General features: G+C 65.8%; 52 protein-coding genes and 1 riboswitch (1 of these 53 cut by a window edge). Of the genes, 26 read left to right on the forward strand and 26 right to left on the reverse strand.

Going from position 1 to position 56506, the window contains the following annotated elements; translation table 11 throughout:
- Window positions 1-134: 134 nt before the first annotated feature.
- The 5 genes from sucD to recA form a co-directional block, all read right to left on the reverse strand.
- Entirely contained in the window at window positions 135-1016 is an 882-nt protein-coding gene (gene sucD, locus AC3A6M_RS19810) for a succinate--CoA ligase subunit alpha (RefSeq protein ID WP_052234039.1), read from the reverse strand.
- A 17-nt stretch (window positions 1017-1033) separates the two neighbouring features.
- Window positions 1034-2203, reverse strand: a complete 1170-nt coding sequence (gene sucC / locus AC3A6M_RS19815) for an ADP-forming succinate--CoA ligase subunit beta (RefSeq protein ID WP_487854447.1) — start codon at window positions 2201-2203, stop codon at window positions 1034-1036.
- A gap of 69 nt (window positions 2204-2272) precedes the next feature.
- Window positions 2273-2842, reverse strand: coding sequence for a DUF2889 domain-containing protein (locus tag AC3A6M_RS19820; RefSeq protein WP_487854448.1), 570 nt, complete (start codon window positions 2840-2842; stop codon window positions 2273-2275).
- A 355-nt stretch (window positions 2843-3197) separates the two neighbouring features.
- On the reverse strand, window positions 3198-3653 hold the full coding sequence (recX, locus tag AC3A6M_RS19825) for a recombination regulator RecX (RefSeq protein ID WP_487854449.1): 456 nt from the start codon (window positions 3651-3653) through the stop codon (window positions 3198-3200).
- A gap of 15 nt (window positions 3654-3668) precedes the next feature.
- Window positions 3669-4751: a recombinase RecA gene (gene recA / locus AC3A6M_RS19830; RefSeq protein ID WP_487854450.1), complete on the reverse strand. Its 1083-nt coding sequence runs from the start codon at window positions 4749-4751 to the stop codon at window positions 3669-3671.
- A 191-nt stretch (window positions 4752-4942) separates the two neighbouring features.
- Between recA and AC3A6M_RS19835 the strand changes: the two genes are divergently transcribed.
- The 5 genes from AC3A6M_RS19835 (at window position 4943) to AC3A6M_RS19855 (ending at window position 11821) form a co-directional block, all read left to right on the forward strand.
- Entirely contained in the window at window positions 4943-5650 is a 708-nt protein-coding gene (locus tag AC3A6M_RS19835; protein WP_487854451.1) for a response regulator, read from the forward strand.
- A gap of 66 nt (window positions 5651-5716) precedes the next feature.
- Complete coding sequence (locus tag AC3A6M_RS19840; RefSeq protein WP_487854525.1) at window positions 5717-7249, forward strand: sensor histidine kinase; 1533 nt, start codon at window positions 5717-5719, stop codon at window positions 7247-7249.
- Complete coding sequence (locus AC3A6M_RS19845) at window positions 7239-7571, forward strand: DUF4212 domain-containing protein (RefSeq protein ID WP_487854452.1); 333 nt, start codon at window positions 7239-7241, stop codon at window positions 7569-7571. Before AC3A6M_RS19840 ends, AC3A6M_RS19845 begins: the two co-directional genes overlap by 11 nt.
- A gap of 2 nt (window positions 7572-7573) precedes the next feature.
- Window positions 7574-9664, forward strand: coding sequence for a sodium:solute symporter family protein (locus AC3A6M_RS19850; protein ID WP_487854453.1), 2091 nt, complete (start codon window positions 7574-7576; stop codon window positions 9662-9664).
- A gap of 129 nt (window positions 9665-9793) precedes the next feature.
- Window positions 9794-11821, forward strand: a complete 2028-nt coding sequence (locus tag AC3A6M_RS19855) for a S9 family peptidase (RefSeq protein ID WP_487854454.1) — start codon at window positions 9794-9796, stop codon at window positions 11819-11821.
- A gap of 122 nt (window positions 11822-11943) precedes the next feature.
- Here the strand turns inward: AC3A6M_RS19855 and purM are convergent, their stop codons facing one another.
- Complete coding sequence (gene purM / locus AC3A6M_RS19860) at window positions 11944-12987, reverse strand: phosphoribosylformylglycinamidine cyclo-ligase (protein WP_487854455.1); 1044 nt, start codon at window positions 12985-12987, stop codon at window positions 11944-11946.
- 184 nt (window positions 12988-13171) lie between these two features.
- Between purM and hda the strand changes: the two genes are divergently transcribed.
- From hda to folK, 4 genes are read left to right on the forward strand one after another with little or no spacing between them, the layout of a single operon-like run.
- A complete protein-coding gene (gene hda / locus AC3A6M_RS19865) occupies window positions 13172-13858 on the forward strand; it encodes a DnaA regulatory inactivator Hda (RefSeq protein WP_487854526.1) in 687 nt (228 codons plus the stop codon).
- Window positions 13855-14529 (forward strand): HAD family hydrolase, encoded by a 675-nt coding sequence (locus tag AC3A6M_RS19870; RefSeq protein WP_487854456.1) that lies wholly within the window; start codon window positions 13855-13857, stop codon window positions 14527-14529. Before hda ends, AC3A6M_RS19870 begins: the two co-directional genes overlap by 4 nt.
- Window positions 14522-15919, forward strand: coding sequence for a polynucleotide adenylyltransferase PcnB (pcnB, locus tag AC3A6M_RS19875; RefSeq protein WP_487854457.1), 1398 nt, complete (start codon window positions 14522-14524; stop codon window positions 15917-15919). The genes AC3A6M_RS19870 and pcnB overlap by 8 nt, the downstream gene beginning before the upstream one ends.
- Window positions 15916-16392 carry a 2-amino-4-hydroxy-6-hydroxymethyldihydropteridine diphosphokinase gene (gene folK / locus AC3A6M_RS19880; protein WP_487854458.1) on the forward strand — a complete coding sequence of 159 codons (477 nt, stop codon included), beginning with the start codon at window positions 15916-15918 and terminating at the stop codon, window positions 16390-16392. The genes pcnB and folK overlap by 4 nt, the downstream gene beginning before the upstream one ends.
- Window position 16393: 1 nt before the next feature.
- Here the strand turns inward: folK and AC3A6M_RS19885 are convergent, their stop codons facing one another.
- Window positions 16394-17632: an anion transporter gene (locus tag AC3A6M_RS19885; protein WP_487854459.1), complete on the reverse strand. Its 1239-nt coding sequence runs from the start codon at window positions 17630-17632 to the stop codon at window positions 16394-16396.
- Between the two features lie 158 nt (window positions 17633-17790).
- Here AC3A6M_RS19885 and panB point away from each other — a divergent pair, with 158 nt between their 5' ends.
- Together panB and thpR are read left to right on the forward strand one after the other, a co-directional pair.
- Window positions 17791-18684 carry a 3-methyl-2-oxobutanoate hydroxymethyltransferase gene (panB, locus tag AC3A6M_RS19890; RefSeq protein ID WP_487854460.1) on the forward strand — a complete coding sequence of 298 codons (894 nt, stop codon included), beginning with the start codon at window positions 17791-17793 and terminating at the stop codon, window positions 18682-18684.
- 18 nt (window positions 18685-18702) lie between these two features.
- The gene (thpR, locus tag AC3A6M_RS19895) at window positions 18703-19221 is read left to right on the forward strand and encodes an RNA 2',3'-cyclic phosphodiesterase (RefSeq protein ID WP_487854461.1); all 519 of its coding nucleotides are present in this window, start codon (window positions 18703-18705) and stop codon (window positions 19219-19221) included.
- Between the two features lie 33 nt (window positions 19222-19254).
- On the opposite strand, the gene AC3A6M_RS19900 is transcribed toward thpR, so the two are convergent.
- Complete coding sequence (locus AC3A6M_RS19900) at window positions 19255-20406, reverse strand: MFS transporter (protein ID WP_487854462.1); 1152 nt, start codon at window positions 20404-20406, stop codon at window positions 19255-19257.
- Window positions 20407-20447: 41 nt separating this feature from the next.
- Window positions 20448-21797: a glutamine synthetase family protein gene (locus AC3A6M_RS19905; RefSeq protein ID WP_487854463.1), complete on the reverse strand. Its 1350-nt coding sequence runs from the start codon at window positions 21795-21797 to the stop codon at window positions 20448-20450.
- A 198-nt stretch (window positions 21798-21995) separates the two neighbouring features.
- Between AC3A6M_RS19905 and AC3A6M_RS19910 the strand changes: the two genes are divergently transcribed.
- Window positions 21996-23021, forward strand: coding sequence for a sensor histidine kinase (locus AC3A6M_RS19910; protein ID WP_487854464.1), 1026 nt, complete (start codon window positions 21996-21998; stop codon window positions 23019-23021).
- Between the two features lie 10 nt (window positions 23022-23031).
- Entirely contained in the window at window positions 23032-23775 is a 744-nt protein-coding gene (locus AC3A6M_RS19915; RefSeq protein WP_487854465.1) for a LytR/AlgR family response regulator transcription factor, read from the forward strand.
- A 31-nt stretch (window positions 23776-23806) separates the two neighbouring features.
- On the opposite strand, the gene AC3A6M_RS19920 is transcribed toward AC3A6M_RS19915, so the two are convergent.
- Window positions 23807-25291 (reverse strand): aldehyde dehydrogenase, encoded by a 1485-nt coding sequence (locus AC3A6M_RS19920; RefSeq protein WP_487854466.1) that lies wholly within the window; start codon window positions 25289-25291, stop codon window positions 23807-23809.
- Window positions 25292-25426: 135 nt separating this feature from the next.
- Here AC3A6M_RS19920 and AC3A6M_RS19925 point away from each other — a divergent pair, with 135 nt between their 5' ends.
- Window positions 25427-26884 carry a high affinity choline transporter 1 gene (locus tag AC3A6M_RS19925; protein WP_487854467.1) on the forward strand — a complete coding sequence of 486 codons (1458 nt, stop codon included), beginning with the start codon at window positions 25427-25429 and terminating at the stop codon, window positions 26882-26884.
- A gap of 151 nt (window positions 26885-27035) precedes the next feature.
- Here the strand turns inward: AC3A6M_RS19925 and AC3A6M_RS19930 are convergent, their stop codons facing one another.
- The 3 genes from AC3A6M_RS19930 to AC3A6M_RS19940 form a co-directional block, all read right to left on the reverse strand.
- Window positions 27036-28496, reverse strand: coding sequence for an aspartate aminotransferase family protein (locus tag AC3A6M_RS19930; RefSeq protein WP_487854527.1), 1461 nt, complete (start codon window positions 28494-28496; stop codon window positions 27036-27038).
- Between the two features lie 32 nt (window positions 28497-28528).
- On the reverse strand, window positions 28529-29899 hold the full coding sequence (locus tag AC3A6M_RS19935; protein ID WP_487854468.1) for a glutamine synthetase family protein: 1371 nt from the start codon (window positions 29897-29899) through the stop codon (window positions 28529-28531).
- Between the two features lie 116 nt (window positions 29900-30015).
- Window positions 30016-30777, reverse strand: coding sequence for a gamma-glutamyl-gamma-aminobutyrate hydrolase family protein (locus AC3A6M_RS19940; RefSeq protein WP_487854469.1), 762 nt, complete (start codon window positions 30775-30777; stop codon window positions 30016-30018).
- 301 nt (window positions 30778-31078) lie between these two features.
- On the opposite strand from AC3A6M_RS19940, the gene AC3A6M_RS19945 reads away from it, so the two are divergent.
- The 3 genes from AC3A6M_RS19945 (at window position 31079) to AC3A6M_RS19955 (ending at window position 34730) form a co-directional block, all read left to right on the forward strand.
- On the forward strand, window positions 31079-32533 hold the full coding sequence (locus AC3A6M_RS19945; RefSeq protein WP_487854470.1) for an NAD-dependent succinate-semialdehyde dehydrogenase: 1455 nt from the start codon (window positions 31079-31081) through the stop codon (window positions 32531-32533).
- Between the two features lie 2 nt (window positions 32534-32535).
- Window positions 32536-32901 carry a DUF4844 domain-containing protein gene (locus tag AC3A6M_RS19950; protein ID WP_487854471.1) on the forward strand — a complete coding sequence of 122 codons (366 nt, stop codon included), beginning with the start codon at window positions 32536-32538 and terminating at the stop codon, window positions 32899-32901.
- A gap of 248 nt (window positions 32902-33149) precedes the next feature.
- Window positions 33150-34730, forward strand: a complete 1581-nt coding sequence (locus AC3A6M_RS19955; protein WP_487854472.1) for a methyl-accepting chemotaxis protein — start codon at window positions 33150-33152, stop codon at window positions 34728-34730.
- Here AC3A6M_RS19955 and AC3A6M_RS19960 read toward each other — a convergent pair.
- Complete coding sequence (locus tag AC3A6M_RS19960) at window positions 34700-35083, reverse strand: nucleotide pyrophosphohydrolase (RefSeq protein WP_487854473.1); 384 nt, start codon at window positions 35081-35083, stop codon at window positions 34700-34702. The two genes, AC3A6M_RS19955 and AC3A6M_RS19960, sit on opposite strands and share 31 nt — an antisense overlap.
- Window positions 35084-35184: 101 nt before the next feature.
- On the opposite strand from AC3A6M_RS19960, the gene gntR reads away from it, so the two are divergent.
- The 4 genes from gntR (at window position 35185) to AC3A6M_RS19980 (ending at window position 39372) form a co-directional block, all read left to right on the forward strand.
- The gene (gene gntR, locus AC3A6M_RS19965) at window positions 35185-36213 is read left to right on the forward strand and encodes an HTH-type transcriptional regulator GntR (RefSeq protein WP_487854474.1); all 1029 of its coding nucleotides are present in this window, start codon (window positions 35185-35187) and stop codon (window positions 36211-36213) included.
- 171 nt (window positions 36214-36384) lie between these two features.
- Complete coding sequence (locus AC3A6M_RS19970) at window positions 36385-36912, forward strand: gluconokinase (RefSeq protein ID WP_487854475.1); 528 nt, start codon at window positions 36385-36387, stop codon at window positions 36910-36912.
- A 28-nt stretch (window positions 36913-36940) separates the two neighbouring features.
- Window positions 36941-38269, forward strand: a complete 1329-nt coding sequence (locus tag AC3A6M_RS19975) for an MFS transporter (protein WP_487854476.1) — start codon at window positions 36941-36943, stop codon at window positions 38267-38269.
- 29 nt (window positions 38270-38298) lie between these two features.
- Complete coding sequence (locus AC3A6M_RS19980; RefSeq protein ID WP_487854477.1) at window positions 38299-39372, forward strand: porin; 1074 nt, start codon at window positions 38299-38301, stop codon at window positions 39370-39372.
- Between the two features lie 125 nt (window positions 39373-39497).
- On the opposite strand, the gene can is transcribed toward AC3A6M_RS19980, so the two are convergent.
- The 8 genes from can to AC3A6M_RS20020 form a co-directional block, all read right to left on the reverse strand.
- On the reverse strand, window positions 39498-40172 hold the full coding sequence (gene can / locus AC3A6M_RS19985; RefSeq protein WP_487854478.1) for a carbonate dehydratase: 675 nt from the start codon (window positions 40170-40172) through the stop codon (window positions 39498-39500).
- A 105-nt stretch (window positions 40173-40277) separates the two neighbouring features.
- Window positions 40278-41399: a molecular chaperone DnaJ gene (dnaJ, locus tag AC3A6M_RS19990; RefSeq protein ID WP_487854479.1), complete on the reverse strand. Its 1122-nt coding sequence runs from the start codon at window positions 41397-41399 to the stop codon at window positions 40278-40280.
- 134 nt (window positions 41400-41533) lie between these two features.
- Window positions 41534-43471, reverse strand: a complete 1938-nt coding sequence (gene dnaK / locus AC3A6M_RS19995) for a molecular chaperone DnaK (RefSeq protein WP_487854480.1) — start codon at window positions 43469-43471, stop codon at window positions 41534-41536.
- Between the two features lie 93 nt (window positions 43472-43564).
- Window positions 43565-44131, reverse strand: coding sequence for a nucleotide exchange factor GrpE (grpE, locus tag AC3A6M_RS20000; protein ID WP_487854481.1), 567 nt, complete (start codon window positions 44129-44131; stop codon window positions 43565-43567).
- A 349-nt stretch (window positions 44132-44480) separates the two neighbouring features.
- Entirely contained in the window at window positions 44481-45584 is a 1104-nt protein-coding gene (gene hemH, locus AC3A6M_RS20005) for a ferrochelatase (protein ID WP_487854482.1), read from the reverse strand.
- A gap of 81 nt (window positions 45585-45665) precedes the next feature.
- Complete coding sequence (gene recN, locus AC3A6M_RS20010) at window positions 45666-47330, reverse strand: DNA repair protein RecN (RefSeq protein WP_487854483.1); 1665 nt, start codon at window positions 47328-47330, stop codon at window positions 45666-45668.
- Between the two features lie 36 nt (window positions 47331-47366).
- Window positions 47367-48269 carry an NAD kinase gene (locus AC3A6M_RS20015; RefSeq protein WP_487854484.1) on the reverse strand — a complete coding sequence of 301 codons (903 nt, stop codon included), beginning with the start codon at window positions 48267-48269 and terminating at the stop codon, window positions 47367-47369.
- A 129-nt stretch (window positions 48270-48398) separates the two neighbouring features.
- Window positions 48399-49313 carry a DUF3667 domain-containing protein gene (locus AC3A6M_RS20020; RefSeq protein WP_487854485.1) on the reverse strand — a complete coding sequence of 305 codons (915 nt, stop codon included), beginning with the start codon at window positions 49311-49313 and terminating at the stop codon, window positions 48399-48401.
- A gap of 135 nt (window positions 49314-49448) precedes the next feature.
- Between AC3A6M_RS20020 and AC3A6M_RS20025 the strand changes: the two genes are divergently transcribed.
- The 5 genes from AC3A6M_RS20025 (at window position 49449) to ribB (ending at window position 53058) form a co-directional block, all read left to right on the forward strand.
- Entirely contained in the window at window positions 49449-49772 is a 324-nt protein-coding gene (locus AC3A6M_RS20025; RefSeq protein WP_487854486.1) for a hypothetical protein, read from the forward strand.
- On the forward strand, window positions 49769-51112 hold the full coding sequence (locus AC3A6M_RS20030) for a PQQ-dependent sugar dehydrogenase (protein ID WP_487854487.1): 1344 nt from the start codon (window positions 49769-49771) through the stop codon (window positions 51110-51112). Before AC3A6M_RS20025 ends, AC3A6M_RS20030 begins: the two co-directional genes overlap by 4 nt.
- Before the next feature lie 17 nt (window positions 51113-51129).
- Window positions 51130-51558, forward strand: coding sequence for an OsmC family protein (locus tag AC3A6M_RS20035; protein WP_487854488.1), 429 nt, complete (start codon window positions 51130-51132; stop codon window positions 51556-51558).
- Between the two features lie 103 nt (window positions 51559-51661).
- Window positions 51662-52075, forward strand: a complete 414-nt coding sequence (gloA, locus tag AC3A6M_RS20040; RefSeq protein WP_487854489.1) for a lactoylglutathione lyase — start codon at window positions 51662-51664, stop codon at window positions 52073-52075.
- Window positions 52076-52145: 70 nt separating this feature from the next.
- Window positions 52146-52285, forward strand: a riboswitch (FMN riboswitch).
- Between the two features lie 98 nt (window positions 52286-52383).
- Window positions 52384-53058, forward strand: a complete 675-nt coding sequence (gene ribB / locus AC3A6M_RS20045) for a 3,4-dihydroxy-2-butanone-4-phosphate synthase (RefSeq protein WP_487854490.1) — start codon at window positions 52384-52386, stop codon at window positions 53056-53058.
- Between the two features lie 21 nt (window positions 53059-53079).
- On the opposite strand, the gene AC3A6M_RS20050 is transcribed toward ribB, so the two are convergent.
- The 4 genes from AC3A6M_RS20050 to AC3A6M_RS20065 all read right to left on the reverse strand — a co-directional run.
- On the reverse strand, window positions 53080-54291 hold the full coding sequence (locus AC3A6M_RS20050; protein WP_487854491.1) for a hypothetical protein: 1212 nt from the start codon (window positions 54289-54291) through the stop codon (window positions 53080-53082).
- A 187-nt stretch (window positions 54292-54478) separates the two neighbouring features.
- Window positions 54479-55840, reverse strand: a complete 1362-nt coding sequence (locus AC3A6M_RS20055) for a TolC family outer membrane protein (RefSeq protein ID WP_487854492.1) — start codon at window positions 55838-55840, stop codon at window positions 54479-54481.
- A gap of 54 nt (window positions 55841-55894) precedes the next feature.
- Window positions 55895-56218: a rhodanese-like domain-containing protein gene (locus tag AC3A6M_RS20060; protein ID WP_487854493.1), complete on the reverse strand. Its 324-nt coding sequence runs from the start codon at window positions 56216-56218 to the stop codon at window positions 55895-55897.
- 20 nt (window positions 56219-56238) lie between these two features.
- On the reverse strand, window positions 56239-56506 hold the 3' portion of the coding sequence (locus tag AC3A6M_RS20065; protein ID WP_487854494.1) for a protein-L-isoaspartate O-methyltransferase family protein. The gene runs 386 nt beyond the window's last position; the window shows 268 of its 654 coding nt (coding positions 387-654); its start codon lies off the right edge, out of view; it ends in the stop codon at window positions 56239-56241.

Consider the following 56506-nt stretch of genomic DNA (forward strand, 5'->3'; position numbering starts at 1 on the left):
TGGCGTACGGTTTTCGAGACGCATCTTATTTCTTCCTCAAAATCAAGGATGCATTCCCCGGCAAAGCGCGATGAACCCAAAAAAACGGGGAGCCGAAGCTCCCCATCTTGATTACTGCTTGCCGAACCGGTGGATTACAGCATGGCCTTCAGCAGGCGTGCCATTTCCGACGGGTTCTTGGTGACCTTGATACCGCAGGCTTCCATGATTTCCAGCTTGGCTTGCGCGGTGTCGGCGCCGCCCGAGATCAGCGCGCCGGCGTGGCCCATGCGCTTGCCCGGAGGCGCGGTGACGCCAGCGATGAAGCCGACGACCGGCTTCTTCATGTTGTCCTTGATCCAGTAAGCAGCGTTCGCCTCGTCCGGGCCGCCGATCTCGCCGATCATGATGACTGCGTCGGTATCCGGATCGTCGTTGAACATCTTCATCACGTCGATGTGCTTCAGACCGTTGATCGGGTCGCCGCCGATGCCGACTGCCGACGACTGGCCCAGGCCCAGCGCGGTCAGCTGGCCGACTGCTTCATAGGTCAGGGTGCCCGAGCGCGACACGACGCCGATGCGGCCCTTCTTGTGGATGTGACCCGGCATGATGCCGATCTTGATCTCGTCCGGGGTGATCAGGCCCGGGCAGTTCGGGCCCAGCAGCAGGGTCTTCGAACCGGCCTTGGCCATGCGGTCCTTGACTTCCATCATGTCGCGGACCGGGATGCCTTCGGTGATGCAGATTGCCAGGTCCAGCTCGGCTTCGACGGCTTCCCAGATCGCGGCGGCGGCGCCTGCCGGCGGCACGTAGATCACGGAAACGTTGGCGCCGGTGTTCTGCTTGGCTTCCTTGACGCTGGCGAAGATGGGGATGCCCTCGAAGTCCTCACCGGCTTTCTTCGGGTTCACGCCTGCCACGAAGGCTTCACGGCCGTTCGCGTAGTCGCGGCACATGCGGGTGTGGAACTGGCCGGTCTTGCCGGTGATACCTTGGGTGATGACTTTGGTGTCTTTGTTAATCAGAATCGACATGTTATTTCCTTTGCGAATTAGGCTTGGCCAGCAGCAGCGGCAACCACCTGCTTCGCTGCGTCTTCCATGGTGTCGGCCGAGATGATCGGCAGGCCGGATTCGGCCAGCATCTTCTTGCCCAGGTCTTCGTTGGTGCCCTTCATGCGAACGACCAGCGGCACTTGCAGCGACACGGCCTTCGATGCGGTGATCACGCCTTCGGCGATCACGTCGCAGCGCATGATGCCGCCGAAGATGTTGACCAGGATGGCTTTCAGGCCCGGGTTCTTCAGCATGATCTTGAATGCTTCGGTGACTTTCTCAGCCGTCGCACCGCCGCCCACGTCCAGGAAGTTGGCCGGCTCGCCGCCGAACAGCTTGATGGTGTCCATGGTGGCCATGGCCAGGCCGGCGCCGTTCACCAGGCAGCCGATGTTGCCGTCCAGCGAGATGTAAGCCAGGTCGAATTTCGACGCTTCGACTTCGGCCGGATCTTCTTCGTCCAGGTCGCGGTAGGCGACGATTTCCGGATGACGGAACAGGGCGTTCGAGTCGAAGTTGAACTTGGCGTCCAGGGCGATGACCTTGCCCGAGCCGGTCAGGATCAGCGGGTTGATTTCGGCCAGCGAGGCGTCGGTTTCCCAGTAGGCTTTGTACAGGCCTTGCAGGTTGGCGCGGGCGTCGGCAACCGACGCTTCCGGCACGCCGATCTTGCGGGCGATGTCGTCAGCTTGTGCATCGGTCAGGCCGACCGACGGCTCGATCACGACGTTGTGGATCTTTTCCGGGTTGCTGTGGGCGACTTCTTCGATGTCCATGCCGCCTTCCGACGAGGCCATCAGCACGACTTTCTGGGTGACGCGGTCGGTGACCATCGACACGTACAGTTCTTTCTTGATGTCGGCGCCTTCTTCGATCAGCAGGCGGCGGACTTTCTGGCCTTCCGGGCCGGTCTGGTGGGTCACCAGCTGCATGCCCATGATCTGGTTCGCGTATTCGCGGACCTGGTCGATCGACTTGGCGACCTTGACGCCGCCGCCCTTGCCGCGGCCGCCAGCATGGATCTGCGCCTTGACTACCCAGACCGGGCCGCCCAGCTCTTCAGCTGCCTTGACGGCTTCGTCCACCGACATGCACGGAATGCCGCGCGGAACGGTCACTCCGAACTTTCGGAGGATCTCTTTGCCTTGATACTCATGGATTTTCATGCTGGCTTCCCTTCTTCTGTTACTGATTTAGAAATGCGGTTAAATAAATAGAGCTACAAGAATCGAATACTAACCCGTCACCACCTTCAAGGCCCAGCGCGGGTAGTACCTGGCGACGGCGGGACCGTCGGTGCGCAGCGCATGGCAGCGGTCGAGTTCATAAGGACGCTCGGCCACTAATGCGTTCGAATTAGCGGCCGCGCGGTTTTCCATGGCGTCGTCGGCAAAGGCCTGGATTGCCGCAGTGGGCAGGACCTGTGCCAGCTCGGTCAAATGGGTGCATCCGAGGACGCCGGACAGGCGGTCCTTCAGGTGCAGCCGGAAATGTTTCAGCAGCGACAAGCCGACCAATTTCTTGTAGGCGGGTGCGATGGTGTCGCAATAACCGGGATAGGGTACGGCATCGGACGAAGCTTCGGCGTCCGTGATGACCATGTCGCGGTCGATGGTCACGCGCAGCTTGAGGTCGTGCACAGGCAAGCCGCCCGGGCGATGGCCGGATGGCAGCTCGATATCGTGGGTCTTGATGTCGCGGATGCAGGCGTCGAGGTCCCACAGGCCATCGTCGCGCGCGAACGCTTCAACGGTAATGGCGCGCGTGTGCCGTAGCTTACGCGGAGCGGGGGAAGACAGGGGCATAAACACCAATGCCGGAATGCGGCGAAAAAAGTATGCAGCCGTTGTGCCTGATGCACGTTGCCGCAGCTTCTACGGCAACAACCGCTCTTGCGGCGCTGCTTAAACCATGAAAGTTTAGCACAGCGCGCCAGCAGATGCACCCGGCTGCCGATTCGGCAGGCAGTTTTACGAAGGAGATAAGGGATTTTGTTGCGAAGTTGATGACACGAAAGTGCAAGCGCACAGCGTCATTCCGTCGTTGAGGAGGTGTGCCCGGCAAGGCGGCACATCGGCGGATGGCGCTGTGCGCTTGCGCCTCGGCGTGGAAGCCCGGCGATGCAGCGGCGAAGCGGCCGGACCGGCGGCGGGTTCGCGACTATTCGTCGTCGTCCTCGTCCCGTCCCTGCAGCGCGCTGCGGATTGCGCCCTGCGAGAAACCGCGCGCCATCAGGAAGCGCATTTGTTTACTGCGTTCTTCGGCATCCTGCGGAACCCGGTCGAACTTGCGGCGCCAGACTTCCCTGGCGCGTGCGGTTTCGGTTTCCTTCAGGCCGGACTTGAGCTCGTCGAGCTCTTCGCCCTTCAGGCCATGCTGCTGGAGTTCGGCCAGCACCCGGCTGTTGCCATAGCGGCCGGCACGGCGGTGCACCAGCGATTCGGCGAACCGTTCCTGCGACAGCCAGTTGTTCTTTTCAAGGAAATCGAGGAGGGCTTCGACGTCGTCGCCCTCCTCGGCATAGCGAGCCAGCTTGCGCCCCAGCTCGATCCGGCTGTGCTCGCGCATCGAAAGGTATTTCAACGCGCGCGCTTTCAAGCTCAGGACTTGCCTCACCGGAGCGCCCGGGGATTACTCTTCGTCGCCAACTTCGGCAGCGGCAGGCGCCACGGCCTCACCGGCGGCGACCGGCCCCAGTTCGCGCACGCCCAGGGCGGCACGGACCTTGTTTTCGATCTCGCGGGCCAGGGCCGGGCGGTCTTTCAGGAATTGACGTGCATTGTCCTTGCCCTGACCGATGCGTTCGCCACCGTAGCTGTACCACGAACCCGACTTCTCGACGATCTTGTTGTCCACGCCCAGGTCGATGATCTCGCCTTCGCGGGAAGTGCCTTCGCCATACAGGATGTCGAAGTGGGCTTCCTTGAACGGAGGAGCGATCTTGTTCTTGACGACCTTGACCTTGGTTTCGTTACCGATCACCTCGTCACCGGACTTGATCGAACCGGTACGGCGGATGTCCAGGCGCACGGAGGCGTAGAACTTCAGCGCGTTACCGCCGGTCGTGGTTTCCGGGCTGCCGAACATGACGCCGATCTTCATACGGATCTGGTTAATGAAGATCACCAGGGTGTTCGTACGGTTGATCGAGCCGGTCAGCTTGCGCAGCGCCTGCGACATCAGACGGGCTTGCAGGCCCGGCAGGGAGTCGCCCATGTCGCCTTCGATCTCGGCGCGCGGGGTCAGTGCCGCCACCGAGTCGATGACCACCAGGTCGACGCTGCCCGAGCGCACCAGCGCGTCGGTGATTTCGAGCGCCTGCTCGCCGGTGTCCGGCTGCGAGATCAGCAGCTCGTCCAGCTTGATGCCCAGCTTCTGCGCATAGGTGACGTCCAGCGCGTGCTCGGCGTCGATGAAGGCGCAGGTGCCGCCCAGCTTCTGCATCTGGGCAATGGTTTGCAGGGTCAGCGTGGTCTTACCCGAGGATTCCGGGCCGTAGATCTCGACGATACGGCCGCGCGGCAGGCCACCGACGCCCAGCGCGATGTCCAGGCCCAGCGAGCCGGTGGACACGGTCTGCACTTCCTCGACCGGCGCATTGATGTCCATGCGCATGACCGAGCCCTTGCCGAACTGCTTTTCGATCTGCGCGAGGGCTGCTGCCAGGGCTTTGCCCTTCTCTGCTGCGTTTACTGCGGATTTTTTGTCGTCCATAACTTTCTTTCTGTCCTAGAGTGAACCAAGATAAGGGCCGCTCGCGCGTTTTCAATAGGGAGTACTGTATAAAATCCCAGTGGTTTTGGCAAGCGATATTTACCGCTGTTTGATCAAGTCGACATGTTGCGAAACATCACACACAATATGCGGGTAAGCTAGGGTCAAACGATAAACCAGAGGGGGCAGCCATGCGTATTCTACTAGCCGAGGATGATAGCGTACTCGCCGACGGCCTGACGCGTTCCTTGCGCCAGTCCGGTTATGCGATCGACTGCGTGAAGAACGGCCAGGATGCGGACACCGCGCTGTCGACCCAGGAGTTCGACCTGCTGATCCTCGACCTCGGCCTGCCGAAACTGTCCGGACTCGACGTGCTGCGCCGCCTGCGCGCGCGCGGCTCGCTGCTCCCCGTGCTGATCCTCACCGCCGCCGACTCGATCGAGCAGCGCGTCGGCGGCCTCGACGCCGGCGCCGACGACTACATGGCCAAGCCGTTCGCCCTGTCGGAACTCGAGGCGCGGGTGCGCGCCCTGACCCGGCGCGGCCAGGGCGGCGGCTCGACCGTGATCCGCCACGGCCCGCTGGCGTACGACCAGGTCGGGCGCAGCGCCTACATCGACGACCAGATGCTCGACCTGTCGGCGCGCGAACTGGGCCTGCTCGAGATCCTTCTGGCGCGCACCGGGCGCCTGGTCTCGAAGGAACAGCTGGTCGACCACCTGTGCGAATGGGGAGAGGAAGTGTCGAACAACGCCATCGAGGTCTACGTGCACCGCCTGCGCAAGAAGATCGAGACCGGCGGCATCCGCATCGCCACCGTGCGCGGCCTGGGCTACTGCCTGGAGCGCTACGCCGACAGCGCGCGCAAGGCCTCCGCCGCCGGCAGCGGCAAGTAAGCCGGGGGCAAGGCCGGCATGAAGTCCCTGAAGCGGCGCAGCGCCGGCGCCATCGAGGCGGAATCCATGTACGAGGCAGCGCCCGATCCCGCGCTGGAACCGGCGCCGGAGCCCCTGTATGTGCCGCCGCGGCCCGAGCCCGAGGAGAGCATCCAGCATTCGCTGTTCGGCGAGATCCTCGACTGGATGCTGGCCCCGCTTCTGCTGCTGTGGCCGATGAGCATCGCGATCACCTACCTGGTGGCGAAGTCGATCGCGAACCAGCCCTTCGACCATGCGCTGGAAGACAACGTCACCGTGCTGGCCCAGCAGGTCAAGGAAGTCGACGGCAAGGTGGTGGCGCGCCTGCCCGGCAGCGCGCGCGACATCCTGCGCGCCGACGACGTCGACAGCGTCTACTTCCAGATCACCGGGCCGCGCAACGAAGTCGTGGATGGCGACCGCGACCTGCCGCTGCCGCCGCCGGACGACGCCGAGCGCAGCGGCCGGGTGCACTTCCGCACCGAGAGCCTGCACGGCACCCCGGTGCGGATCGCCTATGCCTGGGTCAACCTGCAGCCACTGCTCGACCGCAGCGCGCGCGGCGGCGCCGAGCCGCGCCTGGCCCTGGTGCAGGTGGCGGAAACGCTGGAGAAGCGCGCCCAGCTCGCCAACGAGATCATCAAGGGCGTGATCCTGCCGCAGTTCATCATCCTGCCGGTGATCCTGGCCCTGGTCTGGTTCGCCCTGTCGCGCGGGCTGTCGCCGCTGGCCCAGCTGCAGGAGCGGATCCGCGCGCGTCCGCCGGACGACCTGTCGCCGATCGATTCGCGCCAGGTGCCGGAAGAGATCTCGCCGCTGGTCGGCTCGCTGAACGACATGCTGGCGCGCCTCGGCCACACGATCGACGCCCAGAAGCGCTTCATCGCCGACGCCGCGCACCAGATGAAAACCCCGCTGGCCGGCATGCGCATGCAGTCCGAACTGGCGCTGCGCCAGCTCGACCCGGACGAGATCCACCGCTCGCTGGAACAGCTGGCGAAGAGTTCGGAATCGGCGACGCGCCTGGTCAACCAGCTGCTGGCGCTGGCGCGCGCCGAGAACCAGCCGCACGCCGGCCTGGCGCTCGATCCGCTCGACCTGTCGCTGCTGGCGCGCGCCGTGGTGCAGGACTGGGTGCCGGCCTCGTTCACCCACGAGATCGACCTCGGCTACGAAGACCCGGACGGCGCGCTGGAGATCCTGGGGAACGGCATGATGCTGCGCGAGCTGCTGTCGAACCTGATCGACAACGCGCTGCGCTACACCCCGCCGGGCGGCAGCGTCACCGTGCGCGTGCGCAGCGATGCCGGCCTGGCCCTGCTCGAGGTCGAGGACACCGGCCCCGGCATCGCGCCGGGCGAGCGTCCGCGCGTGTTCGAGCGCTTCTACCGCATCCTCGGTTCCAGCGCCTCCGGCTCCGGCCTCGGGCTGGCGATCGTGCGCGAGATCGCGCGCCAGCACGGCGCCGAGATCGAGATCTTCAACAACCCGCGCAGCACCAACAAGAAATACCCGGGCAGCCTGTTCCGGCTGACCTTCCCGCCACCCTCCGCCCCGCCCGATCCCGATGCCGACTGACCACGCCGCCGTTCCCGTTCCACCACCACCGTCCGCCCCTGCCGCGCCATCGCGCGCGCGCATCGTCGCCGCGCGCGCCCTGCACTGGCGCCGCGCCCGCCGCCTGGTCCTGGTGCTGCTGGGGCTGTGGCTGGCGACCAGTTTCGGCACCGTGTTCTTCGCGCGCGACCTGGCCCACCTGTCGGTGTTCGGCTGGCCGCTGTCGTTCTACCTGGCGGCCCAGGGCGCCTCGCTGATCTTCCTGGCCATCCTCGGCGCCTACGCCTGGCGCATGCGGGTGCTCGACCGCGCGTACCAGCACATGCTGAAGGAAGGCGCCTGAGCATGGGAGGCAATACCGCGCCGGGCAAGGCGAAAACGCGCAGCTACTTCCGCCGCCTGGCGCGCTACTACCTGTGGTTCACGGGCTGCCTCGGCCTGTTCCTGGCGGCGCTCGGGATCCTCGAAAACGAAGGCATGCCGCGCCAGTGGATCGGCCACCTGTACATGTTCGCCACCATCTCGCTGTACGCCACCATCGGCGTGGTGGCGCGCACCTCGAACGTGTCCGAGTACTACGTGGCCGGGCGGCGCGTGCCGGCCCTGTTCAACGGCATGGCGACGGCGGCCGACTGGATCTCGGCGGCCAGCTTCATCAGCCTGGCCGGCACGCTCTACCTGCACGGCTTCGACGCCCTGGCCTACGTGATGGGCTGGACCGGCGGCTTCTGCCTGGTGGCGCTGCTGATCGCGCCCTACCTGCGCAGGTTCGCCCAGTACACGGTGCCCGACTTCCTCGACGCGCGCTACGGCGGCACCGGCGAAGGCCGCAGCGCCAGGCACGGCAACGTGGTGCGCGCGCTGGCGGTGAGCGCCACCATCGTGGTCTCGTTCACCTACGTGGTGGCGCAGATCTACGCGGTCGGCCTGATCGCCTCGCGCTTCACCGGCGTCGATTTCTCGGTCGGGATCTTCCTCGGCCTGGCCTCCATCCTGGTCTGCTCGTTCCTGGGCGGGATGCGCGCCATCACCTGGACCCAGGTGGCGCAGTACATCATCATCCTGGTCGCCTTCCTGATCCCGACCATGTGGCTGTCGATGAAATTCGCCGGCAACCCGGTGCCCCAGGTCGCGTACGGCTCGGTCCTGCCCAAGCTGGCCAAGCGCGAAGCCCAGCTCGCGCTCGATCCGCGCGAGCAGGAAGTGCGGGCGCGCTTCAAGGCCAGGGCCGACGAGTACACGACCCGCCTGGCCAGCCTGCCGCAGTCCTGGGAATCGGGCCGCATCGAGGCCCAGCGCAGGCTCGACACCGCGCGCGCCCGCAACGCTTCGCTCGGCGAGATCCGCAACGCCGAGCGCGAGCTGATCGCCTATCCGCGCACCGCCGACGAAGCCGCGCGCCTCTGGCTCGAACAGCGCGCCGCCAACCTGGAGCGCGCCCAGCCGCCCGAAGCGCATACCGAGCCCTTCCCCGGCAAGACCCGGGAGGAGTCGAACCAGCGCCGCAACAACTTCCTGGCGCTGGTGTTCTGCCTGATGTTCGGCACCGCCGCCCTGCCCCACATCCTGATGCGCGCCTACACCACGCCCTCGGTGGACGAGACCCGGGTGTCGGTGTTCTGGGCCCTGTTCTTCATCCTGCTGATCTACCTGACCATGCCGGCGCTGGCGGTGCTGGCCAAGTACGACATCTACACCGCCCTGGTCGGCACCGACTACGCTTCGCTGCCGACCTGGGTCTCGTACTGGGCCAACGTCGACAAGGCCAATCCCCTGATCAGCATCGCCGACATCAACGGCGACGGCGTCGTGCAGCTGGCCGAGATCGCGATCGACGGCGATGTGCTGACCCTGGCCACGCCGGAAATCGGCGGCCTGCCCTACGTGATCTCGGGCCTGGTCGCGGCCGGCGGCCTGGCGGCCGCGCTGTCGACCGCCGACGGCCTGCTGCTGGCGATCTCGAACGCGCTGTCGCACGACATCTACTTCAAGATGGTCGATCCGGGCGCCTCGACCCAGAAGCGGGTCACGATCTCCAAGCTGCTGCTGCTGGCGGTTGCCTTCATCGCCGCCTATGTCGCCTCGCAGAAGCCGGCCGACATCCTGTCGCTGGTCGGCGCCGCGTTCTCGCTGGCCGGATCGACCATGTTCCCGGCGCTGGCGGCGGGGGTGTTCTGGAAGCGCGCCAACCACCACGGCGCGATCGCCGGCATGGTGGCCGGCTTCCTGGTCTGCCTGTACTACATGCTGCACACGAACCCGATCCTCGGCGGCAGCCCCGGCGGCGCGTGGTTCCACATCGCGCCGATCTCGGCCGGCGTGTTCGGCGTGCCGGCCGGCCTGGCGGTGCTGGTCGTGGTCAGCCTGCTGACGCCGGCGCCGCCGCGCGAGAGCGCGGGCCTGGTCGATCACATCCGGACCCCGGAAGAGGCGTGAGCATGGCGGGACGGCAGATTGTGCCCTGGTGACAACACCATCTGCCGCAGCGTTTGATATCTCGCGAGCAATACTGTTATCTTTGCGCAACTGCGCATGTGTTCGCATGCGATTTTCATAAGGATCATCATGCCATCCCGTCGCGCCTTGTTGTCCGGTCTCGTCCTCACCACCCTGCTGGCCGGCGCCGGCCCTGCCGCCTTCGCCGCGCCGGCGCAAGCCCCGGCCGATGCCAGGCCGCCCATCGCCAGCTTCTTCGAACACTCCACCTTCGGCCGCGTCGCGCTCTCGCCGAGCGGCAAATACCTCGCCGTGCGTTCGAGCGCGGTCAAGCGCCACGACTTCCTGGTGGTCATCGAACTGGCAACCAGCAAGGCGACCGTGGTGGCCGCCTTCGACGACGCCGACATCGACGACTTCCAGTGGGTGAACGACGAGCGCCTGCTGTTCGACCTGTCCGACAAACAGACCGGCCAGGGCGACACGCGGTACGGCCCCGGCCTGTACGCCGTCAACCGCGACGGCGAACGCCTCGACCAGCTGGTCACCCGTTACGGGGTCCAGTCCTCGCGCGCGGAACTGATGGGCAAGATACAGCAGCAGCCGTGGAACACGTTCATGCTGCGCCAGCGCCCGCGCAACGACGACTTTACCTATGTGACCCAGCCGGTCTGGTCCGGCGAAGACCTGCGCTTCGTGAACCTGATCCGCCTGAACACACGCACCGGCGCGGCGCGCCAGGTGCCGCGCCCGGACGGTGCGGTCCGCCAGTGGTGGCTCGACCACAGCGGCGAACCGCGCCTGGCGGGCTCCAGCAAGGATGGCACCACGACCCTGTACTACCTCGACCCGGCCACGTCGGCCTGGCGCACCCTGACCAGCTTTGCGACCTATGGCGCGTCCGCGAACCCGATCAGCCCGGTCGGCTTCGGCCCCGACGGAACGCTGTATGTCCGCGCCTACAACGGCAAGGACACCAAGGCGCTGTACACCTTCGACCTGAAGGCGGGCAAGCTGAATCCGGAACCGGTGCTGGTCACCAAGGGCTACGATTTCGAAGGGGGGCTGGTGGCGACCAAGGACAAGGTGCTGGGCGCGCGCTTCACCACCGATGCCGACTCGATCGAATGGTTCGACCCGGCCATGAAGGCCGTCCAGGACAAGCTCGACAAGCTGCTGCCGGCCACCATGAACCTGATCTCGGTGCCCTACTACGCCGATTCGCCCTGGGTGCTGGTGAGCTCCTATTCGGACGCCGTGCCCCTGAACTACAACCTGTACAACACCGAGACCGGGCAGATCAACAAGATCGGTTCCTCGCGTCCGGCGATCAATCCGGTGCAGATGGGGCGCCAGCAGATGGTGCGCTACAAGGCGCGCGACGGCCTCGAGATCCCGGCCCTGCTGACCCTGCCGCGCAAGGCCGGCAAGAACCTGCCGATGGTGGTGCTGGTGCACGGCGGCCCCTGGGTGAACGGCGCCGCCTGGGGCTGGGATTCGCAATCGCAATTCCTCGCCTCGCGCGGCTATGCGGTGCTGGAGCCCTCGTTCCGCGGCACCACCGGCCTGGGAAGCAGGCACTACCTTGCGAGCTTCAAGCAATGGGGCCTGGCCATGCAGAACGACATCGCCGACGGCACCCGCTGGGCGATCGCGCAGGGTTATGCCGATCCGAAGCGCATCTGCATCGCCGGCGCCAGCTACGGCGGCTATGCGACCCTGATGGGACTGGTGAACGACCCGGACCTGTTCAAGTGCGGCGTGGACTGGGTCGGCGTCACCGACATCAACCTCATGTACGCCAACAACTGGCTCCGTTCGTCCGACATGGACAGCGAGTGGAAGGAATACGGCATGCCCGAGCTGATCGGCGACCAGGTCAAGGACGCCGTGCAACTGAAGGCCACCTCGCCGATCGAGCACGCGGCGCGCATCACCCAGCCGCTGCTGCTGGCCTACGGCGGCGTCGACCGCCGCGTGCCGCTGTACCACGGCCAGAAGTTCTACGACGCGGTCACCAGGACCAACAAGAACGTCCAGTGGATCGAATACCCCGAAGAAGGCCACGGCTGGCACCTGCCGAAGAACTCGATCGACTTCTGGGGCAAGGTGGAGACGTTCCTGGACAAGAACATCGGGCCGGAGGCGGGGAAGTAAGCGGCCCGAAAACGTCGTCCCCGCGGAGGCGGGGACCCAAGTTTGCAAGCGTTTCGACAGAGTACGCAGAACTTGGATCCCCGCCTGCGCGGGGACGACGTGTATTGGCTAGCGGGGTTTGCTCAGACGACGATCGTCTGCGCCTCGCCCTCGGCACGCGCACGGATTTCGCCGATGCGGTAGACGGTCTCGCCGGCCGCCTGCAGCTGGGCCATCGCGGCGTCGGCGTTTTCCTTCGACACGATCACGGTCATGCCGATGCCGCAGTTGAACACGCGGTGCATCTCGGCATCGGCCACGCCGCCATGCTGTTGCAGCCACTGGAACAGCGGCGGCATGGTCCACGACTTCGCATCCAGCACGGCCGTCAGCCCATCCTGCAGCACGCGCGGGATGTTCTCGACCAGGCCGCCGCCGGTGATGTGCACCAGGCCCTTCACTTCCATCGATTGCATCAGGGCCAGCAGCGGCTTGACGTAGAGGCGGGTCGGCGCCATCAGGACGTCCGCCAGCTTGCGGCCGTGGAAGTCGGCTTCCAGGTCGGGTTTCGAGACGTCGATGATCTTGCGCACCAGCGAGTAGCCGTTCGAGTGGATGCCCGAGGACGCCAGGCCCAGCACCACGTCGCCCGCGGCGATCCTGCTGCCGTCGATGAGCTGCGATTTTTCCACGACGCCGACGGCGAAGCCGGCCAGGTCGTATTCGCCGTCCGGGTACATGCCCGGCATTTCGGCGGTCTCGCCGCCGAGCAGGGCGCAGCCGGACTGCTCGCAGCCCAGCGCGATGCCTTTGACGACGGCGGTGGCGGTCGGCACGTCCAGCTTGCCGCAGGCAAAGTAGTCGAGGAAGAACAGCGGCTCGGCGCCCTGCACCAGGATGTCGTTGACGCTCATGGCGACCAGGTCGATGCCGACCGTGTCATGGCGGTTCAGCTCGAAAGCGAGCTTGAGTTTGGTGCCGACGCCATCGGTGCCGGAGACCAGTACCGGTTCCTTGTACTTCTTGCTGATCTCGAACAGCCCGCCGAAACCGCCGATTCCGCCCAGCACGCCTTCACGCATGGTGCGCTTGGCAAAGGGCTTGATCGCTTCGACCAGGGCGTCGCCGGCATCGATATCGACACCTGCATCGCGGTAGGAGAGAGAAACATTAGACGGTTGGCTCATGATATTTGGCAGCGGAGGCGGTAAAATAGATAGCGGTAGATCAACTGAGCGCACCCGCGTCACTGCCGGGAACGGCCAACTGGTCAATCCGCTATTCTAGCAAAACGGCCTCGCCCCGACGTACTTCACTGCGATAACAAGAACAAAATGCCTTTTTTCCCTCAGCCCGGATGAGATGCAAGCCATGAAACAGCTGGTGCTCGATTTAGGCGCGGCCGAACCGGCCCAAAGCCTCGACACCTTCCAGATAGGAGCGAATGCCGAAATGGCGCACTTGATGCACCAGTTCGCGCAACGCGCCTCGCGCGAGCATTTCTGCTACCTCTGGGCCGAAACCGGCGCCGGCAAGACCCATATCCTGCACGGCCTGGCTGCCACGCCCCAGTCGCGCTACATCGCCTTCGATGCCGGCGCCGACCAGTTCACCTATGCGCCCGACACCAGCCTCTACCTGGTGGACGACATCGACCGCCTGAGCCCGGAACGCCAGATCGACGCCTTCGCCCTGTTCAACCAGGTCCGCGAGCATGGCGCCTACATGGTGTGCGCGGGCCCGGTGCCGCCGGCCGTGCTGCCGGTGCGCGAAGACCTGCGCACGCGCATGGGCTGGGGCCTGGTGTACCAGATCCACGGCCTGTCGGACGACGAGAAGATCGCCGCCCTCACCCAGGCGGCCGAGGCGCGCGGTTTGACGCTGTCCGCCAGCGTGTTACCCTATTTGCTGTCCCATTTCAAGCGCGACATGCGCTCCCTGTCGACCATGCTGGATGCCCTCGACCAGTACTCGCTCGAGACCCAGCGCCCGGTCACGCTGCCGCTGCTGCGTGATTTGCTGCTTCAGGGAAACCCGCAAACCGATTTAAAAGAATGAGCAACCTCGCGCTGTTTGACCTCGACCACACCCTGCTTCCCATCGATTCCGACTTCGAATGGGGCCAGTTCCTGGTGCGGAACAAGGTGGTCGACTGCGACGCCTACCAGCGCCGCAACGAAGAATTCTTCGCCCAATACCAGGCCGGCACCCTCGACCCGGTCGAATACCTGGAGTTCGCGCTCGGCACCCTGGCCGGCTTCGATCCCGCCCACCTGAAGGACCTGCACGCGCAGTACATGCGCGAAGTGATCGAGCCGGCGATCCGCCCGCGCGCCGTGGAACTGCTGCAGCGCCACCTCGACGCCGGCGACCTGGTGGCCATCATCACCGCCACCAACGGCTGGCTGACGGCGCCGATCGCGCGCGCGCTGAAGGTCGAGCACCTGATCGCGGCGCGCCCGGAACTCGACGAGCGCGGCCATCCGACCGGCAAGCTGCTCGGCACGCCGACCCAGGGCCATGGCAAGGTCACCCACATGCATGCCTGGCTCGACAGCCTGGGCAAGCCGTTCGGCGGCTTCGAACGCAGCTATTTCTACAGCGACTCGCACAACGACATCCCGCTGCTGTCCGTCGTCTCGCACCCGGTGGCGACGAACCCGAGCACCCGACTGGCCCAACACGCTAGCGCCCTCGGCTGGCCTTTACTCCATCTGTTCAATGATTAAAAAATTCATCCGCAAGATCCTTGGCGTGAAAGACGAGCGCGACCCCACCCAGCCCGTGATCCTGGGCCCGGCCGAGCACGGCATCGACCCGAAGCTCCTCTCCGGTAACGCGGTCCGCGTGACCCAGACCCTGCAGGAAGCCGGCTTCAAGGCCTTCGTCGTCGGCGGCGCCGTGCGCGACCTGCTGCTGGGCGTGAAGCCGAAGGACTTCGACATCGCCACCGACGCCACCCCGGAAGAAGTCAAGAAGCTGTTCCGGCGCGCCTTCATCATCGGCCGCCGCTTCCAGATCGTGCACGTGATGTTCGGCCAGGAGCTGCTGGAGGTGACCACCTTCCGCGGCAACGCCGCCGTCAACGCGCCGAAGGACGAGCATGGCCGCGTCCTGCGCGACAATAACTTCGGCCCGCAGCACGAAGATGCCGAGCGCCGCGACTTCACCATCAACGCCATGTACTACGACCCGGCGACCCAGTCGGTGCTCGACTACCACGGCGGCATCCAGGATATCCGCGACAAGGTCCTGCGCATCATCGGCCAGCCGGAAGCGCGCTACCGCGAAGACCCGGTGCGCATGCTGCGCGTGGTGCGCTTTGCCGCCAAGCTGCAGTTCACGATCGAGCCGGCGACCCGCGCGCCGATCCCGGTGATGGCGCCCCTGATCAACAACGTGCCGGCCGCGCGCGTGTTCGACGAGATGCTCAAGCTGCTGCAGTCCGGCCACTCGCTGGCCTGCCTGAAGGAGCTGCGCGCCTCCGGCCTGCACCATGGCCTGCTGCCGCTGCTGGACGTGGTGCTGGAACAGCCGATCGGCATGAAGTTCGTGACCCTGGCGCTGGAATCGACCGATGCCCGCGTCAGGGCCGGCAAGGGCGTCTCGGCCGGCTTCCTGTTCGCCTCCCTGCTGTGGCACCAGGTGCTGGAAAAGTGGAACGCCTACCGCGCCGCCGGCGAGGCGCCGATCCCGGCCCTGCACCTGGCGGCCGACGACGTGCTGGACAACCAGACCGACAGCCTGGCCCTGCAGCGCCGCATCGCCACCGACATGCGCGACATCTGGGCCATGCAGCCGCGCTTCGAGCGCCGCACCGGCAAGGCGCCCTACAAGCTGCTGGAGCACCCGCGCTTCCGCGCCGGCTTCGACTTCCTGCTGCTGCGCTGCGAATCGGGCGAGCTCGATGCGGAACTGGGCAACTGGTGGGCCACCTTCTACGGCGCCGACGTGAACGAGCGCGAGCGCCTGATCAGCGCCGCGCGCGAACCGCAGGGCGGCGACAAGAAAAAGCGTCCGCGCCGCCGCGGCCCGCGCAAGACCGAAGGTGAAAGCGCGCTCCCGGCCGAGAGCGGCGCAGCGCAGTCCGCATCGCCGGCGGGTCCGGACGGCGAATGACCGCCTGGGTCGGCATCGGCGCCAACCTGGGCGACGCGCAAGCCAACGTGCTCGATGCGCTGGAGCGCCTGGCCTGGGCGCCGGGCGTGCGCCTGCTGCGCGCTTCCTCGCTGTACCGCACCGCCCCCATCGATTCCTCCGGCGACGATTACATCAACGCCGTGGCCGAAGTCGATACCTCGCTGAGCGCCCGCGCACTGCTGGCCGCGCTGCACGACATCGAACAGGCCCACGGCCGCGAGCGCCCCTACCGCAACGCCCCGCGCACCCTCGACCTCGACCTGCTGCTCTACGACGACGAGGTCATCGCGGATGCCCCCGTGCTGATCGTCCCGCACCCGCGCATGCACGAGCGCGCCTTCGTGCTGGCGCCGCTGGCCGAACTGGCGCCCGCGCTGGAGATCCCGGGCCGCGGCCGCGTGGCCGACCTGCTGCCCGGCGTGGCCGGCCAGGGCATCGACAGGCTCACCTGAACTAGAAGCGCAGCGCCAGGTAGGCGCCGGCGACCAGCAGGGTCGCCAGGGTGACCGGCACCCCGACGCGCGCATGGCGTTTCCAGTCGATGACGATGCCGCGCCTGGCGGCGGCATCCACGACGATGATGTTGGCGATGCTGCCGACGATCAGCAGGTTGCCCGCCAGCGTGCTGACCAGCGCCAGCATGACGCCGCCCATCTCGTGGTGGACGGCCGGAATCAAGAGCATCACGGCGGGCACGTTGGAGACCAGGTTGGACAGCAGGAAGGTGGCGCCGAACAGGGACGCCGGCTGGTCCAGCCGCACCCCGAGCGCGCCGAGATACGCCATGGCCTGTCCGGTCAATCCCGTGCGCTGGAGCGCATGGTTCACGACGAACAGGCTCATGAACAGCACCAGCAGCTCCCAGTCCACCAGCCCCAGCATCTTCCGCGAATGCAGCTGGCGGCTCATCAACAGGATGCCCGCCCCGATCAGCGCCATGTGCTCCCGCGGATAGGGCGCCACCAGGAAGGCCACCAGCAGGGCGCCGGCAACCACCAGTCCTTTGGTCGTCTGCCAGGCATCGAAGGGGATGGTCTCGGTGCGAAGCTCGGGAGCGGCCGCGGCGTCCGCCGCATCGCCGCCCGCCTCCTCCCATCGGCCCCTGGTCTGCCAGGCGATCAGGCCCCAGCTCGCGAGCAGCCCCAGCCCGACCGGAATGATCGCTTCCAGGAAGTAGCCATCGAAAGGCAGCCGCAGCAGCTGGCCGATCAGCATGTTCTGCGGATTGCCGATCAGGGTCGCGGCGGAGCCGATATTCGAGGCGCAGGCCAGCGCCAGCAGGAAGGGAACGGGGGCCAGCCGGCGCCGCTTGCAGGCGTCGACCAGCACCGGGGCCATGGCGAGGCAGACGATATCGTTGCTGAACACGGCCGACAGCGCGGCGGAGACCACGACCAGCACGGCCAGCAGCCCGGCAGGACTCAATGACAGGCCGGCCAGCCTGTAGGTGATCCAGTCATAGAATCCGCCAAGGCGCATCTGCGCCGAGACGACCATGAAGGCGAACAGCAGGATCACGGTCGGCAGATGCACCGCCGCCACGGCTTCTTCCAGGCTCAGCGCATCGATGCTGACCAGTGCGATGGCGCCGAGCAGCGCGACGCCGGTCCGGTCGAGCCGCAGGAACGGCAGCCCTCCCAGGATCATGCCGAGATAAACGATGAGAAAGATGATGAGGATAGTCGTGGCCATGGCCTGGATGAGTATGTCGATGCGGTGCAGGTAAACTTGCCCATCTTAACAAACTCGCCTGGCCGCCGAGGCCCTCTCGGCAGGAATCCCGTCTTGGCATTACACTACGCCGTCGGTGATACTGCCGGCGGCTTTTATATGAATTGCAAAGGAAAAACATGAGCGGATATTTGCAGGGCAAGGATATGGCGGCGCCCGGTTCGGACAAGGACTCGCAGGCGCCGGCGCCGGTACAAGCCCCTGCGCCTGCCAAGCCCGTCCCGATGGCCGTGACCATCCCGTCGCTGCGCGCGATGCGCGCGGCCGGCCAGAAGATTGCCATGCTCACCTGCTACGACGCCAGCTTTGCCGCGCTGATGGACCGCTGCGGCGTCGAGATCCTGCTGATCGGCGACTCGCTGGGCATGGTCTGCGCCGGCTACGATTCGACCCTGCCGGTGACGGTGGCCGACGTCGCCTACCACACCGCGTCCGTGGTACGCGGCCGCAAGAACGCACTGGTGCTGGCCGACCTGCCCTTCGGCAGCTACGGCACCAAGGAGCAGGCCTACGACAGCTGCGCGACCCTGATGCGCGCCGGCGCGCAGATGATCAAGATCGAAGGCGGCGCCTGGCTGGCCGAGACCGTGCGCTTCCTGGTCGAGCGCGGCATCCCGGTGTGCGCCCACATCGGCCTGACCCCGCAGTTCGTCCACCAGCTGGGCGGCTACAAGGTGCAGGGCAAGACCAGCGAAGGCGCCGACCAGCTCAAGCGCGACGCGCAGGCGCTGCAGGATGCCGGCGCGGCCATCGTGCTGCTGGAAGCGGTGCCGGCGGCGCTGGGCAAGGAAGTGACGGAACTGCTGCAGGTGCCGACCATCGGCATCGGCGCCGGTCCCGACTGCTCCGGCCAGGTGCTGGTGATGCACGACCTGCTGGGCGTCTTCCCGGGCCGCAAGGCGCGCTTCGTGAAGAACTTCATGGAAGGACAGACCAGCATCGACGCCGCCGTGCAGGCCTATGTGGCGGCGGTCAAGGACGGCAGCTTCCCGGCGCCGGAACACTGCTTCTGACCATGGGAGGGGGCTGTCATGGAGACGAAGCCTGACACCACCCGTCTTTTCCTGGCGCTCTGGCCGGATCCGGCCGTGCGCCAACAATTACGCGATTGGCGCGAGCTCTGGACCTGGCCGCGCGGCGCCGCGCCGGTCCGCACCGATAAACTGCACCTGACCCTGCACTTCCTCGGCAACCAGCCGAGCGATGCGCTGCCCGCGCTGCTGGACGGCCTGGCGGTGCCGTTTTCTCCGTTCCGGCTCGAACTGGGCGTGGCGGAGCTGTGGCACAACGGGATCGCGGTGCTGTCGCCGGCTGCGCCGCCGCGGGCGCTGCTGGACCTGTACGCCGCCTTGTCGGCGGCCCTGCCAGGCGTGGGGCTGCAGCCGGAGGCGCGCGATTACCGGCCGCACGTGACCATGGCGCGGCGGGCGCGCGGCGCGCAGGTTCCGCAGGATGGACCGGCTATCGACTGGCAGGTCGACCACTATGCGCTGGTCGAATCGCGGCCGGGGGATGGCGGCGGTTATACGGTGCTGCGCGAATATCGCTGATGTTCGCGTGGGCTCGGGGAGCCCACGATCGCATCACCTTTTTACGACGCGCGCATTCGCGGCGATCACGATCCCCGACACCGACAGGATCCCCAGCGCCACCGCGATATTCGTCTGCGCCGCGACCGACCCGATCAGCGGCGGCGCCAGCAGCAGGCCGGCGTAGCCCAGCGTCGCCACGGTCGCCAGTCCGCCGCCGGCCGACATGCCGGGGATGCGCGCCGCGGCCGAGAACAGCAGCGGCACCACGTTCGCCGCTCCCAGCCCGACCAGCGCGAAGCCGCAGGCCGACAGCGCGACCCGGGTGCTCAGCACGGCCAGCATCAGGCCGCAGAACATGCCGAGACCGCCGATCACCATCACCCGCGTCGCGCCGAAGCGCAGCACCAGGCGGTCGCCCGCAAAGCGGCAAGCCGCCATCGCGATCGAGAAGGCCGAGTAGCCGAAAGCCGCCGTCGCCTGGTCGGCCCTGGTGCGCTCGGCCAGCAGCAGCGCGCTCCAGTCGACCAGCGCGCCCTCGACGGCAAAGCACAGCAGACCGAGCAGGCCGAGGAACAGCGCCGGTCCGCGCGGCAGCGCGAAGTGGCTGTCGTGCGGAGACGGCGCCGCGCGCAGCAGGAAAGGCGCGCACAGCGCGACCGTGATCCCGATCGCCACGCCCGCCATCAGGGCGCCACGGCCATCGCCGAGGCCGGCGCCGATCAGCAGGCCGCCCAGCGCCGCGCCCAGCAGCCCGCCCAGGCTGAAGAAACCGTGGAAGGACGACATGGTCGGGATGCCGCGCGCCGCCTCGACCTCGCTGGCGTTGGCGTTCATCGACACGTCCAGCACGCCGTTGCTGGCGCCGAAGGCCCAGGCCGCCAGGAACAGCGGCAACAGGCCATCCACGTTCATCAGCAGCATGGTGGTGCACGCCAGCAGCACGCCGCTCGCCAGCACCACGGCGCGCGTGCCCCAGCGCCCGGCCAGCCAGCCGGACAGCGGCATGCACGAGAGCGCGCCGCCGGCGATGGTCAGCAGCAGCAGGCCCAGGGTCCCGGTATCGATGCCGGCGCGCGCCTGCACCACGGGCACGTGCGCGGCCCACAGGCCGATGGCCGTGCCGTTCAGCAGGAAGACGAGGGAGATGGCCCAGCGCGCCGCGGCGACGCCGATGAGGGGAGTAAAGTTGTCGGCTGGTTTCATGCGCAGGATTATTGCACATGCATACCAGCAACAAATTGGCTTCACACCAGCAGCATCAGGTGCTCCCGCTCCCAGGAACTGATCACCCGCGAAAACGTCGCGAACTCCAGTTCCTTCACTTCGCAGAACGCCTCCACGAACAGCGGTCCCAGCATCCCGCTGAGCGCCGGGCAGCCGCGCAGGTGGAAGATCGCGTCTTCCAGGTTGCGCGGCAATTCTCCGTGGATGTGTTCGGCGCTGTCCGGGGTCGGCGCGGCCGGCTGCAGGCCTTCCGTCATGCCGAGCCAGCCGCAGGCCAGGGTCGCCGCCATTGCGAGGTAGGGGTTCACGTCCACGCCCGGCACGCGGTTCTCGACCCGGCGGTTGTCCGCCGTCGAGTTCGGCACGCGGATGCCGCAGGTGCGGTTGTCGTAGCCCCAATGCACGTTCATCGGCGCCGACTGGAAGCGCGACAGGCGCCGGAAGGAATTGACATGGGGCGCGAACAATAAGGTGGCTGGGGGCACGTATTTTTCCAATCCGCCGATGAATTGACGGAACAGCGTGCTCTCGCTGCCATCCTCGTTCGAAAAGATATTCCGGCCGCTGAGCGCATCGACCACGCTCTGGTGCACGTGCATGGCGCTGCCCGGCTCGGTTTCCATCGGCTTGGCCATGAAGGTGGCGAGGATACCGTGCCGCAAGGCCGTCTCGCGCACGGCGCGCTTGAACAGGAAGACGCGGTCGGCCAGCTCGAGCGCATCGCCGTGCGTGAAATTGATTTCCATCTGGCCGGCGCCGGCTTCGTGGATCAGGGTTTCGACGCCCAGCTCGTGCTGCTTGCAGAAGGCGGACAGTTCCAGGAAGAAGGGGTCGAAGTCGTTGACGGCATCGATCGAATACGACTGCCGGCCCTGCTCCGTAAAGCCGCTGCGGCCGGTCGGCGGGCTCAAGGGTTCGTGCGGGTTGGTGTTGCGCGCGACCAGGTAGAACTCCATCTCGGGCGCCACCACCGGCCTCCAGCCGCGCTCGCGGTATTTTTGCAGCACGCGCCGCAGCACGTTGCGCGGCGCCAGCTCGACCGGGCTGCCGTCGAAGTTCTGGCAATCGTGGATCACGCAGGCCACCCGCTCGGTGGCCCAGGGCACCACCCGCATGGTGGCGGGGTCGGGCACACAGACCATGTCGGGGTCGGTCTCGCCGACATAGGGCGTGTTGTTCGGCTGTTCTCCGTGAACAGTGTTCAGCAGCACGCTCTTGGGCAGGCGCATGTGCTCGCCGGACAGGAACAGATCCTTGGGAAGGATCTTGCCGCGGGCGATGCCGGTCATGTCCGCGATCACGCACTCCACCTCGTGGATATTGTGTTCTCGCAGAAAATCCCGCATCGTGCCGCTGCTTGCTTCGCTCATCATCGATTCCGCCTTGCCGCGATGCGGTTCAATATAGCACCTGCCCCAGGAGCCGCGCGCGCGGGTCGTCCGTGCCCGGCAGTCGCAGTTCGTTGCCGCAATCCCGCAGTTGGCGTCATCGATGGTTTCATCGCGGGATTTCTGCGGCATACTTTAATTATGGAATTATTAAATACCCATCGGATGCCGACGGCCCGCATGTGGCGCATCTATGCCTGCGGCTGGCTGATCTACCTGTGTCTGCTGGCGCTTGCCCTGCAGATAGACGACCTCACCAAAGGCCATGTCAACTGGCATGCCTCGGCGCCCGTGTTCTGGAGCGTCCCGCAGGCCTTTTTCCTTGCCCTGCTGTGGCCGCTGACCGGCTACCTGGAGCGCAGGCGCCTGCCCCTGGCCGGCCTGGTCCTGGTCCATATCGCCGGCGCCTTTTCCTATCCTGCCCTCGTCTACACCCTGATCGCCATGCTCAACGGGTTCCGGCAGGCGCTGAGCTGGTACACCTGGCCGGTCCTGTACGGTGCAATGACGTATGGTGTCGTCGCCGCCGCCTTCCACATGGTGCGCCTGAACCACGCGCGCCAGCACCAGGCTGCCGCCATCCAGCAGGCCCACGCACTGCTCGTCGCCTCCGAGCTGAACGCGTTGCGCAACAAGCTGAATCCGCACTTCCTGTTCAACACCCTGCATTCGATCATCGCGCTGACCCGCAAGAATCCGGAAGCCGCCGAGACCGCCCTCTTCCAGTTCTCCGACATGCTGCGCTACGTGCTCGACACGGAAAAGAGCGGCAGCGACCGCGTGACGCTGGAAGACGAGCTGCGCTTCGTGCGCGACTACCTCGAGCTGGAGGGCCTGCGCCTGGGCTCGCGCCTGCAGGTCGACTGGCAGCTCGACGACGCCGCTGCCCACATCGCGCTGCCGGCGCTGTCGCTGCAGCCGCTGGTCGAGAACAGCATCAAGCACGCCTTCAACCCGCACAGCCGGCCCGGCCTGCTGCGGATCCGCACCCGTGTCGACGGCGAAGCCGGCCTGCTGGCGATGACGGTCGGCGACGACGGTCCCGGCGCCGAACCGGCCGCGGTGGCGCAGTCGAACGGCCTGGGGCTGCGCACCGTGGCGCGCCGCCTGCAGCTGGAATACGGCGCGCGCGGCGCCCTCGACATCGAAACGGCACCGGGCTCGGGCTTCGTGGTGACGATGTCGATCCCGCTGGAAGCACATTAAAGGAGCGCTCATGGATACCCGAACCGTGTACATCGCCGAAGACGAGCCGCTGGCGCGCGAGGTGCTGCGCGACGCCATCTACGCGCATCCAGGCCTGCGCCTGGTGGGCGAAGCCGCCGACGGCGCCACCGCGCTGGCCCAGATCAACCAGATCCGGCCCGACGTGGTCTTCATGGACATCCAGATGCCCGAGCTGACCGGCCTGGAAGTGCTGCGCCGGCTGACGTGTACGCCGGAGATCGTGTTCACCACCGCCTACGACCAGTACGCGGTGACGGCCTTCGAGCTGAACGCCGTCGACTACCTGCTCAAGCCATTTACACGCGCACGCTTCGGCGCCGCCGTGGCGCGCCTGCTGGAGTCGACTTCCCTGCCGCGTGAGATCGTGGACGCCGCGCTGACGCAGGCCACCCAGCCTGCGCCGGGCAGACTGGAACGCATCCTGGTGCGCGACCGCGGGCGCATCTTCCCGCTGTCGCTGAACGAGATCGCCTACCTGAAGGCCGATTCGAAGTACACGGCTATCGCCGCACGCGGCCAGACCTTCCTGGTCCGCATCGGCATCTCGGAACTCGAAGCCCAGCTCGACCCGGCCCGCTTCATCCGCATCCACCGCTCGGCGCTGGTGAATCTAGACTTCGTCGATTCGATGCGGGCGGACGAGCAGTCGCAGCTGGTGATCGAGATGCGCGACGGGACGGTGCTGACGGCGAGCCGGGAGGCGTCGAAGGTGTTGCGGGAGATGACCATTTAATCGTCGTTTCCGCGAAAGCGGGAACGACGAGCTAGATCCGAATCCACGTCGTCTTCAACTCCGTGTACTTGCCGAACGCATGCAGCGACTTGTCGCGCCCGTTCCCCGACTGTTTATAGCCGCCGAAGGGCACGGTGATGTCGTCGTTGTCGTACTGGTTCACGTGCACCGTTCCCGCCCGCAAGCTGCGCGCCGTGCGGATCGCCTTGCTCATGTCGGCCGTCCACACCGCCGCCGCCAGGCCGTAGGGCGTGCTGTTGGCCTGCCGCACCGCCTCGTCGAGGTCGGTGAACGACAGCACCGACAGCACCGGGCCGAAGATCTCCTCGCGCGCGATGCGCATCGATTGGTCGACGCCGTCGAACAGGGTCGGTTCGATGTACAGGCCGCCGCTTCCCTCGCGCGCGGCGCGCCCGCCCGCGAGCAGGCGCGCGCCGGCCGCCTTGCCGTCCTCGATGTAGCCGAGCACCGTTTTCATCTGGATCGCGTCGACGATGGCGCCCATCACGGTCGATTCATCCAGCGGGTCGCCCGGCGCGTACTTCGGCATCAGGGCCATGGCTTTCTCAAGGAAGGCTTCGCGGATCGATTCCTCGACGAACAGACGCGACGGCGCGTTGCAGCTTTCCCCCTGGTTGAAGTAGATCGAGCCGATCGCGCCCGCCACCGCCGCGTCCAGGTCCGGGCAGTCGGCGCAGACGATATTCGCCGATTTGCCGCCCAGCTCGGTCCAGGCCCGCTTCAGGTTCGACTGGCCGGCCATCTGCAGGATCTGCTTGCCGACCCGGGTCGAGCCGGTGAAGGCGATGCAGTCGACGTCCATGTGCAGGCCCAGGGCTGTTCCCGCTTCGTTGCCGTAGCCGGGCAGGACGTTGAACACGCCTTCCGGCACCCCGGCTTCCAAAGCAAGCTCGGCCAGGCGCAGGGACGTCAGCGGCGCCTTCTCGGACGGCTTGAGCACCAGGCTGTTGCCGGCCGCCAGGGCCGGGCCGATCTTCCAGGCCGCCATCAGCATCGGATAGTTCCAGGGGATGATGGCGGCCACCACGCCGACCGGCTCGCGCGTAACCAGGGCCAGGCTGTCCTGCCCGGTCGGCGCGACTTCATCGTAGATCTTGTCGATCGCTTCGCCGTACCAGCGAATGCAGTTCTGGGCCGCCTGCACGTCCACGCTGCGGCTGTAGCGGATCGGCTTGCCCATGTCGAGGGTTTCCAGCAGGGCCAGCTCGTCCTTGTGCGCCAGCATCAGGTCGGCAAAGCGGATCAGCACGCGCTTGCGCTCGGCCGGAGCCTTGCCCGACCAGCGGCCGTCTTCGAAAGCGGCGCGGGCACTGGCGACGGCCGCGTCGACGTCTGCCGCGCCGCAGCGCGCGACGTCGCCCAGCTTGCGTCCGTCGATCGGTGAGATACAGTCAAAGCGGGCGCCGGAAAACGCATCGACGCGCCTGCCGCCGACCACTGCGCGGCCATCGATGTGCACCGTTTTGGAACGTTCATGCCATGAGTTCGACGTCATCTTGTCTCCTTCTGGATGCGTTGCTGTTGTCTGGTCGATACTAGCAAACAAAATCGATCCATCACGCGACTTCTGCCGCTATAATCGCGAATTTTTCCCGCCCGAAATTCCTCTTTCGCCCGGAGCACTATTATTGTGAATACCATCCTGATTTCGTCTGTCGTGCTCTACCTGCTGGGCACGCTCGGCCTGGGCGTCTGGGCCGGTTCGAGGATCAAGAATACCGCCGACTTCGCCGTGGCCGGCCGCAGCCTGCCGCTGATCATGGTCATCACCACCACCTTCGCCACCTGGTTCGGCGCCGAGACCGTGATGGGCATTCCCGCCAAGTTCGTGCAGGGCGGCCTGGGCGCGCTGGTCGAAGACCCGTTCGGCGCCGGCACCTGCCTGATCCTGGTCGGCCTGTTCTTCGCGGCGCGCCTCTATAAACTCAACCTGCTGACCATCGGCGACTACTACCGCGCGCGCTACGGCAAGGGCATCGAGGTGTTCTGCTCGGCCGCGATCATCCTGTCCTACCTCGGCTGGGTGGCGGCGCAGATCACGGCGCTGGGCCTGGTGTTCTCGGTGCTGACCGGCGGCGCCATGTCCGAGACCGCCGGCATGATCGTCGGCACCCTGGCCGTGCTGATCTACGTGGTCGTGGGCGGCTTCCTGGCGGTGGCGATCACCGACTTCATCCAGATGATCGTGCTGGTGGTGGGCCTGTCCATCATTGCCTTCTTCTCGTCGAAGCTGGCGGGCGGCAGCGACGCCGTGCTGCATATGGTGCAGCAGAAGGACCTGTGGAATTTCCTGCCGCAGGCGAAGTTCACCGACGTCGCCTTCTTCGTCGGCTCGGCCGTGACGATGATGCTGGGCTCGATCCCGCAGCAGGACGTCTACCAGCGCGTGATGTCGGCGAAAAACGCCCCGACCGCGCGCGCCGGCGCCGTGATCGGCGGCGCCAGCTACATCCTGTTCGCCGCCGTGCCGATGTTCATCGTCGCCTGCGCCGTGATCGTGATGGGCAACGAAGCCCTGGAACTGGCCAAGAGCGACTACCAGCGCGTGCTGCCGACCTTCGTGATGACCCGCATGCCGCTGATCATGCAGATCCTGTTCTTCGGCGCCCTGCTGTCGGCGATCAAGAGCACCTCTTCGGCCACCCTGCTGGCGCCGTCGACCAGCTTCACCGAGAACATCCTCAAGAACCTGCGTCCGGGCATGACCGACCGCCAGCAGCTGCTGGCCATGCGCGTGACCATCGTCGTGTTCGCGGCCATGGTGCTGGCGTATGCGGTCGCGATGAAGGGCACCTCGATCTACGACCTGGTGTCCTCGGCCTACCAGGTGACCCTGGTCGGCGCCTTCGTGCCGCTGGTGATGGGCCTGTACTGGAAGCGCGCCACCACCCAGGGCGCGATCCTGTCGCTGGCGGCCGGCATCGCCACCTGGATCGTGTACTTCCCGCAGATCTCGTCGCTGGGCGAAGCCTTCCCGGGCCAGCTGGCCGGCCTGATCGCGGCGTTCGCGGGCATGATCGTGGGCTCGCTGGCGCCGCAGGTGCTAAAGAACCGGCATGAGCCGCACAAGACGGCGGTGAGTGTTTAATCGTTCGCGCAAAATAAAGAGGCCCCGACAAGTGTTCGGGGCCTTTTTGTTTGCGGCTTCGGTGAAGAACTTGGGTCCCCGCCTTCGCAGGGACGACGCGCTAACCCCGTCATTCCCGCGCAGGCGGGAATCCAAGTTCGCTGAACAGCCATCAGCCCATCCACCCCCGCTGCGTCACATCATCCAAAGTCAGATCAAGGCAGAACCTGATCCGCTCCACCATCTCATCGATCTGCGCGGTCGTCATCACCAGCGGCGGCGCCACGATCATCCGGTCCCCCACCGCGCGCATGATCACGCCGTTGTCGAACATGTGCGCGCGGCACACCATTCCCACCGCCAGCTCGCGCGCGAAAGCCTCACAATCGTGCACATTCGTTCCCTTGCGCCGCACCAGGGTCAGGGCCGCCGCCATGCCGATGCTCTCGGCGTGCCCGACCAGCGGGTGGGCCGCCAGCGCCGCGAACGCGGCCTTCAGGTGCGGCCCGGTCTCCAGCGCCACCCGTTCGACCAGGCGCTCGTCGACCATGATGCGCAGGTTCTCGAGCGCCGCCGCGCAGGCGACCGGATGGCCGGAATAGGTGAAGCCGTGGTTGAAGTCGCCGCCCTTCTCGACCAGGACGTGCGCGACCCTGGAGCCGACCAGCACGCCGCCCAGCGGCACATAGCCCGAGGTCACGCCCTTGGCGAAGGCGATCAGGTCGGGCCGGAAGCCCATCAGCTGGCAGCCGAACCAGGTGCCCAGGCGCCCGAAGCCGCAGATCACTTCGTCGGACACCAGCAGCACGTCGTACTTGTCGCAGATGCGCTGGATTTCGGGCCAGTAGGTGGGCGGCGGGATGATCACGCCGCCCGCACCCTGCACCGGTTCGCCGATGAAGGCGGCGACGTTTTCCGGCCCGAGTTCGAGGATTTTTTCTTCCAGCCAGCCGGCCGCGCGCAGGCCGAATTCGGCCTCGCTCATGCCCTGCCCGTGCTCGGCGAAATTCGGCTGTTCGATGTGGTGGATGCCGGGAATCGGCAGGGCGCCCTGCGCATGCATGCCGGCCATGCCGCCCAGCGAGGCCCCGGCCACCGTGCTGCCGTGGTAGGCGTTGCGGCGGCTGATGATGGCCTGGCGCTGCGGCTGCTTCAACAGCTGCCAGTAGCGCCACACCATGCGCACGATGGTGTCGTTGGCTTCCGAGCCGGAGCCGGTGAAGAACACATGGCCGAAGCCCCCGCCGATACCTTGCGCCAGCTGGACCAGGCGCGCCGCCAGCATCAGCGCCGGCACGTTGGTCGTGTTGAAGAAGCTGTTATAGAAAGGCAGCGTGTCCATCTGCCTGGCCACGGCGGCGGTCATGCTCGCGCGTCCGTAGCCGACGTTCACGCACCACAGGCCCGACATGCCGTCGATGACCTGGTGGCCGTCCGAATCCCACAGGTAGATGCCGTCCCCGCGCACCATCACGCGCGCGCCGCGTTCGCGCAGCGCGCCATGGTCGGTGAAGGGATGCAGGTAGTGCGCGCTGTCGAGCTGCTGCAGTGCGCGTGTATCGAGACTTCCCGGGCTATCGACCTCCCGGACCGGCGCGAGCGTCTCTTGCGCCGCATTGATATCGCTTGCCATCATGGACTCCCATTGTTATTGGACTCTCTCTCTCAAACATGGAGCAGCAGGTGTTCCCGTTCCCACGGGCTGATCACGGTCATGAACTCCTGGTGCTCGAGTTCCTTGACCGCCGAATAGACGTCGATGAAGCGCTCGCCCAGGATGTCGCGCAGGCGGTCTTCGCGGCGCAGCAGGGCCAGGGCTTCCGGCAGGCCCTGCGGCAGTTCCACTTCCATCTTGTAGGCGCTGCCCTCGACCATTGGGGTCGGTTCGAGCTGTTCCTGGATGCCGAGGTAGCCGCAGGCCAGGGTCACGGCCAGCGCGAGATACGGGTTGGCGTCGGCGCCGATCACGCGGTTCTCGACGCGCCGGTCCTGCGAGCCCGAGACCGGCACCCGGATGCCGACGGTGCGGTTGTCCACGCCCCACTGCAAATTGATCGGCGCGGCCGTGCGGCGCACGATGCGGCGGTAGGAGTTCACGTAGGGCGCGACGATCGCCATCGCCGACGGCATGTACTTCTGCAGGCCGCCGACGTACCAGCGGAACAGCTCGGAAGGCGCGCCGTCCTCGTTGCTGAAGATGTTGCGGCCGGTGTCGCCGTCCACCACGCTCTGGTGCACGTGCATCGCCGAACCGGGTTCGCCCGCCATCGGCTTGGCCATGAAGGTGGCGTACATGTCGTGCTTGAGCGCCGCCTCGCGCAAGGTGCGCTTGAAGTAGAAGACCTTGTCGGCCAGGCCGAGCGGCTCGCCGTGCTGGAAGTTGATCTCCATCTGGCCGGCGCCGATCTCGTGGATCAGGGTGTCGACGTCCAGGCCCATCATGTCGCAGTAATCGTAGATGTCTTCGAACAGCGGATCGAACTCGTTGACGGCGTCGATGCTGTAGACCTGGCGGCTGGTCTCGGAACGGCCGCTGCGGCCGATCGGCGCGGCCAGCGGCAAATCGGGGTCGATGTTCTTTGCGGTGAGATAGAACTCGAGTTCCGGCGCCACCATCGGCTTCCAGCCCTTCTGGGTGTACAGCTTGAGCACGCGCCGCAGCACGCTGCGCGGGGCGAAGTCGACCAGGCGGCCGTCGGCGAAATAGCAGTCGTGGATGACTTGCGCGGTCGGATCGACGGCCCACGGCACCATCGTGATCGTGCCCGGGTCGGCCTTCAGGATCATGTCGCGGTCGGTGGTCGAGATCGCGCGGTCGAAGGCATCGTCGTTCTCCGGCGAGTTGCCGGTAACGGTCATGCCCAGCACGATCTCGGGCAGGCGCATGCCGCGGTCTTCGGTGAATTTCACGCGCGGCAGGATCTTGCCGCGGGCAACGCCGGTCAGGTCGGGGACCAGGCATTCGATTTCGGTGACTCGTTTACCGTTGAGCCACTCGTCCATGTCGTTGTAGGAAAATTTGTCGCGGATAGCCATGTTGGCTCCTCTGTTCGTTGGATGAACGCAGGCGCGCACGCGCAGCCTGCGGCGTTCGGTATGGTCTGAACAGGGACGCTATGGGACGTGCCGGGCCGCCCATTTCTGATAGGCGGTCATAGGCGGTTCCGTTTGGTGGCCTGGTGATAGGCGCGGCAGGCATCGCCGAAGGCGCCGAACATCTTCATCGAGTGCGGGTTACGGGTGATGCGCCATTCCGGATGCCATTGGACGGCCAGCGTGAAGCCCGGCGAAATCGAGACGGAAAACGCCTCGACCAGCCCGTCTTCCGCCACCGCCTCGACCGTCAGGCCGGGCGCCAGCCCGTTGACGCCCTGGCCGTGCAGGGAGTTGACGGGAATCTCGTCCGCGCCGAGGATGCCGTGCAGCATGCCGCCCGGCATGATCCTGATCTTGTGCGCGTCGCCATACTGCTCGTCCATGCCCAGTTCGGGATTTTCGCGATGGTCGAAATGCCCCGGCACCGTCTGCACCGCCTGGTACAGGCTGCCGCCCAGCGCCACGTTCATTTCCTGGAAGCCACGGCAGATCGCGATGATCGGGATGCCACGCTTGACCGCTTCCCGGATCAGCGGCAGCGTGGTCTGGTCGCGCGCCGGATCCTGCGGCAGGGTCGGGTCGAGCACTTCCTCGGAGTAATAGCTGGGATGTACGTTCGACGCCGAGCCGGTCAGCATGATGCCGTCGCACAGCTCGAGCATGGTTTCCAGGTCGAGCGCTTCCCCGAGCGACGGCAGGATCATGGGGGCGCAATCGGCGCCGAGCACGACGGCGTCGACATACTTGTGCTGGGCCGCGTGATACGGATGTTCTCCGAAATCGCGGGTGCAAGCGGGGACGATAACGATCGGGCGCATGGTCTCTACCTTTGTGAAGTGAGGCGCACACGGACCATGATACTGCAATCTGATCCGAATGCGAGTGGCCGTTAATCCAGATCAAGAGGCACAGGAGTTTCCGCTGCGCATCGCTAAAATCTGCTAGTGGGAATGGTTCCTCTGTTCAGAAACCTGTAGCAAAAGCTTATCGTCAAGTTGAGAAGCATGCCAACACGAACGGCAGGGTTGGCGACTGTACCTTCGTTCCCGCCTGCGCGGAAACGACGTAGCAGATTGCGTGGTATCTTTGCCTTCTAATTCGAACAAGCACGAGGAAACCATGCTGAACCTGAAAGATCCTTCCCTGCTGCGCCAGCAAGCGTATATCGACGGCGAATGGTGCGACGCTGCCGAGGGGCACACCGTGACGGTGACGAATCCCGCCACCGGCGAATCGCTGGGCACCGTGCCGCACATGGGCGCGCAGGAAACCCGCCGCGCGATCGAGGCCGCGAACGCCGCCTGGCCGGCATGGCGCAAGAAGACCGCGCGCGAACGCGCCCTCATCCTGCGCAAGTGGAACGACCTGATGCTGGAAAACGCGGACGACCTGGCGGCCATCATGACCGCCGAACAAGGCAAGCCGCTGACGGAAGCAAAAGGCGAAGTGAGCTATGCCGCCTCGTTCTTCGAATGGTTCGGCGAGCAGGCCAAGCGCATCGAGGGCGACGTGCTGGAATCGCCGGCGCGCGACCGCCGCCTGATCGTGACCAAGGAGCCGATCGGCGTCTGCGCCGCGATCACGCCGTGGAACTTCCCGTCCGCGATGATCACCCGCAAGGTTGCCCCGGCCCTGGCCGCCGGCTGCCCGATCGTGCTGAAGCCCGCCGAACTGACCCCGTTCTCGGCCCTGGCCCTGGCCGTGCTGGCCGAACGCGCCGGCGTGCCGAAAGGCGTGTTCTCGGTCGTGATCGGCGACGCCAAGGCGATCGGCGCCGAGATGTGCGCCAACCCGATCGTGCGCAAGCTGAGCTTTACCGGCTCGACCCCGGTCGGCAGGCTCCTCATGGAGCAATGCGCGCCGACGGTCAAGAAGCTGTCGCTGGAACTGGGCGGCAACGCCTCCTTCATCGTGTTCGACGACGCCGACCTCGATGCCGCAGTCGAGGGTGCGGTCGCCTCGAAGTACCGCAACGCCGGCCAGACCTGCGTCTGCGCCAACCGCATCTACGTGCAGGACGGCGTGTACGACGAATTCGCGCGCCGCTTCACCGAGAAGGTCAAGGGACTGAAGGTCGGCAATGGCATGGAGCCCGGCGTGAACCAGGGCCCGCTGATCGAAGACAAGGCGCTCGTGAAGGTCGAGAACCACATCGCCGACGCACTGTCGAAAGGCGCGCGCCTGCTGCTGGGCGGCAAGCGCCATGAGCTCGGCCACAGCTTCTTCCAGCCGACCGTGCTGGCCGACGTGACCCCGGCCATGCTGGTGTCGGAAGAAGAAACCTTCGGCCCGGTGGCGCCGCTGTTCCGCTTCAAGACCGAGGAAGAAGTGATCGCCCTGGCCAACAACACCGAGTATGGCCTGGCGTCCTACTTCTACGCACGCGACATCGGCCGCGTGTGGCGCGTGGCCGAGCAGATCGAGACCGGCATGGTGGGCGTGAACACCGGCCTGATCTCGAACGAGATCGCGCCCTTCGGCGGTGTGAAGCAGTCGGGCCTCGGCCGCGAAGGTTCGAAATACGGCATGGACGACTACCTGGTCGTCAAGTACATCTGCCTCGGAGGCATGTAAGTATGGCGCGCGACCCGATGGCCGCGGTGAAGGATGCACCGCTGTTCATCGTGCCGCGCGTACTCGCGGGCCTGCGCGCTTTTCGCGACGGCCCCAAGCTGGCCGACCTGCCGGGCGCGAACCCGTCGCCGGAACGCGAACGCCTGGCGGTGGTGCTGGACGACCTCGCTACCCGGCTGCTGGCCGGGGTCGAGGCGCATCCGACCAAGTTCTGGGTACTGAAGCAGTTCCAGGCATCGTTGGAAATCGTGCAGCAGGAAGATGCCGCGGCGCGCGAGCGCTTCGCCGCCGAGCTCGACAGGTTGATGGCGGTCCTCGGCATCGACAGTTCGGATGGCGTCGTCACGTATTACCTGAAACTGGCCTGAGCGCCCGCCGCCGTCAGGACAGCCCTGTCCCATCAGAAAAGCCTTCCGCAGGCAATTTCTCCCAATCCCGTTTTCCCTGATTACAACAAATCATCGTTTTTTGTTGTCGCGTAGGAATTGTCCTACTAAAATCCTTGTCGAACCATTGTAACTACAATTATTTTCGACAGCCTCTCTTCCCCACCTGCCCGGCCACGGTACAAGCTTCAGCTGGCCATTAACACATCAACATAATGAGACTCTCTGACTTGAAACTGCGCACGCGCCTGGGTGCGAGCTTTGGCCTGCAATTGATTCTGATGATCATCCAGGCGGGCGGCGCCATCTGGCTGCTGGGTGACTTCAGCCAGCGCACCGACTACCTGCTGAACGACGCCATCGCGAAAGAGCGTCTGTGCGAAGAATGGCGTGCCTCGACCGAACTGAACGGGACGCGCTCGGCCCTCCTGATCGCCACTGCCGACCCGGCCGTACGCAGCGATATCGAGGCGCAAATCAAGACCACCAGTGCGCGCATCGGGCAAATCCAGGACGAACTCCAGAAGAAGGTAAGCAGCGCCACCGGCAAGACCCTGCTGGCCGAAACCGGCGTCAAACGGGAAGCGTATGCCAATGCACGCAAGGAGGCTTTCGGCATCGATGCGGGGGGTGACGAGCAGGCGGCCAACCCGGCGGCCGGCAAGATGCGCGCGGCATTCAAGGACTACCTGGCCAGCATCGAGAAAATCGCCGAACACCAGAAACAGAAGGAGGTCGAGATCACGCAGGACCTGGAGCAGCGGAGCAGCTCCGCCCGGCGCCTGGTGTTCTTCCTGTGCCTGATCGCGAACGTGGCGGCCATCCTTTCCTCGACCTGGGTCACGCGCTCGGTCACCCGTCCGCTGCAGCGTGCGATGGGGGTCGCGCAGGAGGTGGCGCAAGGACGCCTGCACGTGCGCAACGAGGCCACCTCGCTCGACGAAACCGGCCAGTTGCTCGACGCGCTGAACCGGATGAACCGCGACCTGTACCGCATCGTCGGCGAAGTGCGCGACAGCAGCGTGGCCATCGCCTCGGCCTCGAACCAGATCGCCAGCGGCAACCTCGACCTGTCGTCGCGGACCGAACAGCAGGCCGGCGCGCTCGAAGAAACCGCCTCCGCGATGGAGGAGCTGACCGTGACCGTGAAGCAGAACGCCGAGCATGCGCGCCAGGCCAACCAGCTGGCGGAGACTGCATCGAAAGTGGCGCAGCAGGGCGGCGCGGTGGTCGAGCAGGTGGTAGCGACGATGGGTTCGATCAGCGCGTCGGCCGGCAAGATCACCGAAATCATCGGCGTCATCGACGGCATCGCCTTCCAGACCAATATCCTGGCCCTGAACGCCGCCGTCGAAGCGGCGCGCGCCGGCGAGCAGGGCCGCGGTTTCGCGGTCGTGGCGTCCGAGGTGCGCAACCTGGCGCACCGCTCCGCGGCTGCGGCGAAGGAAATCAAGGCGCTGATCGAAGCCTCGGCCGGCGACGTCGACGCCGGCACCAGGCTGGTCGGCAAGGCCGGCGCAACGATGGGCGAGGTCGTCACCAGCGTCGAGCGCGTGACCGCCATCATCCGCGACATCGCGCTGGCCAGCCACGAGCAGGAAGCCGGGATCGAGCAGATCAACCAGGCGATCAGCCAGATGGACGCCGTCACCCAGCAGAATGCCGCCCTGGTCGAGGAAGCGTCCGCCGCCAGCGAAGCCATGCGCGTGCAGGCGCAGCACATGGAAACCGTGGTCGGGGTGTTCCAGCTGGAAGGCGCCGCCAGGCCGCTCGACCAGCGTCAGCGCTTGCCGGCGCCCTTGTATTCGTAATACTTGCGCGCGTCGCCGCGCACCTGCTCGGCCGGGTACTTGGCCCGGTTGAGCACCATCTTCTCCTGCACCGCTGCCAGCAGGTCGACGTCGAGCTTGTCGGCCAGCCGCACCAGGTAGACCAGCACGTCGGCCATCTCGTGCCGCACCTGCACCAGCTTGTCCGGCCCGAGTTCCTCGGCACGGCCATCGCGCAGCCACTGGAAGTGTTCCAGCAGCTCGGCCGCTTCCACCGTCAGTGCGGCGGCCAGGTTCTTCGGCGAGTGGAACTGGTCCCAGTCGCGCTCGTCGACGAATTCGCGTACGAGCGCGCGTAGCCGCGCCAGGTCGCCAACTGCCGGATCATTTGCCATAATCATGCTCCAATACAAGTGTCCCCGCATGCGCGGGAACGCCATGATACAGCGGCCGGATCCGATGAAGGCGCTGATAACGCTACCAAATACGGCATGAGATGAACAAACCAGAGACTCCCCGCAGCCGCGCCAGCGGCCGCGTCACACTGGCCGAGGTGGCGGCCAGGGCCGGCGTCGGCACCATGACCGCATCGCGTGCGATCAGCCAGCCGGACCGGGTGTCGGAAGCCCTGCGCGCGCGCGTCGCCCAGGCCGTGGCGGAACTGGGCTACGTGCCCAACCGCGCCGCGCGCGCGCTGGCATCGAGCCAGTCGAAAGTGATCGTGGTGCTGGTGCCGTCGCTGTCGAACGCCGTGTTCACCGAGGTGCTGGCCGGCATCCAGGACGCGCTGGAGGAGGATGGCTACCAGATCCTGATCGGCAACACCCGCTATTCCGATGCCGAAGAAGAAAAGCTGCTCGGCACCTATATGCAGTCGAGCCCGGACGGCATCCTGCTCTCCGGGCTGACCCACAGCAAGCGGGTGACGGAACTGCTCGCCTCCTCGAAGCTGCCGGTGGTGTCGATGATGGACCTGGCGAGTTCGCCGGACGCGCTGTCGGTCGGTTTTTCCCAGCTCCAGGCCGGCTACACGATGACCCGCTACCTGCTCGACAAAGGCTATCAAAGGATCGGCTTCATGGGCGCCCAGCGCGACGAGCGCACCCTGAAACGCGCCGAAGGCTACCGCCGCGCCTTGGAGGAAGCGGGCCGCTACGACCCGCGGCTGGAGACCATGGTCGGCGATCCGTCGACCATCGCGCTCGGCGCCGAGCTGCTGGGCCGCATGCTGTCGGTGACGCCCGACTGCGACGCGATCTTCTGCTGCAACGACGACCTCGCCCAGGGCGCGATCTTCCAGTGCCAGCGGCGCGGCATCGCCGTACCGGGGCAGCTCGCCATCTGCGGCTTCAACGACCTGCCGGTGTCGGCCTGGATGAATCCTTCCGTCACCACCATCGCCACCCCGCGCTACCGGGTCGGCTTCGAAGCGGCCCAGCTGTTGCGCACCGTGATCCGCGGCGAGCGGCCGGCCGCGACGCGCATCGATCTCGGCTTCACCCTGATGGCGCGCGAAAGCGCATAATCCCTCCTCCCGGCCGCTTCCCGTAGCGGGAACGGCCGCGGCAATATTCCCCTTCCCAGTGATGTGCTGCGGCGCAGCATAGAAATATCTTTACAAAATATCTGATCGGCGTAGACTCGCCCAAAATTTGGTAGCGCTACCAAAAACCATTCTCCGATCGGTATTGTAAATATGCAAGATAACGTCCACTCTCCCCTGTCTCCGGCCCGCTGGGTCGTCATGGGCGTCTCCGGCTGCGGCAAGAGCGAAGTCGGACAGCGGCTGGCGCGCGCGCTGGGCGTGCGCTTTCTCGAAGGCGACGCCTATCACAGCGCATCGAACGTGGCCAAGATGGCTTCCGGCATTCCCCTCGACGACGGCGACCGCGCCGACTGGCTGCGCACCCTGCAGGGCGAGATCGCCGCTGCCCGGGCGCGCGGCGAAGGCCTGGTGCTGGCCTGCTCGGCCCTGAAGCGCCGTTACCGCGACCTGCTGCGCGCCGCCGATCCCGGCCTGCGCTTCGCCCACCTGAGCGGTCCGCGCGAGCTGATCACCCAGCGCATGCTGGCGCGCACCGCCCACTACATGCCGGCCTCGCTGCTCGACAGCCAGCTGCGCGACCTCGAACCCCTGCAGCAGGACGAAGCCGGCCTGCTGCTCGACATCAGCAAACCGCTTCCGGCGCTCACCGAAGCAATCCTTCACCCCGAGGGTCGCTAGAACCCACCCACACTCACAGGAGACAAGCATGGCATCACCAAGAAACCAAGGCATTCCCCGCCGCCGCTGGGGCATCGGCGCGCTGCTCGGCGTAGGCGTCCTGATCAACTACATCGACCGCATCGGCCTGTCCGTCGCGGCGCCCCAGATCAAGGACGCGTTCCACCTGAGTCCTGTCGAACTGGGCCTGCTGTTCTCCGCGTTCGCGTGGTCGTACTCGCTGCTGCAGATCCCGGTCGGGATGGTGCTGGACCGCTTCGGCCCGACCAGGGTCGGCCGCTGGGGCGCCTTCCTGTGGGGGATCGCGTCGGTGATCACCGCGTTCTCGAGCGGCTTCGCGGGCATCTTCGTGGCGCGCATCCTGCTGGGCGTGGCGGAAGCGCCGGCCTTCCCGGTCAGCTCGAAAGCCACCGGCTACTGGTTCCCGCGCAACGAGCGCGGCCTGGCCACCGCCATCTTCGACGCCGCCGCCAAGTTCTCGAACGTGATCGGCGTGCCGCTGGTGGCGGTCACGGTGGTGGCCTTCGGCTGGCGCTGGGGCTTCGCGCTCACCGCGACCCTGAGCTTCCTGTACTTCATCGCCTTCTACGTGCTGTACCGCGATCCGAGCGCCGACAAGAACCTGTCGAAAGCGGAACTCGACTACATCCAGCGCGGCGGCGCCGCTCCCGAAGGCCCGGCCGAAGCCGGCGCCCTCAACATGCTGGGCTACCTGCTGACCAAATCGAAGGTGTGGGGCCTGACCATCGGTTTCGCCGCCTACGGCTACACCTTCTACCTGTTCCTGACCTGGCTGCCGGGCTACCTGGTCGAGCAGATGCACATGAGTATCATCAAATCGGCCGGCTTCGCCGCCATCCCCTGGGCCTTCGCCACCCTGACCGACCTGTTCGTCGGCGGCTGGCTGATCGACCACCTGATCTCGCGCGGCAAGGACGAATCGAAAGTGCGCAAGGGCGTGCTGATCGTCGGCATGTTCTTCGGCCTGGCCGTGTTCGGCGCCACCCAGACCACGGATCCGGTCTGGGCCATCTTCTGGATCTCGATCGCCCTGGGCGGCCTGGCTTCGGCCGCGCCGGTCGGCTGGTCGCTGCCGTCGCTGATCGCGCCGAAGGGCGGCGCCGGCACCATCGGCGGCATCATGAACTTCGCCAACAACCTGATGGGCGCGGCCGCGCCGATCGTGACCGGCATGATCGTCGGCGCCACCGCCTCGTTCACCAACGCCTTCTTCGTCGCCGGCGTCATCCTCGTCATCGGCATCATCTGCTTCGTGTTCGTGCTCGGGAAGATCGAGCCGATTCCGGACCCGGAATCCGGCAAGCCTGCCGTGCGCGCACCGGTCACGACCGCTTAAAACAACAACAAAGAAAGTAAAACGAGACAATGAAATCCAAGTTTTCCCTGATGTGCGCAGCCATGCTGGGCAGTGCGATGTTTAGCGGCAACGCGCTGGCCGACGGTTCCTCGGTCGCCTTCTATGGCGTGATGGATGTGGGCGTGTCGGTCGACCAGGGCGGCATCGCCGGCACCTCGACCCGCGTCACCAGCGGCATGGCAACCCAGAGCCGCTGGGGCTTCCGCGGCACCGAAGACCTGGGACAGGGCATGGCCGCCTTCTTCGTGATCGAAGGCGGCATCCACGCCGACAACGGCACCTCGACCCAGGGCAACACCCTGTTCGGCCGCACCTCGATCGTGGGCCTGCGCGGCAGCCTCGGTTCGGTCTCGGCCGGCCTGCAGGACACGCCACTGTTCACCACCTTGAACGTGGTGGTCGACCCGCTGCGCAACGGCGTCGTCCGCTCGAACAACCTGATGCCGCCGACCGGCTTCCGGGCTTCGAACTCGGTGCTGTACCGCACCCCGGACATGAACGGCTTCAGCGGCGACCTGATGGTTGTGGCCGGCGAAGTTGCCGGCGACAGCGCCGCGGGACGGGCCTTCGGCGGCTCCTTCGGCTACAGCAAGGGCCCGCTGGCCGCGCGCATCGCCTACCACCGCAAGAACAACGACAGCGCCACCGTGACCGGCCTTGATCCGGCCCGCAACCTGCTGCTGGGGGCGAACTACGATTTCGGCCCCGTGCGCGGCTACTTCGGCTACGAGGTCAACAAGGGCCGCAACAGTGCGCCCCTGAACAATGGCGCGGCGGTGTTCGGCGGCGCGGCGCCGATCGCGTCGACCGACAGCCGCGACCTGCTGCTGGGGGCTTCGGTGCCGTTCGGGCCGAACACCGTGGTGCTGACGTATGTGCGGGCGGACGACCGCACCATCCACAACCAGGATGCGCAGCAGCTGGGCGCCGCCTACATGTACGCCTTCTCGAAGCGCAGCGACGTCTATGCGTCGTATGGCGTGATCCACAACCACAACGGCGCCGCCTACACCGAAGGCAACAGCGAAGAACCGGGCACGGGCAACCGCCAGTTCGCGATGGGCTTGCGCCACCGCTTCTGACGGTGCCGGTCTTGCTTGGCTGCGCGCGTCGCTTTCCACGTAACGCTGCAGCACCGCATCCAGCTTCGGCTGGATTTCCGCCTGGCCGTTGGCTTTGACCAGGTCGCGCAGCTGCAGCAGATCGCTCAGGCCGGGGTCCAGCCGTCCGCGTAGCGCTTCAGCAGCGCGTCATATTTCTGCGTCAGTTCCTCGGCGCTCGACACTGTCATGCCGAGGTCGCGCAGCAGGCCGTCCTTCAGGCCGTACACCCAGCTGTGGATCGTCAGTTCCTGGCCGCGGTCCCAGGCGTCCTGCACCACCGTGGTCTGGGCGCAGTTGATCACCTGCTCGGCCACGTTCAGCTCGACCAGGCGGTCGTGGGCAACGGTGGGCTGTACAAGTTCGCCCAGGTAGCGGCCGTGCTTGTGCTTGACGTCCTGCACGTGACGCAGCCAGTTGTCGGTCAGGCCGACCCGGCGTCCGGTGAGGGCCGCATGCACGCCACCGCAGCCGTAATGGCCGCAGACGATGACGTGCTTTACCTTGAGCACATCAATGGCGAACTGGAGCACCGACAGGCAGTTCAGGTCCGAGTGCACCACCACGTTCGCCACGTTGCGATGGACGAACATCTCGCCCGGCATCATGCCCAGCAGTTCGTTGGCGGGCACGCGGCTGTCCGAACAGCCGATCCACATGTATTCCGGGGCCTGCTGCGCGGCCAGTGATTTGAAAAAATCGGGCTGCTTGGCGACGACCGATTCCGCCCAGGCGCGGTTTTTGGCGAACAGCTCCCTGGTGATGGGTTTTGAATTAGGCATCTGACTCCCTTTACTACGTTACGCTTGAACTGCTTATGTTTAAGCCAACTGTTAATGCAAAAAAAACCGCCGAAGGCTCGCACCATTCAGCGGTTGGTGGACTTCTTATTCGAAGAAGTCCTTCACTTTATCCATCCAGCCCTTGCTCTGCGGGCTATGCTTCGAGCCGCCCTCCTTGGTCAGGCGGTCGAACTCGCGCAGCAGGTCCTTCTGCTTGTCGGTCAGCTTGACCGGGGTCTCGACCACGACGTGGCAGAACAGGTCGCCCGCGTAGCCGGAGCGCACCCCCTTGATGCCCTTGCCCTTCAGGCGGAAGGTCTTGCCGGTCTGGGTGCCTTCGGGGATGGTGAAGGACACCTTGCCGCCCAGGGTCGGCACTTCGATCTCGCCGCCCAGCGCCGCCTTGGTGAACGAGATCGGCATTTCGCAATGCAGGTCGTCGCCTTCGCGCTGGAACACCTCGTGCGGCTTGATGTGGATTTCCACGTACAGGTCGCCCGGCGGCCCGCCGTTGGTGCCCGGCTCGCCATTGCCCGAGGAGCGGATCCGCATGCCGTTGTCGATACCGGCCGGGATCTTGACTTCCAGGGTCTTGTTGCGCTTGATGCGTCCGGCGCCGCCGCAGGCCGCGCACGGTTCCGGGATGATCTTGCCGCTGCCATGGCACTTCGGGCAGGTCTGCTGGATCGAGAAGAAGCCCTGCTGCATGCGCACCTGGCCGTGGCCGTGGCAGGTCGAGCAGGTGACGGGCTGCGTGCCCGGCTTGGCGCCGCTGCCGTGGCAGGTGTCGCACTTGTCCCAGCTCGGCACGCGGATCGTGGTGTCGAAGCCGGCGGCTGCCTGCTCCAGCGTGATCTCGAGGTTGTAGCGCAGGTCGGCGCCGCGGTACACCTGGGGGCCCGAACTGCGGCCGCGTCCACCGCCGAAGATGTCGCCGAAGATGTCGCCGAAGGCATCGCCGAAGCCGCCGGCGCCGAAACCGCCGCCCATGCCGCTGTTCGGATCCACGCCGGCATGGCCGTAACGGTCGTAGGCCTCGCGCTTTTCCGGATTGGTCAGCATCTCGTAGGCTTCCTTGACCTCCTTGAACTTCTCCTCCGCTTCCTTGTTATCGGGATTGCGGTCGGGGTGGTACTTCATCGCAAGCTTGCGATAGGCCTTCTTGATCTCGTCTTCCGAAGCAGTCTTCGCGACGCCGAGGATCTCGTAAAAATCACGCTTTGCCATTTGTCGGCACCTTGCTGTTGTCTATCTACTCAACTATCTGTGCAAAAAAACCGAGCCGGGCACCAGAAGGCTGCATCGGCTCGGGATGTTCCGCGGCGGGAGTCGCCCTGGACGGGCAACCCCTTATTGTGACATTACTTGGCGTCCTTGACTTCCTTGAAGTCGGCGTCGACCACGTCGTCGTCCTGCTTGGCGCCCTGCTCGGCGCCCGGCTGTTGCGCGCCAGCCGCACCCGCGGCGCCAGCGCCGGCCTGGTCGGCGTACATCTTCTCGCCCAGTTTCTGCGCGGCGGTGTTCAGGGCGGCGATCTTCGATTCGATCTCGGCCTTGTCACCGGACTTCAGCACGCCTTCGAGGGCGGAAATCGCGGACTCGATGTTCGACTTGTCGCCGGCATCCAGCTTGTCGCCGTACTCGGTCATGGACTTCTTGGTCTGGTGGACCAGCGCGTCGCCCTGGTTGCGGGCTTCGGCCAGTTCCTTGACCTTCTTGTCCTCTTCCGCGTTCAGCTCGGCGTCCTTCACCATCTTCTGGATCTCGTCTTCCGACAGGCCCGAGTTCGCCTTGATGGTGATCTTGTTTTCCTTGCCGGTGGCCTTGTCCTTCGCGCCCACGTGCAGGATGCCGTTGGCGTCGATGTCGAAGGTCACTTCGATCTGCGGGGTGCCGCGCGGCGCAGGCGGGATGCCTTCGAGGTTGAACTCGCCCAGTCCCTTGTTGCCGGCAGCGATCTCACGCTCGCCCTGGTAGACCTTGATGGTCACGGCCGGCTGGTTGTCGTCGGCGGTCGAGAACACCTGCGAGAACTTGGTCGGGATCGTGGTGTTCTTGTGGATCATCTTGGTCATCACGCCGCCCAGGGTCTCGATACCCAGCGACAGCGGGGTCACGTCCAGCAGCAGCAGGTCCTTGCGGTCGCCAGCCAGCACCGAACCCTGGATCGCGGCGCCGACTGCGACGGCCTCGTCCGGGTTGACGTCCTTGCGCGGATCCTTGCCGAAGAACTCCTTCACCTTTTCCTGCACCTTCGGCATACGGGTCATGCCGCCGACCAGGATGATGTCGTCGATGTCCGAGACCTTCACGCCGGCGTCCTTGATGGCGACGCGGCACGGCTCGATGGTCTTGTTGATCAGTTCCTCGACCAGGGCTTCCAGCTTGGCGCGGGTGATCTTCAGGTTCAGGTGGACCGGCGCGCCGTTCGCCATGGCGATGTACGGCTCGTTGATCTCGGTCTGCTGCGAGGACGACAGCTCGATCTTCGCGCGCTCGGCCGAGGCCTTGATGCGCTGCAGGGCGATCGGGTCCTTCGACAGGTCGAGGCCGTTGATCTTCTTGAACTCGTCGATGATGTAGTCGATCACGCGCTGGTCGAAGTCTTCGCCGCCCAGGAAGGTGTCGCCGTTGGTCGACAGCACTTCGAACTGCTTCTCGCCTTCGACGTCGGCGATCTCGATGATCGACACGTCGAAGGTGCCGCCGCCGAGGTCATACACGGCGATCTTGCGGTCGCCCTTGTCGGTCTTGTCCAGGCCGAATGCCAGCGCGGCCGCGGTCGGCTCGTTGATGATGCGCTTGACGTCCAGGCCCGCGATGCGGCCGGCGTCCTTGGTCGCCTGGCGCTGCGAGTCGTTGAAGTAGGCCGGCACGGTGATCACGGCTTCGGTGACTTCTTCGCCCAGGTAGTCCTCGGCGGTCTTCTTCATCTTGCGCAGCACTTCGGCCGAGATCTGCGGCGGCGCCAGCTTCTTGTCGCGCACGGACACCCATGCGTCGCCGTTGTCGGCCTTGACGATGGAGTACGGCATCAGCGAGATGTCCTTCTGGACTTCCTTCTCGTCGAACTTGCGGCCGATCAGGCGCTTGACTGCGAACAGGGTGTTCTTCGGGTTGGTGACCGCCTGGCGCTTGGCCGGCGCGCCGACGAGGATCTCGCCGTCTTCCTGGTAGGCAATGATCGAAGGCGTAGTGCGAGCACCTTCGGCATTTTCGATGACCTTGGGCTGACCATTTTCCATGATCGCCACGCAGGAGTTGGTGGTGCCCAGGTCGATACCGATGATTTTGCCCATAATATTTTCCTTTTTAGTACTTAGTTTTCAGATGTGTCGAATATAGGGAAAAACTGCGTGCTTTCAAGAGCTTGGAAGCAGCCTCGACAATATTTATTTCGGCTGTGCAGCAGTCACGATGGCCGGACGCAGCAGGCGATCAGCGATCATATAGCCTTTTTGCAACACGGCGACCACGGTATTCGCTTCCTGCTCGGACGGCACGACGGCCACGGCCTGGTGCTTGTTCGGGTCGAGCTTGTCGCCCGGCTGCGGCATCACTTCGACCAGGCGGTTCTTCTCGAACGCGGCCGTGAGCTGCTTGAGCGTCATTTCGACGCCTTCCTTGATCGATTCCACGGTCGGCGCTTCGACCTTCAGGGCCATCTCGAGGCTGTCGCGCACCGGCACCATGGCCTCGGCAAAGCTTTCGATCGCAAATTTGTGGGCCTTGCTCACGTCTTCCTGGGCGCGGCGGCGGATGTTGTCCGCTTCGGCCTTGGCGCGCATGAATGCATCGTGCATCTCGGCCAGTTTGGCTTCGGTCGCGCTCAGCTGTTCTTCGAGGCTCGGCTCCGACGACTGCGCCGCCTGGTTCGCATTGGCTGCGTTGGCCGCAGAATCGGCTGCATTCGCGCCTTCCGGCTGGCTGGACACCTCTTGGTTTTCTTGGTCTTGCATCGAAAAAACTCCTAGAATCAAGGACTTGGCTGATTGGTTGACTTGTCCTGCTTATCACACGGGCCGCATATGGGGCGATCCCCCTACGTTTTCAAGGGGAATTGCAGGACTAACATGTGCATATCCCGACATTTTTTGTTACAGGATTTACGCGGCAGCAGAACCCATCAGCAGTTAATCGTTCTACTATGTTTCCTAAAAGGAACTGAGGAACGATCATGAGACTGCATCTGATCAGCGGCGCCGTGGTGGTCTGGACCGCCCTTGCATTGGCAGCGATCTGCCTGGCGGAACTCGGGGCGACGCCGCAAAACGTGCCATTTTAACAGGTCGCTTGTGAACGGCCCGATCACGCCCCGATCCGGGCCGCGTGCTCGCGGGCGATGTCCGCATCCTTGCGCTGCGCCTCGCGCTGCGACGGGCTCATCATGGTGGGCCAGCCGATCAGGTGCTGTTCGGCGATCTCCGCCAGCCCCGTGATCCAGACCGGATTGTCGTTCAGGCAGGGAATGTAGTGGTATTCCTGGCCGCCGTTCGATTCGAACTCGTGGCGCACTTCCATATTGATCTCTTCGAGCGTCTCCAGGCAGTCGCTGGTGAAACCCGGGCACAGCACGTCGATCCGCTTCACGCCCTCGCGCGCCAGCTGCTGCACGGTCGGCGCGGTGTAGGGCTGCAGCCACTCGGCGCGCCCGAAGCGCGACTGGAAGGTGACCACGTACTGTTCCGGCGACAGGCGCAGGCGCGCCGCCAGCAGGCGTGCGGTGCGGTGGCATTCGCAGTGGTAGGGGTCGCCCAGCATCAGGGTGCGCTTGGGCACGCCGTGGAAGCTCATCACCAGCCTGTCGCCGCGGCCGTGGTTTTCCCAGTAGGCCAGCACGGAATCGGCGAGCGCCTCGATATAGCCTTCGTGGTCGTGGTAGTGCTTGACCAGGCGCAGTTCGGGGATGTTGCGCACCTGGCCGTAGTGGGTATAGACGGCGTCCCAGATCGAGGCCGTGGTCGTGCCCGAGTACTGCGGATAGGCCGGCAGCACGACGATGCGGTCGACACCCTTCGCCTTCAGTTCGTCCAGCACCTGCGGCAGCGCCGGCGAGCCGTAGCGCATCGCCATCGCGACCTCGACGTCTTCATGGCCGCGCTCGCCGAGCAGTTCGGCTAGCTTCGCCGCCTGCCTGGCCGTGTACACCTTCAGCGGCGAGCCTTCGCGGGTCCAGATCATCGCGTACTTCTGCGCCGACTTGCCGGAGCGGAAAGGCAGGATCACGAGCCTCAGGATCAGGTTCCAGAGCGCGCGCGGGATCTCCACCACGCGCGGGTCGGACAGGAATTCCTTCAGGTAGCGCCGCACCGCCTTGCGGGTGGGCGCATCGGGGGTGCCGAGGTTGACCAGCAGGACTGCGCTCTTGGCGATCGTGCCGTGGGTGTGCGACGGTTCTTTTCTGAAAGGCATGGTTTGGGATAGGGGCGGATTCAGCCCGTCATTATGCCTGAGGGCTCGTCGTTCCCGCGCAGGCGGGGACGACGTGGCAACTCAAGACGCCAGCAGCTCGCGCGCGTGCTTGCGGGTCGTCTCGGTGATCTCGATCCCGCCCAGCATGCGCGCCACTTCTTCCACGCGCTCCTTCTTGTCCAGCACGTCGATGCGCGAGACCGTCTTGCCGTCGCCGGTCGTGCCCTTGGCCACCTGGAAGTGCTGGTTGGCCTGGCTCGCCACCTGCGGCAGGTGGGTCACGCACAGCACCTGGCGGCTGTGGCCGAGGCGCTTCAGCAGGCGCCCGACGACTTCCGCCACGCCGCCGCCGATGCCGGTGTCGACCTCGTCGAAGATCAGGGTCGGCACCGTGGTCGCGTGCGAGGTGATCACGGAGATCGCCAGCGAGATGCGGGCCAGCTCGCCGCCCGAAGCCACCTTCGCCAGCGGACGCGGCGCGACGCCGGCATGGCCGGCGACCAGGAATTCGACCTGCTCCAGGCCGTACGCGGCTGGCTCGCACGGGTTCAGCGCCACCACGAAGCGACCGCCGCTCATCGACAGTTCCTGCATCGCTTCCGAGACCTGTTCGCCCAGGCGCCTTGCCGCTTCCTGGCGCGTGGCGGAGAGCTTGACCGCCGCTTCCATGTAGGTGGCTTTCGCCTTTTCCTCCTGGCGGCGCAGGCCGTCGACGTCGCTGGCGTCGGCCAGCTGGCGCAGCTTGGCCTTCAGCGTGGCGTGCTCTTCCGGCAGCTCCTCCGGCGTGACGCGGAACTTGCGGGCGGTGCTGTGGATCGCGTCCATCCGCGCATCGACCTGGGCCAGGCGCTCGGGATCGAGCTCGACCTTGTCGATGTAGTCGTTCAGCGCGTACACCGCTTCCTGCAGCTGGATGCGGGCCGGCTCCATGCAGTCGAGCACGTTCTGCAGGCCGGCGTCGACGTCGGCCAGCTTGCCCAGCTTCTGGTTCAGCGAGGACAGCTGCGACAGGATCGGCTGCTCGGCTTCGGAGAGGGCGTTCAGCGCCTCCTGCGCGCCTTCGAGCAGGCTGGCGGCGTGCGACAGGCGGCTGTGCTCGTTGGTGATCTCGGTCCACTCGCCCGGCTTGACGGCCAGTTTGTCGAGCTCGCCGACCTGCCACTCGAGGCGTTCGCGTTCGAGCAGCACGTTCTTCGCATTGGTCTCGAATTCCTCGCGCTGGCGGGCCAGCGCGCGCCACGCCTTGTAGCAGCTGGCGACCGCCTGCACCTGCGCGGTGGACTCGGGATTGCGCACCGCGATCTGGTTGTCCAGCAGGGCGCGCTGGGCATCCTGCTTGAGCAGCGACTGGTGCGCATGCTGGCCGTGGATGTCGACCAGCAGCTCGCCCAGCTCGCGCAACTGGCCGGCGGTGGCGGAGATGCCGTTGATGTAGGCCTTCGAGCGGCCGGCGTTGTCGATCACGCGGCGCAGCAGCGCCCCGCCCTCCTCGGTGCCGAACTCGTTCTGCTCGATCCAGGCGCTGGCTGCCGGCGTGAGGGAGAAATCGGCGCTGATATCGGCCTTGGCCGCGCCCTCGCGCACCATGCTGGCTTCGCCGCGTCCGCCCAGGGCCAGCTGCAGCGCATCGATCAGGATCGACTTGCCGGCGCCGGTCTCTCCGGTAAAGACCGTGAAGCCATTCGAGAACTCGAGTTCGATCGTGTCGACGATGACGAAGTCGCGGATGGAAAGTAGGCGCAACATGAAGAAACGGGTCTCCTGAAATCGGATTCTTGGTATTTATTTGAGCTTGCCGTCACTGGACGGGTACTCGTTCCAGTGCAGCTTTTCGCGCAGGGTGTGGTAATAGCTCCACCCTTCGGGATGCAGGAAGGTGATGGTGTTGGGCGAGCGCGAGATCATGATCTGGTCGCCGTGCTGCAGGCTGGTGAAAGTCTGCATGTCGAAGTTCACGCTGATGTCGCGGCCATTCATGATCTCGACCACGATGTCGCTGGTGTCCGGCACCACGATCGGGCGGTTCGACAGGGCGTGCGGCGCGATCGGCACCAGCACGATGCCGGCCAGGGTCGGATGCAGCAGCGGGCCGCCGGCCGACAGCGCGTAGGCGGTCGAGCCGGTGGGCGTGGAGACGATCAGGCCGTCCGAACGCTGGTTGTACATGAAGGCGCCGTCCACCGTCACCTTCAGCTCGGCCATGCCGGCGCCGGAGCCGCGCGCCACCACCACGTCGTTCACCGCCACCGAGCAGTGGATCTCCTTGCCGTCGCGGACCAGGCGCGCCTCGAGCAGGGTGCGTTCCTCGGCCCTGGCCTTGCCGCTCAGGATCTCGGCCAGCGCGGGCAGCATGCGGTCGATCGGGATGTCGGTCATGAAGCCGAGGCGGCCCTGGTTGATGCCGATGAGGGGCACCCTGTAGCGGGCCAGCTGGCGCGCCACGCCCAGCATGGTGCCGTCGCCGCCGACCACGATCGCGGCGGTGGCGCGTTCGCCGATCTCGGCCATCGTCATCGCGGCCACGCCGTCCACGTTCACATGGCCGGCGGTCTCGAGCTCCAGCACGGGCAGGTAGCCGGCGCCGCGCAGGAACTCGACGATGGCCTGCACCGGCCCGTCGATCCCGGCGGTGTGATGCCGCACGACCAGCGCGATGGTTTGTTGCGGTTCGGGCATAGCGGACATACAACTCTCGACGGCAGGACTAGGGAGACAGAAGATTAACCGATTCGTCCGGCTTCTGCTATATCGCAACTCAGCAAATACTGTACAAACGCACAGTATAGTTGGGCCGATGCCCTTCCTGCAAGAGACTCAATGCAGCAGGCCGTAGGCCACGGCAAGGAAGACTGCCGCGCCCATGGTCACCAGGTGCAGCAGCATCAGCACGATCCAGCGCAGGCCCGTGAGCGTGCGCGAGCCTCCATACACGCGGCGCATCGCGGTCGGCAGGTAGAACACCAGCCACAGCCACAGGGCAAAGTCGACGATCCCCGGCACCAGCGGCAGCATCATGAGCGTCATCGTGAGGAAGGCGAAGCCGTTCGTGTGCAGCGCGAACAGCAGGTGCTCGCCGTAGCGCCGGCCCGACCCGAGGTAGAGCAGCTTCAGGAAGAAGGCGAACACCGGCATCATGAAGAAGACCGCATACGGCACGTAGGCGTAGAACGCGGCCTTGAGCGCCTTGTCGCGCTGGTCGCCGGACATGGCGGCGAATTCGTCTGCCTTGTCCCCGAGGTGCGGACTGCGGGCCCGCAGCCAGGTGCGGATGTCGTGGCTGCCGATGTTGATCTCGTTGGGACTGTCTTCCGTCAGGATGGCGGTCCGGTCCTCCTTCTTGTCCTGCCGTACGGCCACTTCGGATACCGTGTGCCGCTTTCCGACGCTGGCGTGGGTGCTGCCGTCGCTGTGGCTGCCCAGCTTCATGACGGCGAAGAAGATCAGGCTGAAGGTCAGGTACAGGCGCAGCGGCTGCACGTAGCGCACCCGCCGCCCCTTGATGTATTCGAGGGTCAGGCGCCCGGGCCGGAACAAAAGCAGGCCCAGCGACTTCCAAAGCTTGCCCTCCAGCGCGACGTAGTGGCCGATGAATTCGTGCAGGAATTCGCGCGTGCTGGGCGGATGCAGCACGGTCTCCTGGCCGCATTCATGGCAGAAATTCCCGGACACATTGGCCCCGCAATTCGGGCAGGCGCTGGCAACATGGTGGAGGACGGCTTCAGAATTCACGGCAATTCCCTGCACTGGTACACAAACCCGCATGTTAATCATTTAATTGCAAAAAAGCATCATCCAATTGCGCGACCCGCTTTGGGGGTGCGCGTTAGGATTTAAGCAATTTGAGCAATGTTTGAGGAGTGTGCCATGGTGGAAGAAGCCAAAGACCGCGTCGTCAACACCGATCGCAAGATCGAAGAGCAGGACTACAAGCGCGAACCCCACGAACGCGACGAGTCGCCGGACGGCCAGGGCGTCAAGCCGCGCGGCATCATGAAGCAGGCCGCCTCGGACCTCGAACAGGGCCTGGTCGACACCGAGAACTACGAAGGCCGCGGCACCCCGGGCATCGAGCAGGCGGTGCAGCCGAAACCGGGCGCCACCGGCCAGGCCGATCCGCAGCCGGACCGCCATCGCGACATGCGCGACCACGATTCCGCCGTCCCCGTCGACCAAGGGAAAAACCGGTGAACACTCGCGCCCTGCTGGCGGCCCTCCTGTGCGCCGCGAGCCTGGGCGCGTGCGCCCACCGGGCAGTCTCGCAACAAGCGGGCGCCGGTGGCTATGCGCCCGGCTTCGGCCCCGATCCCGTCCTCCCCGCGCCCGAACACTCGCTGATCCCGACGCTGAACATCGCGCCGGCCGATCCCTGGCCGCAGGGCACGCACCCGACGCCGGCGGCCGGGCTGGTGGCCACCGCCTACGCCAGCGGCCTGGACCACCCGCGCTGGCTGTACGTGCTGCCGAACGGCGACGTGCTGGTCGCGGAAAGCAACAAGCCGGCCAATGCGCCGAAAGAGACGGGAATCCGCGCCAAGGTCCAAAGCATCGAGCAGAAGCGCGCCGGCGCCGGCGTCCCGTCGCCCAACCGCATCGTCCTGCTGCGCGGCGTGAAGGCCGACGGCACGGCCGAAACCAGGACGGTGTTCGCGCAGGACCTGAATTCGCCCTTCGGCATGGCCCTGGTCGGCAACGACCTGTACGTCGCGAATGCCGACGCGCTGTGGCGCTTCCCGTACAAGACCGGCGACACCGTCCTCGGCGGCCAGGGCAGCAAGGTGCTGGACCTGCCGGCCGGGATCAACCACCACTGGACCAAGAACGTGGTGGCTTCGCCCGACGGCAGGAAGCTTTACATCACCGTCGGCTCGAACAGCAACGTCGCCGAGAACGGCATGGACATCGAGCAGGGCCGCGCCGCGATCTGGGAGTACGACATCGCCGGCGGCAAGAGCCGCATCTACGCTTCCGGCCTGCGCAACCCGAACGGCATCGACTTCCAGCCGCAGACCAGGGCCATGTGGACCGTCGTCAACGAGCGCGACGAACTGGGCAACGACCTGGTGCCGGACTACATGACGGCGGTGAAGGACGGCGCCTTCTACGGCTGGCCCTACAGCTACTACGGCCAGCACGTCGATACCCGCGTCAAGCCGCAGAAGCCGGAACTGGTCGCCACGGCGATCGCGCCCGACTATGCGCTGGGCGCGCACACGGCCTCGCTGGGCCTGGCCTTCTACGGCGCCGACCTGATGCCGCAATTCAGGAACGGCGCCCTGATCGGCCAGCATGGCTCGTGGAACCGCAAGCCGCATGCCGGCTACAAGCTGGTCTACGTGCCCTTCACCAATGGCAAGCCGAGCGGCCCGCCGCAAGACGTGCTGACCGGCTTTTTGAGCCGCGACGGCAAGGCCTACGGCCGTCCGGTCGGCGTCGTGGTCGACAGGCAGGGCGCGATCCTGCTGGCGGACGACGTCGGCAACGTGGTCTGGCGGATCACGCCGGCCTCTGGAGCAGCAACCACCCAATGAACGAAAGGAATACTCACATGATCAAGCGTAAGGGAAGCGCCGTCTGGAGCGGCGGCCTGAAAGACGGCAAGGGCACGGTCTCGACCCAGAGCGGCGTGCTGAACCAGAGCCAGTACGGCTTCAACACCCGCTTCGAAAACGGCGCGGGCACCAATCCGGAAGAGCTGCTCGCGGCAGCCCACGCCGGCTGCTTCACGATGGCGCTGTCGGCCCAGCTGGGCGAAGCCGGCATGACCGCGCAGAAGCTGGAAACCACGGCCACCGTCTCGCTCGACAAGGCCGATGGCGGCTTCGCGATCCCCGCCGTCCACCTCGACCTGGTCGCCACCATCCCCGGCGCCAACGAGCAGGCTTTCCAGGAGGCGGCGCGCAAGGCCAAGGAAGGCTGCCCGGTGTCCAAGCTGTTCAATGCCAACATCACGCTCGACGCAAAACTCCAGAGTTGAACGGGCGGCGGGACCGGGGCGGACGCCCGCACCGGCCCCGTCAGCAAAGATCCGCGCCAGCGCATAAAATCTTCGCTTTCCGTTCACACCCACAGGAACAAGAATGCGCATCCTGCACACCATGTTACGCGTCGGCGACCTGCAGCGCTCCATCGACTTCTACACCAAGGTGCTCGGCATGAAACTGCTGCGCACCAGCGAGAATCCCGAATACAAGTACACCCTGGCCTTCGTCGGCTACGGCAACAACCCGGATCACGCCGAGCTCGAGCTTACCTACAACTGGGGCACCGACAAGTACGAGATGGGCACGGCCTACGGCCACATCGCGATCTCGACCGAAGACATCTACAAGACCTGCGAGCAGGTGCGCGCGGCCGGCGGCAACATCACCCGCGAACCGGGCCCGGTGAAAGGCGGCACCACCGTAATCGCCTTCATCACCGATCCGGACGGCTACAAGGTCGAGCTGATCGAGCGCGCCGACAACGCCGGCGGCGGCGGCCTGAGCAATTAAAGCCCGGGCCGGCAGCGATTTGCCGGCCCTGCTACAATTTCTCCGCCTGCACATCGCAGGCAACAACCAAATACGTCTTCGGGGCGGGGTGAAATTCCCCACCGGCGGTATGGCCATCACGGCCGAGCCCGCGAGCGCCTGCCATGCAGGGTCAGCAGACCTGGTGAGAAGCCAGGGCCGACGGTATAGTCCGGATGAAAGAAGATGTGCGTCATTACGCGTCCTGCTGCCGCTTCGGCATGCAGCGCCGCGCCGTTGCGCTTTGCCCTGATGCGTTCCTTTTTTTGATATGACAAGGAGCGTTTCGCATGACCAGTAACACCCTCACCCGCATCGACACCTTCACCCTCGACAGCAGTGACCTGGAAGGCCGCATCGCCGCCGCCGTCGAGGCCACGCGCGCCGGCATTCCCGTGATCCTGCTCGACGACTTCGACCGCGAGAACGAGGCCGACCTGATCGTCGCCGCCGAAAAACTCACGGTGGAGACCATGGCCGTGATGATCCGCGAATGCAGCGGCATCGTCTGCCTGTGCCTGTCCGCCGACAAGGTGCGCGCGCTCGAGCTGCCGCCCATGGCGCAGGAAAACGGCAGCCGCTACGGCACCCCGTTCACCGTCTCGATCGAGGCGCGCGAGGGCGTCACCACGGGCGTCTCGGCGCAGGACCGCGTGACCACGATCCGCGCCGCGATCGCGCCGGCGGCCAGGCCGCAGGACCTGGTGCGTCCGGGCCACGTGTTCCCGCTGCGCGCCAACCCGGGCGGCGTGCTGGCGCGTGCCGGCCACACCGAAGGTTCCGTCGAACTGGCTATCCTGGCCGGCCTGCAGCCGTCCGCCGTGCTGTGCGAGCTGATGAACGAGGACGGCACCATGATGCGCGGCGCAGCGATCGAACGGTTTGCGCGCCAGCGCGGCTATCCGATCCTGACCATCGCCGAACTGATCGAATGGCGCACGCGCCAGCAGCAGAAGGCGGCCTGAACCGCCTTCCGCGGCGCCTGCTCAGTGCCGCAGCTTCAGTAAAGCCAGGCCCTGGTTGGTGCGCACGGCGATATTGCCGTCGTCGGCCACCGCCAGCGCCCTGACCAGCACCAGGCCGGCCGGCGGTTCGTGCATGCGCTCGTTCAGGTCGACGATGCCCTCCTTCGCGGTCCAGGAGATGGCGTGTTCCTCGCCGCTTGAACTTACCGTGGACGCTCCCACCACCAGCCCGTTGTTGTTGATCGCCACGGCGGCCGAGAACCGGCTGCCGCCCAGCGAACCGATACTGGTCATCGTCTTGCCGTCGTACACGAAGCCGCGCTCGGCGCCATCCGCCAGATTCGAATTACCGATGGCAATCCCGGCCTCGTTGATGTCGACCGCCTCGGCGTCATTGCCGCCGAGCGTGCCGATGTCGCGCATGACGCCGGCCTCGTAGTAGAAAGCGCCGACCGGCGCCGGCCCCGGGTCGCCGTTGCGCCACCAGCCGACGACCTGGCCGGCATCGTTGATGTCGACCGCGATCGAGTTGACGCTGGGCGAACCCAGGTCCTGCATCGGACCGCCGGTCCGGCTGTCGTAGAGGAAGGCGTGGTACCAGGCATCGCCCGGACCGAAGGCCTGGCCGACGACCTGCCCCACCTTGTTGATGGCCAGCCCATAGGACTGGCTGCCGCCCAGCGTGCCCAGGTCCTGCATCGTCGTGCCGTCGTACAGGAAGGCATGGGGTCGGCCAAACGGGATGACTGCCCAGCCGGCGATCTTGCCGCAGTTGTTGATGGTGTTGCCCACGGATTCAGCGCCGCCCAGGGTGCCCAGGTCGTGCATGGCGCCGTCATACAGGAAGGCGTGGTTGAGTCCGTCCGCCCTCTGCGACGAGCCCGTCACCTGGCCGCAGCGGTTCACGGCCAGGGCTTGCGCGAACGCGCCGCCCAGCGTGCCCAGATCCACCTCCGTCTTGCCGTTGTAAAGGAAAGCGCGCGCGAGCCCGCCGGGCCCGCCATAGGTGGTGCCGGCGACGATGCCGCCGTTGGCGATGCCCTGGCGCGTGATGTTACCGAAGGCGCCCGGAATGCCGAGGGGAATGACGTCGTAGCTGGGACCGGCGCCGGCGCCCGGAGGGCCGGAATTGTCCGGTGGCACGGAGGGGTGATGGTCGTCGCCGCCACCGCAGGCACTGAGCAGGACTGCGAACGCCAGCGCGGTCGCGCGTGCGGGTTTTCCGAGAGACATGAACATGATGATCCTCGCTTTCGAACAAAGAGTTCATGCCTGAGTTTAGGAATTCATGCAGCATGAGTTCCGTCGAAAGCGAGCTTGCCTGTGCCTGCTCAACAGGAGAAGCCGATAGCAATAAAACCCGGAAACAAAAATGAAAAACGGCGCCGCGGCGCCGTTGTTTCGGTCCAAGGATTGAAGCTTACGGCTGCTGCAGCAGCGCGTTGATCGGCTGCAGGTCTTCCTCGCGCAGCGAACCGGAGGCCGCCTTCAGCTTCAGGCCGGCCAGGATGGTGTTGTAGCGCGCCTTGGCCAGGTCGGTGCGGGTCTGGTACAGCTGGCGCTGGGCGTTCAGCACGTCGATGTTGATGCGCACGCCAACCTGGTAACCCAGCTTGTTCGATTCCAGCGCCGAGTTGCTCGACACTTCGGCCGCTTCCAGCGCCTTCACCTGGGCCAGGCCCGAGTTCACGCCGAGGAAGGACTGGCGCGCCACCAGCGCGGCGTTGCGGCGGTTCGCTTCGAGGTCGTTGCGCGCCTTGTCTTCCAGGGCGATCGATTCGCGCACGCGGCTGGTGACGGCGAAACCGCTGAAGATCGGGATGCTGTAGGCGATGCCGATCGCGTTGTTGGTGGTGCGGCCCGACTGGGTGGTCTGGCCGCTGAGGTTGGTGTGCTGCGAGCTCGCCACCAGGTCCAGGGTCGGGTAGTGGCCGGCGCGGTTCTTCGAGATGTCGCGCTTGGCCGATTCCAGCTGCAACTGGGCCACCGACACGTTGTAGTTCTGGTTCTCGGCGGCCGAGACCCACTGGTCGACGTTGGCCGGCTGCGGCGCGGTCAGGTTCACGCCGGTGCGCAGGGTCGCCAGCGCGCTCGGCGGCGTGCCGATGATGGCCTGCAGGGCGGTCTTCTTGGTCTCCAGGTCGTTGACCGCGGCGATCTCCTGCGAGATCACCAGGTCGTAGGCGGCCTGGGCTTCATGGGTGTCGGTGATGGTCTGGGTGCCGACTTCGAAGTTGCGCTTCGCCGAGGCCAGCTGCTCGGTCACGGCTTCCTTCTGGGCGCGGGTCGAGGCCAGGGTGTCCTGGGCCGCCAGCACGTCGAAGTAGGCCTGGGCCACGCGGGTGATCAGGTCCTGCTGGGCCTGGGCGAACTGGGCTTCGGCGATCGCCTGCTGCAGCTTGCTCTGCTGGTAGGTTTCCCAGCGGTCCCAGCGGAACAGCGGCTGCGACAGCTGGACCGTGTACTGCTTCTGGGTCAGGGTCGCCCCGCCGCCGTTGACGATCTGGGTGACGCCGTTCGAATCGGTGATCTGGGTGCCCTCGTTCCACGGCGAAAAGTCGTTCTTGGCACGGGTCACGTTACCGGTGACGCCGACGGTCGGCAGCAGGCCCGCGCGCCCCTGGGTGATGCGTTCCCGTCCCGCGGCGGCGGCAGCGCGCGCGCTCGCATAGGTGGCATCATTCGCCAGCGCCTGCTGGTACACCTGGAGCAGATCGGCCGCCTGGGCGTCGAGCGAGAAGAACGCGCTGGCCAACAGCACGGCGATGAGGGGTTTCTGCATTACTTTCTCCGTCGGAGTCATCAATAGTCAAGGACACAGGCCGCCGATGTCTGCTCAGTACTTCGGCATCGAAGGGTCGACCTGCACGGCCCAGGCGTGTACACCGCCTGTCAAATTCGTAATCTTTTCAAATCCGTTACGTTCCAGGAAAGCCGCCACCTGCATGCTGCGCGCGCCGTGGTGGCACACGCAGACGATTTCCTGGTCATCTTCCAGCTCGCCGACGCGGATCGGGATCAGGTTCATCGGGATCTGGGTCGAGCCGGCGATATGGCAGGTCTCGAATTCCCAGTTTTCCCGCACGTCGAGCAGCAGCGGTTTCGGGCGCGACGGGTCGGCCAGCCAGGCGGCCAACTCGGGAGCGGTAATGTGCTGCATCGTCTGCCTCTTTCTTCTGCTCAGAACTGGAAGTGCGACACTGCCGGCGCGCCGGCCAGGTACTTCACATTGGTCTCGAACACTTTCACCGTGTTCCAGCTGTTCTCGCCGGTACGGGTGACGATGTTGAATTCCATGGCCGGCGGCTCGCCGACGATGGCGGCAATGCGGCCGCCCACTTTCACTTGCTGCAGGAAGGCTTCCGGCAGCACTTCCAGTGCGCCCGAGATCACGATCACGTCGTACGGCGCGCCCTTGTCCCAGCCTGCGGCGCCATTGCCCAGTTCC

Source organism: Telluria sp. Soil_C_11 (assembly GCF_057657395.1).

Coding starts and splice junctions, on each gene's coding strand:
- sucD (WP_052234039.1), bottom strand. CDS start 1,016: ATGTCGATTCTGATTAACAAAGACACCAAAGTCATCACCCAAGGTATC.
- sucC (WP_487854447.1), bottom strand. CDS start 2,203: ATGAAAATCCATGAGTATCAAGGCAAAGAGATCCTCCGAAAGTTCGGA.
- AC3A6M_RS19820 (WP_487854448.1), bottom strand. CDS start 2,842: ATGCCCCTGTCTTCCCCCGCTCCGCGTAAGCTACGGCACACGCGCGCC.
- recA (WP_487854450.1), bottom strand. CDS start 4,751: ATGGACGACAAAAAATCCGCAGTAAACGCAGCAGAGAAGGGCAAAGCC.
- AC3A6M_RS19835 (WP_487854451.1), top strand. CDS start 4,943: ATGCGTATTCTACTAGCCGAGGATGATAGCGTACTCGCCGACGGCCTG.
- AC3A6M_RS19840 (WP_487854525.1), top strand. CDS start 5,717: ATGTACGAGGCAGCGCCCGATCCCGCGCTGGAACCGGCGCCGGAGCCC.
- AC3A6M_RS19845 (WP_487854452.1), top strand. CDS start 7,239: ATGCCGACTGACCACGCCGCCGTTCCCGTTCCACCACCACCGTCCGCC.
- AC3A6M_RS19850 (WP_487854453.1), top strand. CDS start 7,574: ATGGGAGGCAATACCGCGCCGGGCAAGGCGAAAACGCGCAGCTACTTC.
- AC3A6M_RS19855 (WP_487854454.1), top strand. CDS start 9,794: ATGCCATCCCGTCGCGCCTTGTTGTCCGGTCTCGTCCTCACCACCCTG.
- purM (WP_487854455.1), bottom strand. CDS start 12,987: ATGAGCCAACCGTCTAATGTTTCTCTCTCCTACCGCGATGCAGGTGTC.
- hda (WP_487854526.1), top strand. CDS start 13,172: ATGAAACAGCTGGTGCTCGATTTAGGCGCGGCCGAACCGGCCCAAAGC.
- AC3A6M_RS19870 (WP_487854456.1), top strand. CDS start 13,855: ATGAGCAACCTCGCGCTGTTTGACCTCGACCACACCCTGCTTCCCATC.
- pcnB (WP_487854457.1), top strand. CDS start 14,522: ATGATTAAAAAATTCATCCGCAAGATCCTTGGCGTGAAAGACGAGCGC.
- folK (WP_487854458.1), top strand. CDS start 15,916: ATGACCGCCTGGGTCGGCATCGGCGCCAACCTGGGCGACGCGCAAGCC.
- AC3A6M_RS19885 (WP_487854459.1), bottom strand. CDS start 17,632: ATGGCCACGACTATCCTCATCATCTTTCTCATCGTTTATCTCGGCATG.
- panB (WP_487854460.1), top strand. CDS start 17,791: ATGAGCGGATATTTGCAGGGCAAGGATATGGCGGCGCCCGGTTCGGAC.
- thpR (WP_487854461.1), top strand. CDS start 18,703: ATGGAGACGAAGCCTGACACCACCCGTCTTTTCCTGGCGCTCTGGCCG.
- AC3A6M_RS19900 (WP_487854462.1), bottom strand. CDS start 20,406: ATGAAACCAGCCGACAACTTTACTCCCCTCATCGGCGTCGCCGCGGCG.
- AC3A6M_RS19905 (WP_487854463.1), bottom strand. CDS start 21,797: ATGAGCGAAGCAAGCAGCGGCACGATGCGGGATTTTCTGCGAGAACAC.
- AC3A6M_RS19910 (WP_487854464.1), top strand. CDS start 21,996: ATGTGGCGCATCTATGCCTGCGGCTGGCTGATCTACCTGTGTCTGCTG.
- AC3A6M_RS19915 (WP_487854465.1), top strand. CDS start 23,032: ATGGATACCCGAACCGTGTACATCGCCGAAGACGAGCCGCTGGCGCGC.
- AC3A6M_RS19920 (WP_487854466.1), bottom strand. CDS start 25,291: ATGACGTCGAACTCATGGCATGAACGTTCCAAAACGGTGCACATCGAT.
- AC3A6M_RS19930 (WP_487854527.1), bottom strand. CDS start 28,496: ATGGCAAGCGATATCAATGCGGCGCAAGAGACGCTCGCGCCGGTCCGG.
- AC3A6M_RS19935 (WP_487854468.1), bottom strand. CDS start 29,899: ATGGCTATCCGCGACAAATTTTCCTACAACGACATGGACGAGTGGCTC.
- AC3A6M_RS19940 (WP_487854469.1), bottom strand. CDS start 30,777: ATGCGCCCGATCGTTATCGTCCCCGCTTGCACCCGCGATTTCGGAGAA.
- AC3A6M_RS19945 (WP_487854470.1), top strand. CDS start 31,079: ATGCTGAACCTGAAAGATCCTTCCCTGCTGCGCCAGCAAGCGTATATC.
- AC3A6M_RS19950 (WP_487854471.1), top strand. CDS start 32,536: ATGGCGCGCGACCCGATGGCCGCGGTGAAGGATGCACCGCTGTTCATC.
- AC3A6M_RS19960 (WP_487854473.1), bottom strand. CDS start 35,083: ATGGCAAATGATCCGGCAGTTGGCGACCTGGCGCGGCTACGCGCGCTC.
- gntR (WP_487854474.1), top strand. CDS start 35,185: ATGAACAAACCAGAGACTCCCCGCAGCCGCGCCAGCGGCCGCGTCACA.
- AC3A6M_RS19970 (WP_487854475.1), top strand. CDS start 36,385: ATGCAAGATAACGTCCACTCTCCCCTGTCTCCGGCCCGCTGGGTCGTC.
- AC3A6M_RS19975 (WP_487854476.1), top strand. CDS start 36,941: ATGGCATCACCAAGAAACCAAGGCATTCCCCGCCGCCGCTGGGGCATC.
- AC3A6M_RS19980 (WP_487854477.1), top strand. CDS start 38,299: ATGAAATCCAAGTTTTCCCTGATGTGCGCAGCCATGCTGGGCAGTGCG.
- can (WP_487854478.1), bottom strand. CDS start 40,172: ATGCCTAATTCAAAACCCATCACCAGGGAGCTGTTCGCCAAAAACCGC.
- dnaJ (WP_487854479.1), bottom strand. CDS start 41,399: ATGGCAAAGCGTGATTTTTACGAGATCCTCGGCGTCGCGAAGACTGCT.
- dnaK (WP_487854480.1), bottom strand. CDS start 43,471: ATGGGCAAAATCATCGGTATCGACCTGGGCACCACCAACTCCTGCGTG.
- grpE (WP_487854481.1), bottom strand. CDS start 44,131: ATGCAAGACCAAGAAAACCAAGAGGTGTCCAGCCAGCCGGAAGGCGCG.
- hemH (WP_487854482.1), bottom strand. CDS start 45,584: ATGCCTTTCAGAAAAGAACCGTCGCACACCCACGGCACGATCGCCAAG.
- recN (WP_487854483.1), bottom strand. CDS start 47,330: ATGTTGCGCCTACTTTCCATCCGCGACTTCGTCATCGTCGACACGATC.
- AC3A6M_RS20015 (WP_487854484.1), bottom strand. CDS start 48,269: ATGTCCGCTATGCCCGAACCGCAACAAACCATCGCGCTGGTCGTGCGG.
- AC3A6M_RS20025 (WP_487854486.1), top strand. CDS start 49,449: ATGGTGGAAGAAGCCAAAGACCGCGTCGTCAACACCGATCGCAAGATC.
- AC3A6M_RS20035 (WP_487854488.1), top strand. CDS start 51,130: ATGATCAAGCGTAAGGGAAGCGCCGTCTGGAGCGGCGGCCTGAAAGAC.
- gloA (WP_487854489.1), top strand. CDS start 51,662: ATGCGCATCCTGCACACCATGTTACGCGTCGGCGACCTGCAGCGCTCC.
- ribB (WP_487854490.1), top strand. CDS start 52,384: ATGACCAGTAACACCCTCACCCGCATCGACACCTTCACCCTCGACAGC.
- AC3A6M_RS20050 (WP_487854491.1), bottom strand. CDS start 54,291: ATGTCTCTCGGAAAACCCGCACGCGCGACCGCGCTGGCGTTCGCAGTC.
- AC3A6M_RS20055 (WP_487854492.1), bottom strand. CDS start 55,840: ATGCAGAAACCCCTCATCGCCGTGCTGTTGGCCAGCGCGTTCTTCTCG.
- AC3A6M_RS20060 (WP_487854493.1), bottom strand. CDS start 56,218: ATGCAGCACATTACCGCTCCCGAGTTGGCCGCCTGGCTGGCCGACCCG.